The sequence below is a fragment of the Acinetobacter sp. 1207_04 genome (genome assembly GCF_052850415.1).
The window spans coordinates 346,029-393,993 of sequence record NZ_VXCQ01000001.1 but is presented as its reverse complement, the minus strand read 5'-3'; the positions used below and the strand labels follow the sequence as shown (position 1 = coordinate 393,993).

At 37.6% G+C, this 47,965-nt stretch carries 57 protein-coding genes and 1 tRNA gene (1 of these 58 running past the window's edge); 45 read left to right on the top strand and 13 right to left on the bottom strand.

The window, feature by feature from the left end; translation table 11 throughout:
- The first annotated feature begins 28 nt into the window (after window positions 1–28).
- From FW754_RS01890 to FW754_RS01880, 3 genes are all read left to right on the top strand, one after another.
- The gene (locus FW754_RS01890) at window positions 29–535 is read left to right on the top strand and encodes a hypothetical protein (RefSeq protein ID WP_446323688.1); all 507 of its coding nucleotides are present in this window, start codon (window positions 29–31) and stop codon (window positions 533–535) included.
- Between the two features lie 820 nt (window positions 536–1,355).
- Window positions 1,356–1,895 carry a cysteine hydrolase family protein gene (locus FW754_RS01885; RefSeq protein ID WP_446323687.1) on the top strand — a complete coding sequence of 180 codons (540 nt, stop codon included), beginning with the start codon at window positions 1,356–1,358 and terminating at the stop codon, window positions 1,893–1,895.
- 131 nt (window positions 1,896–2,026) lie between these two features.
- Window positions 2,027–3,259, top strand: coding sequence for a hypothetical protein (locus FW754_RS01880; protein WP_446323686.1), 1,233 nt, complete (start codon window positions 2,027–2,029; stop codon window positions 3,257–3,259).
- 133 nt (window positions 3,260–3,392) lie between these two features.
- Here the strand turns inward: FW754_RS01880 and FW754_RS01875 are convergent, their stop codons facing one another.
- Both FW754_RS01875 and FW754_RS01870 read right to left on the bottom strand, forming a co-directional pair.
- Entirely contained in the window at window positions 3,393–4,451 is a 1,059-nt protein-coding gene (locus FW754_RS01875; RefSeq protein ID WP_446323685.1) for a phage portal protein, read from the bottom strand.
- Window positions 4,448–6,229 carry a terminase large subunit domain-containing protein gene (locus tag FW754_RS01870; RefSeq protein WP_446323684.1) on the bottom strand — a complete coding sequence of 594 codons (1,782 nt, stop codon included), beginning with the start codon at window positions 6,227–6,229 and terminating at the stop codon, window positions 4,448–4,450. Before FW754_RS01870 ends, FW754_RS01875 begins: the two co-directional genes overlap by 4 nt.
- A 141-nt stretch (window positions 6,230–6,370) precedes the next feature.
- Here FW754_RS01870 and FW754_RS01865 point away from each other — a divergent pair, with 141 nt between their 5' ends.
- From FW754_RS01865 to FW754_RS01750, 24 genes are all read left to right on the top strand, one after another.
- Window positions 6,371–7,252, top strand: coding sequence for a GPO family capsid scaffolding protein (locus tag FW754_RS01865; RefSeq protein ID WP_446323683.1), 882 nt, complete (start codon window positions 6,371–6,373; stop codon window positions 7,250–7,252).
- Between the two features lie 17 nt (window positions 7,253–7,269).
- The gene (locus FW754_RS01860) at window positions 7,270–8,298 is read left to right on the top strand and encodes a phage major capsid protein, P2 family (RefSeq protein ID WP_446323682.1); all 1,029 of its coding nucleotides are present in this window, start codon (window positions 7,270–7,272) and stop codon (window positions 8,296–8,298) included.
- Window positions 8,298–9,137: a phage terminase small subunit gene (gene gpM, locus FW754_RS01855; protein WP_446323681.1), complete on the top strand. Its 840-nt coding sequence runs from the start codon at window positions 8,298–8,300 to the stop codon at window positions 9,135–9,137. The genes FW754_RS01860 and gpM overlap by 1 nt, the downstream gene beginning before the upstream one ends.
- A 5-nt stretch (window positions 9,138–9,142) precedes the next feature.
- Window positions 9,143–9,550: a head completion/stabilization protein gene (locus tag FW754_RS01850; RefSeq protein ID WP_446323680.1), complete on the top strand. Its 408-nt coding sequence runs from the start codon at window positions 9,143–9,145 to the stop codon at window positions 9,548–9,550.
- Window positions 9,547–9,750, top strand: coding sequence for a tail protein X (locus tag FW754_RS01845; RefSeq protein WP_446323679.1), 204 nt, complete (start codon window positions 9,547–9,549; stop codon window positions 9,748–9,750). The genes FW754_RS01850 and FW754_RS01845 overlap by 4 nt, the downstream gene beginning before the upstream one ends.
- A 38-nt stretch (window positions 9,751–9,788) precedes the next feature.
- A complete protein-coding gene (locus FW754_RS01840; protein ID WP_446323701.1) occupies window positions 9,789–10,163 on the top strand; it encodes a hypothetical protein in 375 nt (124 codons plus the stop codon).
- Between the two features lie 7 nt (window positions 10,164–10,170).
- Window positions 10,171–10,695 (top strand): glycoside hydrolase family 108 protein, encoded by a 525-nt coding sequence (locus FW754_RS01835; protein ID WP_446323678.1) that lies wholly within the window; start codon window positions 10,171–10,173, stop codon window positions 10,693–10,695.
- A 3-nt stretch (window positions 10,696–10,698) separates the two neighbouring features.
- A complete protein-coding gene (locus tag FW754_RS01830) occupies window positions 10,699–11,097 on the top strand; it encodes a phage tail protein (protein ID WP_446323677.1) in 399 nt (132 codons plus the stop codon).
- Entirely contained in the window at window positions 11,094–11,531 is a 438-nt protein-coding gene (locus FW754_RS01825; RefSeq protein WP_446323676.1) for a phage virion morphogenesis protein, read from the top strand. Before FW754_RS01830 ends, FW754_RS01825 begins: the two co-directional genes overlap by 4 nt.
- On the top strand, window positions 11,528–11,641 hold the full coding sequence (locus FW754_RS01820; protein ID WP_446323675.1) for a hypothetical protein: 114 nt from the start codon (window positions 11,528–11,530) through the stop codon (window positions 11,639–11,641). The genes FW754_RS01825 and FW754_RS01820 overlap by 4 nt, the downstream gene beginning before the upstream one ends.
- Window positions 11,642–11,685: 44 nt before the next feature.
- Window positions 11,686–12,525 (top strand): DNA adenine methylase, encoded by an 840-nt coding sequence (locus tag FW754_RS01815; RefSeq protein WP_446323674.1) that lies wholly within the window; start codon window positions 11,686–11,688, stop codon window positions 12,523–12,525.
- Window positions 12,526–12,609: 84 nt separating this feature from the next.
- The gene (locus FW754_RS01810) at window positions 12,610–13,164 is read left to right on the top strand and encodes a phage baseplate assembly protein V (RefSeq protein WP_446323673.1); all 555 of its coding nucleotides are present in this window, start codon (window positions 12,610–12,612) and stop codon (window positions 13,162–13,164) included.
- The gene (locus FW754_RS01805) at window positions 13,161–13,529 is read left to right on the top strand and encodes a GPW/gp25 family protein (protein ID WP_446323672.1); all 369 of its coding nucleotides are present in this window, start codon (window positions 13,161–13,163) and stop codon (window positions 13,527–13,529) included. Before FW754_RS01810 ends, FW754_RS01805 begins: the two co-directional genes overlap by 4 nt.
- The gene (locus tag FW754_RS01800; RefSeq protein WP_446323671.1) at window positions 13,526–14,422 is read left to right on the top strand and encodes a baseplate assembly protein; all 897 of its coding nucleotides are present in this window, start codon (window positions 13,526–13,528) and stop codon (window positions 14,420–14,422) included. Before FW754_RS01805 ends, FW754_RS01800 begins: the two co-directional genes overlap by 4 nt.
- Window positions 14,415–14,939 (top strand): phage tail protein I, encoded by a 525-nt coding sequence (locus FW754_RS01795; RefSeq protein WP_446323670.1) that lies wholly within the window; start codon window positions 14,415–14,417, stop codon window positions 14,937–14,939. Before FW754_RS01800 ends, FW754_RS01795 begins: the two co-directional genes overlap by 8 nt.
- Before the next feature lie 13 nt (window positions 14,940–14,952).
- On the top strand, window positions 14,953–15,864 hold the full coding sequence (locus FW754_RS01790; RefSeq protein WP_446323669.1) for a phage tail-collar fiber domain-containing protein: 912 nt from the start codon (window positions 14,953–14,955) through the stop codon (window positions 15,862–15,864).
- 108 nt (window positions 15,865–15,972) lie between these two features.
- Entirely contained in the window at window positions 15,973–17,070 is a 1,098-nt protein-coding gene (locus FW754_RS01785) for a leucine-rich repeat protein (protein WP_446323668.1), read from the top strand.
- A gap of 14 nt (window positions 17,071–17,084) precedes the next feature.
- On the top strand, window positions 17,085–17,708 hold the full coding sequence (locus tag FW754_RS01780) for a phage tail sheath subtilisin-like domain-containing protein (RefSeq protein ID WP_446323667.1): 624 nt from the start codon (window positions 17,085–17,087) through the stop codon (window positions 17,706–17,708).
- Window positions 17,709–17,710: 2 nt separating this feature from the next.
- A complete protein-coding gene (locus FW754_RS01775) occupies window positions 17,711–18,217 on the top strand; it encodes a phage major tail tube protein (protein WP_446323666.1) in 507 nt (168 codons plus the stop codon).
- A 47-nt stretch (window positions 18,218–18,264) separates the two neighbouring features.
- Entirely contained in the window at window positions 18,265–18,639 is a 375-nt protein-coding gene (locus FW754_RS01770; RefSeq protein WP_446323665.1) for a phage tail assembly protein, read from the top strand.
- A gap of 11 nt (window positions 18,640–18,650) precedes the next feature.
- Window positions 18,651–18,752, top strand: coding sequence for a GpE family phage tail protein (locus tag FW754_RS01765; RefSeq protein ID WP_227548118.1), 102 nt, complete (start codon window positions 18,651–18,653; stop codon window positions 18,750–18,752).
- A gap of 12 nt (window positions 18,753–18,764) precedes the next feature.
- Window positions 18,765–21,272: a phage tail tape measure protein gene (locus FW754_RS01760; protein ID WP_446323664.1), complete on the top strand. Its 2,508-nt coding sequence runs from the start codon at window positions 18,765–18,767 to the stop codon at window positions 21,270–21,272.
- A gap of 9 nt (window positions 21,273–21,281) precedes the next feature.
- Window positions 21,282–21,713 carry a phage tail protein gene (locus tag FW754_RS01755; protein WP_446323663.1) on the top strand — a complete coding sequence of 144 codons (432 nt, stop codon included), beginning with the start codon at window positions 21,282–21,284 and terminating at the stop codon, window positions 21,711–21,713.
- Window positions 21,710–22,726: a contractile injection system protein, VgrG/Pvc8 family gene (locus FW754_RS01750; RefSeq protein ID WP_446323662.1), complete on the top strand. Its 1,017-nt coding sequence runs from the start codon at window positions 21,710–21,712 to the stop codon at window positions 22,724–22,726. The genes FW754_RS01755 and FW754_RS01750 overlap by 4 nt, the downstream gene beginning before the upstream one ends.
- Here the strand turns inward: FW754_RS01750 and FW754_RS01745 are convergent.
- From FW754_RS01745 to FW754_RS01730, 4 genes are all read right to left on the bottom strand, one after another.
- Window positions 22,723–23,124, bottom strand: coding sequence for a hypothetical protein (locus tag FW754_RS01745; RefSeq protein WP_446323661.1), 402 nt, complete (start codon window positions 23,122–23,124; stop codon window positions 22,723–22,725). The genes FW754_RS01750 and FW754_RS01745 overlap by 4 nt on opposite strands.
- 258 nt (window positions 23,125–23,382) lie before the next feature.
- Window positions 23,383–24,411, bottom strand: coding sequence for a DUF4435 domain-containing protein (locus tag FW754_RS01740; protein WP_446323660.1), 1,029 nt, complete (start codon window positions 24,409–24,411; stop codon window positions 23,383–23,385).
- Window positions 24,411–25,919, bottom strand: coding sequence for an AAA family ATPase (locus FW754_RS01735; RefSeq protein ID WP_446323659.1), 1,509 nt, complete (start codon window positions 25,917–25,919; stop codon window positions 24,411–24,413). Before FW754_RS01735 ends, FW754_RS01740 begins: the two co-directional genes overlap by 1 nt.
- A gap of 37 nt (window positions 25,920–25,956) precedes the next feature.
- A complete protein-coding gene (locus tag FW754_RS01730; RefSeq protein WP_446323658.1) occupies window positions 25,957–26,574 on the bottom strand; it encodes a hypothetical protein in 618 nt (205 codons plus the stop codon).
- Window positions 26,575–27,186: 612 nt separating this feature from the next.
- Here FW754_RS01730 and FW754_RS01725 point away from each other — a divergent pair.
- From FW754_RS01725 to FW754_RS01715, 3 genes are all read left to right on the top strand, one after another.
- On the top strand, window positions 27,187–27,339 hold the full coding sequence (locus FW754_RS01725; RefSeq protein ID WP_446323657.1) for a hypothetical protein: 153 nt from the start codon (window positions 27,187–27,189) through the stop codon (window positions 27,337–27,339).
- A gap of 185 nt (window positions 27,340–27,524) precedes the next feature.
- A complete protein-coding gene (locus tag FW754_RS01720) occupies window positions 27,525–27,842 on the top strand; it encodes a hypothetical protein (RefSeq protein WP_446323656.1) in 318 nt (105 codons plus the stop codon).
- Window positions 27,843–27,848: 6 nt separating this feature from the next.
- Entirely contained in the window at window positions 27,849–28,079 is a 231-nt protein-coding gene (locus tag FW754_RS01715) for a hypothetical protein (protein ID WP_446323655.1), read from the top strand.
- 25 nt (window positions 28,080–28,104) lie between these two features.
- Here FW754_RS01715 and FW754_RS01710 read toward each other — a convergent pair whose 3' ends face one another.
- Together FW754_RS01710 and FW754_RS01705 are read right to left on the bottom strand one after the other, a co-directional pair.
- Window positions 28,105–28,329: a hypothetical protein gene (locus FW754_RS01710; protein WP_446323654.1), complete on the bottom strand. Its 225-nt coding sequence runs from the start codon at window positions 28,327–28,329 to the stop codon at window positions 28,105–28,107.
- An 11-nt stretch (window positions 28,330–28,340) separates the two neighbouring features.
- The gene (locus FW754_RS01705; RefSeq protein WP_446323653.1) at window positions 28,341–28,685 is read right to left on the bottom strand and encodes a helix-turn-helix domain-containing protein; all 345 of its coding nucleotides are present in this window, start codon (window positions 28,683–28,685) and stop codon (window positions 28,341–28,343) included.
- A 121-nt stretch (window positions 28,686–28,806) separates the two neighbouring features.
- On the opposite strand from FW754_RS01705, the gene FW754_RS01700 reads away from it, so the two are divergent.
- The 5 genes from FW754_RS01700 (at window position 28,807) to FW754_RS01680 (ending at window position 33,123) form a co-directional block, all read left to right on the top strand.
- Window positions 28,807–28,977 carry a toxin-antitoxin system HicB family antitoxin gene (locus FW754_RS01700; RefSeq protein ID WP_139842011.1) on the top strand — a complete coding sequence of 57 codons (171 nt, stop codon included), beginning with the start codon at window positions 28,807–28,809 and terminating at the stop codon, window positions 28,975–28,977.
- Window positions 28,978–29,062: 85 nt separating this feature from the next.
- Window positions 29,063–29,641 (top strand): hypothetical protein, encoded by a 579-nt coding sequence (locus tag FW754_RS01695; protein WP_446323652.1) that lies wholly within the window; start codon window positions 29,063–29,065, stop codon window positions 29,639–29,641.
- A gap of 67 nt (window positions 29,642–29,708) precedes the next feature.
- Window positions 29,709–30,104: an ogr/Delta-like zinc finger family protein gene (locus tag FW754_RS01690; protein ID WP_446323651.1), complete on the top strand. Its 396-nt coding sequence runs from the start codon at window positions 29,709–29,711 to the stop codon at window positions 30,102–30,104.
- 6 nt (window positions 30,105–30,110) lie between these two features.
- Complete coding sequence (locus FW754_RS01685) at window positions 30,111–32,846, top strand: toprim domain-containing protein (protein WP_446323700.1); 2,736 nt, start codon at window positions 30,111–30,113, stop codon at window positions 32,844–32,846.
- Window positions 32,833–33,123, top strand: a complete 291-nt coding sequence (locus tag FW754_RS01680; protein ID WP_446323650.1) for a hypothetical protein — start codon at window positions 32,833–32,835, stop codon at window positions 33,121–33,123. Before FW754_RS01685 ends, FW754_RS01680 begins: the two co-directional genes overlap by 14 nt.
- Here the strand turns inward: FW754_RS01680 and FW754_RS01675 are convergent.
- From FW754_RS01675 to FW754_RS01665, 3 genes are all read right to left on the bottom strand, one after another.
- Complete coding sequence (locus tag FW754_RS01675; protein WP_446323649.1) at window positions 33,120–33,722, bottom strand: hypothetical protein; 603 nt, start codon at window positions 33,720–33,722, stop codon at window positions 33,120–33,122. The two genes, FW754_RS01680 and FW754_RS01675, sit on opposite strands and share 4 nt — an antisense overlap.
- Window positions 33,723–33,741: 19 nt before the next feature.
- Entirely contained in the window at window positions 33,742–34,806 is a 1,065-nt protein-coding gene (locus tag FW754_RS01670; protein ID WP_446323648.1) for a tyrosine-type recombinase/integrase, read from the bottom strand.
- 185 nt (window positions 34,807–34,991) lie between these two features.
- Window positions 34,992–35,078, bottom strand: a tRNA-Leu gene (locus tag FW754_RS01665).
- A gap of 171 nt (window positions 35,079–35,249) precedes the next feature.
- On the opposite strand from FW754_RS01665, the gene queA reads away from it, so the two are divergent.
- From queA to secF, 9 genes are all read left to right on the top strand, one after another.
- Entirely contained in the window at window positions 35,250–36,284 is a 1,035-nt protein-coding gene (gene queA, locus FW754_RS01660) for a tRNA preQ1(34) S-adenosylmethionine ribosyltransferase-isomerase QueA (protein ID WP_446323647.1), read from the top strand.
- A gap of 215 nt (window positions 36,285–36,499) precedes the next feature.
- Complete coding sequence (locus FW754_RS01655; RefSeq protein WP_446323646.1) at window positions 36,500–37,558, top strand: hypothetical protein; 1,059 nt, start codon at window positions 36,500–36,502, stop codon at window positions 37,556–37,558.
- Between the two features lie 190 nt (window positions 37,559–37,748).
- Window positions 37,749–38,774 carry a hypothetical protein gene (locus FW754_RS01650; protein ID WP_446323645.1) on the top strand — a complete coding sequence of 342 codons (1,026 nt, stop codon included), beginning with the start codon at window positions 37,749–37,751 and terminating at the stop codon, window positions 38,772–38,774.
- A 56-nt stretch (window positions 38,775–38,830) separates the two neighbouring features.
- Window positions 38,831–39,397: a LemA family protein gene (locus FW754_RS01645; protein WP_419346349.1), complete on the top strand. Its 567-nt coding sequence runs from the start codon at window positions 38,831–38,833 to the stop codon at window positions 39,395–39,397.
- A 95-nt stretch (window positions 39,398–39,492) separates the two neighbouring features.
- Entirely contained in the window at window positions 39,493–40,314 is an 822-nt protein-coding gene (locus FW754_RS01640) for a DUF4303 domain-containing protein (RefSeq protein ID WP_446323644.1), read from the top strand.
- Between the two features lie 323 nt (window positions 40,315–40,637).
- Window positions 40,638–41,768, top strand: coding sequence for a tRNA guanosine(34) transglycosylase Tgt (tgt, locus tag FW754_RS01635; protein WP_446323643.1), 1,131 nt, complete (start codon window positions 40,638–40,640; stop codon window positions 41,766–41,768).
- Between the two features lie 178 nt (window positions 41,769–41,946).
- A complete protein-coding gene (yajC, locus tag FW754_RS01630; protein WP_409510814.1) occupies window positions 41,947–42,273 on the top strand; it encodes a preprotein translocase subunit YajC in 327 nt (108 codons plus the stop codon).
- Between the two features lie 52 nt (window positions 42,274–42,325).
- The gene (gene secD, locus FW754_RS01625; protein WP_446323642.1) at window positions 42,326–44,227 is read left to right on the top strand and encodes a protein translocase subunit SecD; all 1,902 of its coding nucleotides are present in this window, start codon (window positions 42,326–42,328) and stop codon (window positions 44,225–44,227) included.
- Window positions 44,228–44,235: 8 nt separating this feature from the next.
- Window positions 44,236–45,213, top strand: coding sequence for a protein translocase subunit SecF (gene secF, locus FW754_RS01620; protein WP_409510928.1), 978 nt, complete (start codon window positions 44,236–44,238; stop codon window positions 45,211–45,213).
- Window positions 45,214–45,281: 68 nt separating this feature from the next.
- Here the strand turns inward: secF and FW754_RS01615 are convergent, their stop codons facing one another.
- Window positions 45,282–45,938, bottom strand: a complete 657-nt coding sequence (locus FW754_RS01615; protein WP_409510812.1) for a 4'-phosphopantetheinyl transferase family protein — start codon at window positions 45,936–45,938, stop codon at window positions 45,282–45,284.
- Between the two features lie 300 nt (window positions 45,939–46,238).
- Between FW754_RS01615 and FW754_RS01610 the strand changes: the two genes are divergently transcribed.
- A complete protein-coding gene (locus FW754_RS01610) occupies window positions 46,239–46,811 on the top strand; it encodes a hypothetical protein (protein WP_446323641.1) in 573 nt (190 codons plus the stop codon).
- 66 nt (window positions 46,812–46,877) lie between these two features.
- Here FW754_RS01610 and der read toward each other — a convergent pair whose 3' ends face one another.
- Window positions 46,878–47,965 carry the 3' portion of a ribosome biogenesis GTPase Der gene (der, locus tag FW754_RS01605; RefSeq protein ID WP_409510810.1) on the bottom strand. Its footprint extends 322 nt past the window's final position, so 1,088 of the gene's 1,410 nt are visible here — the last part of the coding sequence; its start codon lies beyond the right edge, outside the window — the gene reads right to left on this strand; its stop codon occupies window positions 46,878–46,880.

Below are 47,965 nucleotides of genomic sequence, written 5' to 3'. Positions count from 1 at the left end.
ATTTTCTAATGTGTAAGAGAATAATGATATGCAAACAATAAAGATCTATGGATTAACATATCATTGGACTACTTATAAAACTTTAAACTTCAACGAAATACATGGATTAAATTTTGATAATGATGAGATTGAAGTTTTAGAAATTGAAAGTCCAGATTGTGATTTTCATATTATTATTCGTATAGATACACATGAATATCTAAGATTATCAGAAAACTATAATTGGTTTAGAAAAATCCTAAAACGTCCAAAATATCATTCTATTTATATTCATTATTTAATGAGTATGCTCATTCTCGGAACATATTTTTCTAAAAAATATCATATCAATCAAACAGGAATACGACTGTATCTTGCTCGACATAGGATTCGTCGTATTGGTGAGGGAGAAATCGAAAATAAACATATTGAAAAGCTTATACAATTTATCAATAGTGACCGCTTTAAGCCATACATAACAAATTCTAGTGGAACAGCTATTTTAAGAGAAGCATCTGAAAATGAAGTAATTCAAAATACTCCCCATTTAACATAATGGAGGTTATGCGAAGTCTCTTTGTAATAATCCTGTAATATCAATCAATTAGCCTCAATCAAAAAATCAAAAAACCATAAAAAAGCCGATATAGAAACATATCGGCTCTTTTTTACTCAAATCTGATATCTTTTGCCAATTAATTTGATCGTTTTTTAATCAAATTTGGCTTTTCACCTGTGTTATCAATTCATCCAGTGTTTAAATTATCCCCAATTTCTGCGGACAAATATCGGGATAATTTAAGTATGTTGTACGCCTGGGCGCACAAGCATTGAAGGATTTAGCCAATATACCGATGGAACATAATTTCTTATCATGAATACATAGAGAGCAGGATGCTCCATAAAATAAACGAAAGAACAAGGAAATGTTAAAGGTACGACAGGAGTTATACCTCAAGCATCAAATATGTAAAAAAGCCCAACAGGATGTTGGGCTTTTTTATGCCAAAAATTAATACATTAAAATAATTTAACTACTCACCTAGAGATAAAAGCTCATAATCTTTGAATTTTATGACCTCAATCCCTAACCTTTCATTGATCTGTTTTAGTAGGTTTTGGTAAAACATTCTCAATTAAGGGACATAATTATTTACAATATTTATGTCACTTAATTTCAAAATTCATGCGAAATTATGAAATCTATATTTCTTTTTTAGATTTAAAAATGTTTTCAAAAATTTTATTTATTGAAACTACAACCACATCGCTAAGGCGGTGAGGATTTTTGCATCTAAAAAGCATCAGTCACCCCGCCAGATTAAGCGGGGTTTTTTATTACTCCGATAATCTGTAATTCAATATCGGAACTAAAAATGGAAATGTCTCTAAAAAATTCAGTACTTATAATAATTGATATGCAAAATGGTTTGTTTCATGGCGATCATCCTCCATATCAGGCCAACCAATTATTAAAAAATATTTTACAGTTAATTGATTTTTTTAAAAAAGAAAACTTACCAATTGTCTTAGTTAGGCATATTGGGAAAGCTAACACGCCTTTAGCTGCAGATCACCACTTTACCCAAGTAATTCCAGAAATAATGAATCATCAACATTTTGATATAATTTTGGAAAAAACTAAGCCTAGTTGCTTTTACAAAACAAACCTAGATGATTTTTTAAAAAAATTATCGATAAATAAATTGGTTATTGCTGGATTAAAATCTGATTATTGTATAGATACAACTTGTCGTATAGCTTTCGAAAAAGACTATCAAATTACTTTAATAAAAGATGCTCACAGTACGGTAAATACTTCTCTTTTATCTGCTGAACAAATTATTGAGCATCATAATATGATTTTAGGAAATGCTTTTGTTAGTTTAAAAACAACAAATGAATTTGTTCGATGAATATCTAATACAGAGCTAAAAAACTTAGTCATGACTAAGTTTTTTAGCTCTGCATAAAATGTATAATGCTAACTTAAGAAATTATTAACTTTACTTTAAAATTGAAAAAAATCTTATCTGGAAATATTTTCATGGTACTAAATTTAAAATTAACTACCCTTTGTATATTATCTTCTATGCTCGTTGGTTGTGGTGGTGGCGGTGGATCATCAGATCAATTTTCAAATACAACGCCTCCAAAGACGGATTCCTCAACTACAACGCCTCCAAAGACGGATCCCTCAACGACTCCCCCTACTTCGAATACCGATGTAATTCGATACGCATATAGTTATTTCACCAATACAATTTATAAAGCAAATGAAGTACCACAACCAACTCTATTACAAAGAACACCATTGAATTCAGATGGTAGTTTGAATCTTGCAAACACGCAAATTATTGATAGATTACCTAATGCAAAAGTAAATGCGTTAAGTCTATTTGATGCTAAAAACGGTATAGTTTATGCTTATGTTAACCATGGTGATGGTTATCTTTATGGCTATAAAATCGATAAAAATAGCGTTATGAGTAAATTACCATCTATACCTGTAAGCCTCAACAGTTCTACTTCAACATTGAGTATCGATCAATCTAGTCAAACACTCATAACATTCGCAAATAAAGAATTTACCATATATAAAATTCTAGCAGATGGTCAGCTCAAATGGCAGTCTACTTATAAAACTTCAGATTTCCCTGAACTTAATAAAAATATTATTGAAATTAAAAATGATACTGTAAATAACTATTTATATGCGATTGATGATACAGGCTACTTGTATCAATACGATTCTCGAAATTTGAATGTGGGTATTATTCAAAAGATAAATTCATACACTTACCCAATTCAAGAATATCTAAAGCCGAATAGCTATAATTTACAAGTCAGTAAGCAAGGTCGCGTTTATTATGCAATGAATGATCGGTTATTACTTTTACAGCAAGATTCAATAGGTAAATTTGAATTAGTAACAGCTAGTAAGAACTTTGGTCTCAATCTAAATGCTTTTGCGATAGACGAAACTCGTAATAAAATTTATATCGCTAATGTAGGCCAAATTATGGAATTCTATTTAAAAGATGATGGAACTTTACGATCTTATTCAGTAGCTACATCTTGGGACAGTACTAAAGATCCTAGCTCATCAAGCACTCAAAATCGGCCAACTCTTTCCATTAATCCTAATGGGAAATCAGCATTTATTACATCTTTAGATAAAATCCAAGAATTCACAATGAATGCAGAGGGTAAAATGATGTCTGTACCTCATAAGGATCAAACACATGGATTACCAATGCACTTATTAACAGTACACTAATTCATCAAACTTTTGATTATTGATACTAAGTTTGTTAGAGAAAACCTAGCTTAATCGAAAATTGAGACAATAAAAAGCCCAACAGAATGTTGGGCTTTTTTATGCCAAAAATTAATACATTAAAATAATTTAACTACTGACCTAGAGATAAAAGCTCATAATTTTTGAATTTTATGACCTCAATCCCTAACCTTTCATTAATCTGTTTCAGTAGGTTTTGGTAATACACAATTTCATTGTAATAAAAAACTTTAGCTGCCTTTTCGACATCACCAAAACCACCCGCATTTTGTGGTACCACACCAATCAATTGCGGTGGTATGCGATGCCCTGCAAGTTGATCATCACGACTGGCAATTTTAATATTGTAAAATTCATCTTTAGCAGCCACTTCAGCAAGTGGAATAACTTTCACCCCATCCTTCGTTCCACCAGGTGTGTAAATCAATAGATTCTTAAAGTTCCCTGCCCCTTTTGAGTTCTCAAGAGAATCCTCTAAATCCTGAACATCTTCCTGAGTTTGTAGTGCATCAGTCATATGTAAAATAAAACCTGCATGTGCCCCATTTTTATAATAACGACGGCGGAATAGCGTTGCTGCTTCGTTCAGTAAAATTGCATTAATACTACTTAAATAATTAGGCACACCATAAACTTCTTGTCCAATATCAGATTCATACACATGAATCATATCTTGTGGTGCAAATTGATGATTATGGGTTTGATCCCAATCAAGTTGATAATAACGAGATAAATCCAAACCTCGACGCATATTCAGTGCAGGTCTAGATCCAAGCCCAACAATGCCGCCAAAACGGTTACGTTTGACATGCACATAACAATTGGCAAAGGTTAAAAGATTCAAAGCCAAAGCATTAAATTCATGCCGACTTAATAATGGATGAGGGATGTAATCACTGGTCAAAATATTACGTTTTACAATTAATGCACTGGTGTGGTGGCTCGTTGCACGAAATAATTTAGCGGTGGCCAACATATCGTATGGAAGCTCATACCAATCTTGCCATTTTGGACAATACCCATATTCAAATAAAGCATGCCCATCCAAAACAGGTTCAGCCTCACCAAAATTCCTACAGATAATTTTACTTGTTGGAGCCGCTGCTGTTTGTTGTGTTGGCAACACACGAAAGCGATCAAACTGCTGAGATAGCATAGATTTTATATTCATGATTTAAATACTCTGATTCGGCTACGTGTTGCGCCTTGTTGAGATGGATCGGTAATATCGACAATCGGTGCTTTCTCTAAACCATTCATAATTGCCCAAGCCAAATCACCATGCCCATTTTCAGCAGAGCGACTTGTGACCAACGTTTTATTACCGCCACCACTGGTCATGGCTTTTTTAATTGAAAGGAAGGCTTTTGCGACCGTTGTTAGACCGGCATCGAAATTAAGTCGTCTTTTTTGAAATAACTCTTTGGCTCTCAGCCCCATTCGAATTTTCAGTTCAGGGTTATAGTTCAGTCGGGTCAGTGCAGGGAAAAACTTAGATACATATTCAGAAACAGCAAGGCCATTGCCAGTGTTATCAATTCCAATAAACGTGACCTTGTAACGTGCACAAACTTTTTTGATATACAGTGCTTGTTCTTGAGCCGTCTGCCCTTTGAATTGTTTTACTTCTAATATTCGATACGGGGACAAGGACGTTTGCGGTGGAGCAATGACTGCAAGTGCAGCATTATCCCCTGTAAATGACGGATCATAACCAATCCATACTTCCCCTTCATAATGTGGAGTTTGAGTCGGATTAAAATCGTTCCAAATCTCCCAAGAATCGACCATGTTTGGAATAATATCTTTGAGGGGAAAATAAGAACCTGAATCATCAATAAAATCACAATCAAATAAATTGGCGAACTCTTCATCACCATACTCGGCAAGTAAGTCATCCCGATCAAATAAATCACAACCCTTCTCTTCGGCTGCATCTAAAGTCACAATTTGACGTGTCTTTCTATCCGCACATTTGACAGGCATTTTTAATGCGACTTTACTAACATCAATCTCAATTGGAAGTTTGCGCTTACTGTCAGTCCCCGTCCAAAAAGCATAAGCCTCATGCAAAATGCTCGATGGCGTGGACATATAAATTTGCTTATACATCTTCTGTGAAGCCATCGCTGAAGCGACTTTTTTAAACTTTAAAAAATTACGAATCCAAAAGAACTCATCCATGATGACATCACCATGACGACCTTGAGCAGTCAGTGCATTTGTCCCTAAATAATATAGCGTTGCTTGTCCATTCGGCCCATTGACAACAATCGGATCTCCTGTCAATTCAACGCCAATCACTTCCAAACAAAATGCTTTGATGTACTCAATAAATTGATAAGCCTGTGCTCTCGACGCAGACATAAAAATTTTATTCTTTCCTGTTTTAAGTAAATCAATGAACGCCCATAACGCAATGATATACGTCGCCCCAATCTGACGAGACTTCAATAAAATAAAGATTCGAGACCAAGAAATTGCATCCATCCATTCTTGTTGATAAATGAATAAAACATCTTGAAACGCTTGTTCAAGTAAAGCCAAATCATCTTCAGTAATCTGATTTTTAAGTTTTCGTTTTTTCGGATTGTTATTACGATTTTCTAATTTTGGATTCAGATCCGTTTGCGTACCACCTGCACGATATCTTTCTATTCTTGCCCAACGTTCAAATTGGCTACCAATAAAATCCATTTCTTTATAATTGGCATTGCTCTTATTTCCCATAAAAGTCAGGGTCATATAACGGACTTTTAGACCAAGCATTACATCATCAAATAAATCCGCTTTTTCCCAAACATCACGCTGTTTCCAACTTTCTACCGTTGCCCGATTTTCTTCCAATTGCTTTGCAATTTCAGACACAGTCATGCCCATCGCAAACAGGATTCGTCCATGTTGCCGTGGGTTGAGATTCTCGAAAGTCAAAGGATGTGCTGTATTCATGCGCTTAATGTAGCGCTATGTGTTCATTTTCAACGAATAACAAAATCCTGATTAAGCGTTAAACAGGATTCAGGTCGTTGCGACCCTCCTGTCATCACAAGCAGACTGCATACATCAGAAACATAGATGGAAATTTAAAGAATGGGACTACCAGGAGAAGGACGTGTAGAAAAACGCTTTCGAGTTGCCCGTGAAGGTCAAACGGTCGATGGTCGTGAATTGAACCGCCAAGAAATTCAAGACATGGCTGAGACATACAATCCTCAACATTATGCAGGGCGCATCAACATTGAGCATTTTGCAGGTTGGTCACCTGAACCACCATTCAATGCCTATGGAGACATCATCAAAGTTGAAGCGGTTGAAGAAGATGGAAAGCTTTGTCTATACAACACGATTTCTGCCTTACCCAATTTTGTGGCCATGAATAAAAATGGACAAAAAATATATCCCTCCATTGAGTTTTACCGAAATTTTGCAGGGACAAATAAAGCCTATCAAGTCGGTCTTGGCATGACTGATCAACCTGCCTCTTTGGGAACTCAAGCCGTTAAGTTTTCATCCAATCAATTTTCATTACGTACTCAACCCGATTCGGAGATTTATATGTCACTGACAGCTCCAACTGAACAAAACAATTCAGTTCCAACAGATCAAAAAGGCTTTTTTGAGCAGTTAAAAACCATGCTATCACCGAGCCAACCGAAACCTGCAGCACAGCCCGATGATTTTCAGGCCGTAGTGACGCAAGGCTTAGTTACCGCATTGAATGGTATTACTGAATTAAATGAAAAATTTAAAACATTAAATTCAGCCCCTGCGGAAGTAACTCCACCTGTCACCGCACCTGTGACTCAAAACACTGAACAACCCACCACACCGCATGATGCTTTAAGCCAAGCACTCGCACCGATTTTACAATCGATTCAGGGTTTACAAACTCAAATTACTCAACTTTCAACGACTCCTGTCAATAACGCACCTGCAGCCGCAGGCGGTGATGCTGACCGTGTTGATTATTAATAAGGAATTTTTCAATTATGTCAGTCGTTCTTAGTCCCATCGCACGTACAAAATTATCCGCTTACATGGCAGATATTGCCCGTGCCAATCAGGTAGAAGATGTTAAAAATAGTTTTGCCGTACAGCCTGTACCTGAACAAAAAATCATTGCTGCCTATCAAGAGTCTGCCGACTTTTTAAAGCAGATTAATGTTTATCCCGTCGATAATGCCAAAGGTCAAAAAATTGGTCTGCTCATCGGTACCACCATTGCAGGTACCACAGATACCCGTGTCAAAGCACGTACACCTACAGCAGTCGGTACGCTCGATTTATTGGACGAATATGACTGTACTCAAACCAATTATGACGTTGCTTATTATTGGTCACTACTCAATGCATGGAAACATCACCCAGAATTTAAATCCAAGCTTCAAGCCATGGTCATCAATGCCATTGCATTAGATAAGCTGTGTATTGGTTGGAATGGTGTATATCGAGCACCCACGTCTGACCGTGTAGCCAATCCCCTCTTACAAGATGTTAAAAAAGGATGGTTGCAAAAAATTCGTGATATTGCACCTGAGCAACATTACGAAGGGATTGATGACGGTACAGGTAAATTGGTCACCAAAATTGGTGCAGCTCAAGAATTCAAAACACTTGATGGCTTGGTTGAATATGCGGTTGAAGAATACATTGCCGTACAACACCGTGAAAGTGGCTTAGTGGCAATTTGTGGTCGTGGCGTACTCAGCGATAAATACTTACCACTGCTCAATACTATTCAAGATCCAACAGAACAATTGGCTGCACGGACCATTTATGCAAATAAGCAATTGGGTACTTTGCCAGCCATGCATGTTCCAAACTTCCCTGCCAAAACCATTCTAATTACACATCCTAAAAACCTGTCTATTTATCTTCAGTCAGGCACATTGGTGCGTTCTATTGCAGAACAACCTGAGTGGGATCGTGCAGTCGACTTCCAATCTGTCAATGAAGACTTTGTGGTCGAAGACTATACCAAGTGTGTGCTGATCGAAAATATTGAGGTACAACCATAATGTCAAATTCAATGCGTGAACATCGTGAAAAAATGCTTGCAATCAAAGCACAAAAACAAGCGCAAAGCCCTGATCCACGCCTACGAAAAAAAACAGTGATTATGGGTATTGAGCCTGAAAGTGCTGTTTTAAAAGCCAACACTGATTCGGCTACACCTACGGCAAACATTGAATTGCGCTTGTTCAATCACCTGAACCAATTGAAAGACACCAAATCCACTCAGGAAAAAATTGCCAAGAAGAAAGAATGGCTTCCTGAATATTTAGGTTATATCGACGGCTGTTTAGCGGTTTCCCCTTCAGCGCAAAATACAACATTAGTGACTTTAATGATTTGGGCTGTCGATGCAGGTGAATATGAACTTGCGGTGCGTATTGCTGAATATGCCATCTTAAATGAAATGGTCATGCCTGAAGGACATGCCCGTGGTATTGCTGAATTTGTCACAGAACAATCTGCTATCGATTTTTGTGATGATACCGACCTTGCCATTGCTCATGCTGAATTGATTAAAAAAATCATTGAACTGGGTGTCGGTGAGCAAATGGTCGACCAAGCCCGTGCCAAAATCTTCCGTGCATTGGGCGATGCATTGAAAGATGCTCAACCGATTGAAGCACAAAATGCGTATAAAAATGCCTTGCGACTTGATAGTAAAGTCGGCTGTAAAAAAGACCTCACAGCCCTTGAAAAACTATTAACGAAGCAAACAACCGAGTCGTCTCCCGACGCCACTGTCGGCTCGCAGGCTGATACATCTGCAGATCAAACTGCCGATGCCTCAGTACCTGCGTCCACCGACTCCAATGCGACTGATACAGCAACGGCAACGGAGTAAGTCAAATGTTACTAAATGCACCTGTACCTGATAATGAAGTCGAAAATCCTGATGCAATGCGTCCCAATATCAGCATTTCAGATTTGTTGGCACAGGTGCGTTTAGACCAATCCAAGGGTGAAGTACTGCTGACTGAAAAAATCATGCTTGCGATGGACAACATCAATGATCAAACCCTACTCATCCATATCGAAACTGAAACTGAGATTCGATATTACAAACGTGCAGTGTGCTATGAAGCTGCTGCACTGATTTGTGAAGATAATTTAGATTTTGATACCACAACAACAGGTCAAAGCCGTGGCGAAAATCAACAAGTCAAAACGCAAGCTTTACGTCGAACAGTCAACTACAGCATCGGTAAATTAATCAGTAAAGGCAGACCCAAGCGCAATCGGGTGACTTTAATATGAATCAAATCAAAGCCATGCAAAACGATACCTTGGACTCCATTGCTTATCGCTATTACGGCAATCAGTCGGTGGTGATGTTACCTGCCCTACTTGAAGCAAATTCAACTTTGCAACAAGTCGTTTTAGCAGAACATCAAGTGATTCATTTACCTGAACTCGTACAAGCTCAACGACCACAGACCATCAAATTATGGGATTAGTTATGTTTGAACGCTTAACTTTCCTCAAGGGGAAACCGATGAATGATCCGCTGTCAATAAAGGGATTACCTTGGCTTTTAAAAATTATTGCAGCGATCATGGGTGCAATTCTCGCTCTCATTTTAAGTGGTGATATCGATACCCAAGGTCGTATAAAAATCACTATCGGTGTAATTTTAAAGTTTTCGATCAGTGTCACTATCAGCTTATATGGTGGAGCTGCATGTATTGAATATTACCAATTACAGCAATATTCACACATGACCCAAGGTTTTGTAATGTTGCTTTTTGCCGTATTTGGCATGTTGCTGATAGGGATTTGGTATCAGTCCATGCAGTTACTCAAAGGCAAAACTTTCAGTGAAATTATTATTGAAGTCAAAGCTGCATTTTCAGCCATGTTTAACAAATAAGGAAATCATGATGTCACTTACATTTGATCAAGCCTTTGAACGTCTCATTGGTCACGAAGGTAAATTTACCAATGATCGACAAGACCGTGGCAACTGGACAACAGGTGTTATTGGTAAAGGGGAACTCAAAGGCACAAAGTATGGTATTTCTGCCATGACTTATCCCGATCTCGATATTAAAAATTTAACTCTGGTTCAAGCCAAACAAATCTATAAACGTGATTGGTGGGACAAGATCAATGCTGATCAAATCAATCCTGCAATTGTTTTTCAGGTCTGGGATTTTGCCATTAATGCAGGCATGGGAACGGCTAAACGAAAACTACAACTGGCAGTCGGTGTATTGGATGATGGCATCATCGGTAATCTCACCATCCAAGCCATCAACAAAGCTGAATTAAATGATATTTTATTGAAATTTAATGCAGAACGGTTGAAGTACTACACCAGTTTAAGCACTTGGCCACGTTACGGCAAAGGCTGGACTTTACGTGTTGCAGGTCAACTCAATTATGCTGCAGTGGATAATTAAATCATGATCGCCCTGATCGGTTTAAAAACATTTTTACAAGATAAACTGCCGAATATGACTGCTGATAAATGCCATTTATTTATTGTAAATGGCACTCAAGCAAAAGGTTATATGGATTACACCGTTCGGCTTTTATTTCTAGATTATCGCTCTGATCCGATTGAAGTGATTATGCAGATCCGTCGGTGGCTTAAATCTCAACATTTGCATTTAGATCCGACGGGCAATGACCTTCAAATTTCATTTAGTTCTGAAATTATTGATACTGATACTTTTGATCTTGAAGTTGATTTTCCACAAAGAGATAAAATCGTTATGGATGAGGACAGTTATCATATTTGCCCTGAACTAGTATGGAGCGATTCAAAAGGTGGCTTCTTTCCTAAAGGATCCGAATCATGAATTCTTTTGCTGCTTTAGATCGTTGGTTTGATCAATTCCTTCAACATCTTGAACCCTCTCAACGTCGGGAACTCATGCGTCGTTTGGCTCAAGGGTTAAGAGTTCGCTTCAAAGATCGAATTAAGCAGCAAAAAGAACCGAACGGTAATCGTTTCACCCCTAGAAAAAGAGATCAAATAGGAAATATTAAACGTAAAGGCACAATGTTTAATAAGATTGGCCAACGATTAAAAACCGAATATTCAGCAGAAAAAGCCTCTATCGGTTTTGGTGGACGTTCAGCATACATTGCCAAAGTACATCAAGAAGGTAGAACGATCCGCCCGACTGATCGTGCAAAACCGACTAAATATCCTATTCGTGAATTGGTCGGTTTTAGTCAAGCAGATCAAAAATGGGTTGAAACAGAGTTAGAGAGATTCTTTAGAATATGATTGAACTCAGATGTAAATGTGGAAAATTACTCGGTCGTATTGAAAAAATAACAGTACACCTAGAAATCAAATGCACTCGATGCCGAGTGCTTAATCATTGGAACGCCTAGAGCGTCAGGTTAGATAGCCTTGAGCTACCAACGGAGTCGACATTATGTCCCCGAAAACTAACCCCAACATTGAAGTATCGCAACCAACCTATAATGCCTCAGGTCATTCTTTTTCAGGATGGCTCGGTGGTAAATCTCAGTTGGCTAGAACCATTATTGACATGATGCCTGAGCATCATCATTACTGCGAAGTATTTGGCGGTGCAGGTTGGGTGCTCTTCAAGAAAACTGCCTCAAAGCTTGAAACCATCAACGATATTAATGGCGACTTGGTCAATTTATACCGTGTTTTTAAATATCATCCTGACGCCCTGGTACAAGAGTTTGAAACTCAATTGATCAGTCGTGATGAGTTTGAACGACTCAAAGCCTCTAACTCAAAATCATTAACCGATATTCAACGAGCAGCTCGTTTTTATTATTTATTACGAACGTGCTTTGGTGCAAAAATTGCTGAACCTAACTTTTTCTCTCATGTTGAGCGGAAACCACATTTAAAGCTGGGCGATGAATTAAAATCAGCTTTATCGAAAATCCATCATCGATTGCAAAAAGTAAATATCGAAAATCGTAACTTTGATACCTTAATTCAAAAAATGGATCGACCGACCACCCTGTTTTATTTAGATCCACCCTATTACAACTGCGAAAATTATTATGGTAAAGATATTTTTAGCCGTGAAGACTTTGCAAAACTGAATGAAATTTTACGAAATATTCAAGGTAAGTTTATTCTGAGCCTAAATGATGTCCCTGAGGTGCGTGAGTTATTTAAAGGTTTTTACTTTCAAACTAAAAAAATTCGTTGGTCTTTAAATTGCCAATCTCAAGATGAAAATAATGGTAAAGAAATCATTATCACCAATTTTAAAATTCCTGATTAAGCCCTAAACAGGATTCAACTTCTCGCACTTTAAAAACAAAATGCCCATGCTTTCAAGCATGGGCATTTTTACGTTTAAATCATTATGAGCAATCAACTTTTACGCCAATTTCAAAACCTATCCAGTATTGGGACTGTCATTGCAGTCGATGCTTCAGCGTGGAAAATTCGCTTAAAGATTGATGAAAATGAAACGGATTGGTTACCCATTCCAACGATGGCTGCAGGTGTCGTCAAAATTTGGCGATGCCCATCGTTAGGAGAACAATTTTCTGTGACAGCACAAGGTGGTGAGCTGACCAGTGCAGTACCGCAAATCAGTTTATTTTCAGACAAATTCCCTCCCCCAAGCACCCATCCTGACGAAGTTTACATCCAATTAGGTGACCATTTTTTTATGGTCAATGTCGCTTCAGGTGAGGCTGTTTTTAAACTGAATAAATGCACCTTTGATGTTGCTGAAACTGAATTTACAGGACAGGTCAATATTCTCCAAGACTTGGCTGTAACCCAAGGCATTCATGCCCAACAAGAGATCACCTCGGACATCGATGTCATCGCTCAAAGTATTAGTCTGACCAAGCACAAAACATTAGGTGTCAAAGGTGGCTCAGATATTTCAGGAGACCCAACACCATGAAAGGCATGCATCGCAGTACAGGTAAAGCGATTACAGATCATGATTCATTTCCCGAACATTTATACCAATCTATCCATGACATTCTCAGTACCCTAATCGGCACTCGCTTATGTCGAAGAAATTACGGCTCACTTGTTCCGCACCTAGTGGATCAACCGTGCAATGACTTTACCCGACTTCAAATTATGAATGCCTCAGCAACTGCCCTCATTCGCTTTGAGCCTCGTATCAAAATCAGTCAAGTCCAAGTCAGCCAATCGGCTCATGCTGTGGGGTATTGGCTCATTACTATTTTAGGCAATATCAAAACGATGGTCGGGACTCAGACGGTCAAACAAGAATTTATTATTGGAGCAGCTGCATGAGTGCAAACCGTATCGACCTTTCTGCTTTACCCTTTCCAAATGTGATTGAGCAACTCGACTTTGAAGCGGAGCTATTGGCATGTAAACAGGACGTTATTGCACGAGATCCTGAACTTGAAGCCGTTTTAGACTTTGAAAGTGAACCCATTGTGAAAGTACTCGAAACCTTCGCATATCGTTTATTACTTAAAACATCTCAAATTAACGCCAAAGCCAAAGCACTCATGTTGGCATACGCACAAGGTGCAGATTTAGACCATTTAGCAGCAAACCGAAATGTTTACCGTAAAACCATTATTGAAGCCAATCCTACGGCCAATCCCCCAATCGAAGCCGTTATGGAGGCAGATGAAGATTTACGTCGTAGAGTGCAATTAGAGCCTGAAAGTAAGTCAGCAGGTTCAGTCGGTGCATATCAGTTTTGGGGTTTAGGCGCACACGGTCATGTCAAAGATATTGCAGTCGAAACGCCATCAGCAGGCTATGTCAACGTCTTTGTGCAAAGCCATCTGCATGATATTGCCCCACACACTTTACTCCAAACAGTCGACAAAGAACTCGACCCTGCGACAAGACGTCCTTTTACAGACTATGTCAGCGTAAAGGCAGCCACTCCCTTTGAATGGTCAGTCAACGCCACTTTGGTTTTATTCCCTGGTCCCGATTCTGCTGTGGTTCAAACGACTGCTGAAGAGGCACTCAACACCTACATTAAAATGGTCAATGCTTTGGGTTATGACGTGACTCGTAGCGGAATTTTTCATGCACTTCATGTCGCAGGTGTTCAAAATGTCATTCTCACATCCCCTGCAAATGACATCATTTTAGCCAAAAGTCGTTATGCCAAGTGTGTGGATGTTTCACTCACCATCACGGAGTTCAGAGATGTCTAAACTCCTCCCTCCCAACGCCACAAAACTTGAAAAAAACATAGAGCAGCTTGGTGAAAAAATTACTGCACTTCCCGTCCCTTTTATTAATTTACATCGCATTCATCTTTGCCCTGTTGCTCACTTACCATGGCTTGCATGGGAGCACCGTGTCGAATATTGGCAACCCAATTGGGACGAGTCACAAAAGCGCAATGCCATCACAGAGAGTAAGGCTTTCAACGCTCAACGTGGAACCCAATCGTCCATTAAAAGTTTACTGTCGACCGTGGTACCGCATTTTCAATTAACCGCATGGCATGAGTTCAGCCCCAAACAATTGCCCTTCACCTTTATCGTCAATATTCCGACCACGTACTTACTCAGTATCGATCAACTACTGCAAATATTAACGGCTATTGAAGCCACAAAATCTGCTCGAGATGCCTATTCAATAACGGCAAAAGTGAAAACAGAAAGTCATTTCAATGTGGTGGGTGCATCACATACGGGCGCAAAAGTTTATTTATCTACCCTTTAAAAAGGTCTGAATTATGGCTGCAAAATACTATGTCACGCTGACCGACTATGGTTCATCACTCATTGCACAGGCGCATAATGTGGTCAGTATTGAACTGACTTCAATGGTGATTGGTGACGCCAACAATCAACCGTATGAGCCTATCACGCAAAAAAGCCGAACCACACTAGTCAATGAACGTGCCCGAGTTCCCATTCAATCTGTGAAGGTCATCGGACAAATTGCCCGAGTTTCTGCCACTATTGAAGCCAATATCGGTGGTTTCAATATGCATGAATATGGCTTTATCGATACGACAGGACAACTGGTTTATATTGCCAATTTTCATGGTGCTTATAAGCCTGCCATTGCTGAAGGTGCAGGCGGTGAACTTGAAATTGTCACCGATATCAAAGCCGATTCAGGCGCACAAGTCTTAGTTCAAATTGATCCGAATATCGTCACGGCCAACAAACAATGGGTATTAGATCAACTCAATATTTTCAAAGAAATGATATTGAAACGGCATGACATCGCCATCGGTGATCCTTTTATCACCACATTATTATTCAATAACTCAAATGAAGTCGCTCAGCACAAAGGCTATGGCACATGGAAAAAGTTTGGTGATGGGCATGCTTTAATCAGCCGAGCGACAGATGAAGATGCACCGTCATGGATGAAAAACATCGGTAGCACTGGAGGCTCAAATACACATACATTAACAACAGATGAACTTCCGAAGTTCAAATTGAATTTTGTCACAGGTTGGCCGGGTGGCTCATCCCCTCCTGATTCAACCCGTATCGGTGATAGCCATGGCTTTGCAAATGATGAAACCACAGATGGATTATTTAGACAAAATACCTCAGAAATAGGCGCGAACCAACCGCTTTACATCATTCAAAGCTCGATTGTGATCGATGTTTGGATTCGTTTGACCTAAATTCTAAAATCCTGTTTAAGTCTTAAACAGGATTCAGCTTATAGAATAATAAAAGCTGACACAGCATGATGATTTCAAATCTGTCAAAACAACATATTTGGAGTAATCATGGCTGAGTTCCATCACGGGATTTCCAAGAAAGAACCCACGTCAGGCATCATCCCAATGCGAGATGCGGACACCAATGTCATCGGACTCATCGCCTTTTCAGATGATGCAGATGACAATATTTTTCCACTCGACACACCGACTTTAGTGACATCCATCAATCGAGCACTTACCGCTTCAGGTACTGAGGGAAATTTAAGAGCTGCTTTAGAAACCATGTCTGCCATTACCTCACCGACTTTAGTGGTTGTACGTATCGCAGATCCGTTTAAAGATGAAGATTTAAATCAAAGTTTAGTGATTGGTACTACGCTCGATAACGGTCAACGAACAGGTATTCAAGCCCTACTTACCGCAAAATCTATCTTAGGCATTACACCTAAAATCACCATTGCGCCTGACGTTGAAACGCCCGATGTCGTTCAAGCCCTTGCAGCAGTAAATAAGAAATTACGTGCATTTTCTTATGTCACCCCTCGTGATGAATTTGGTGTCATGCTTGAAACCATGCAAGAAGTGACAGCCTATCGAGACACCCTTTCTCATCGTGAAATCATGCTCATTTGGCCTGAGTTTACTAGTGGTAATGTTTTCTTGGGAAAGTCCCAGCCTGACGATGGTTCAGGCTCCCTCCCCGATCCCGATGGCGGACGCATCGATTACACCATTGGGGGTGTTGTTCATACCAAATATGGTCAAATCGCTGAATACCAAGAATTTAGTCATCAAAATATTACCCATATTCAAGTCTATGAAGGGGTTGAGACTTTAGGCGATGAATCATTTTTCGATAATCAGATCGAAGGTCATCTTGTATTCCCTGATTCGTTAAAAAGAATCAAACAAAATGCACTCGCTCAAAACGCTATTACCAGTGTGGTTTTACCGAAAAACTTAATAACACTTGATAACTATGCCTTTGCATCGAATCAAATTACCACCGTCACTAGCTTAAATCCTATACCGCCTCAGATCAGTACAACCTTTGCATCATTCAATGGCAATCCATTAGCGCAAATCTATGTCCCTGCAGCTTCTGTTGCAGCCTATAAAGCGCAATGGAGTATTTACGCTAGTCTCATTCAACCCATTGCATAGAATCAGGAAAAATTATGACTCTAGAATACGGACCAGGCATTCTCTCTGCCGTTGTAGCAGCAGCTGCTCTTCGTGCTGAAACTGATAAAAAAGTCGGTTGGCACAAATCACTTTCAAATATTCCTGTGACGGGTCCAACAGGGATCAGTCGCCCGATCACATGGGATTTAGAAGATCCCGATACCGATGCAGGGTATTTAAATAGCCAAGAAATCACCACCCTCATTCAGCATCAAGGTTTCCGCTTTTGGGGCAATCGTACTTGTTCTTCAGATCCTAATTTTGCCTTTGAGGTGTCTACACGAACGGCTCAATTTCTACTCGACACCATCATTAATGGCTGTTTTCCCTTTGTCGATGAACCGTTAACGCCTTTTTTAGCCAAAGACATTATCGACTCAATTCATGCAGAGCTTCAAGAACATGTCGGTGCTAAACGCTTACTAGGTGCTTCGGTTTGGTATGACGCCAATGAAAACTCAACCACCCAATTACAGCAAGGGCAAATGTGGGTCGACTATGACTACACCCCTGTTCCACCGCTTGAAAATCTAGGCTTAAACCAACGCATCACAGGACGCTACTTGGTCGATTTTGCACAGATGATCAATGGCGCAAATACAGCAGAAGGAGTTTAAGCATGTTACCAAGAACGCTTAAAAATTTTAATGTCTTCGTCAATATGCATTCATGGGCAACGGTAGCCGAAAGCTTCAACATCCCAAAAATCACCAAAAAGACCGAAGACTTCCGTGGTGCAGGCATGATCGGTGATATCGCTTTAGCCATGGGCTATGAAAAGATGGAAGGTGAAGTCACTTATGCAGGTTTTGATGTCAAACAATACCGCCAATTGGGGGTCTGTGGAACCAATGATTTACCTGTGCGCTATGTTGGTATCTATGAAAACCAAGACACATGCACCATTCAAAATGTCGAAATTTATATGCGTGGCCAAGCATTAGAACTTGATCCTGGTACATCAAAAAATGGCGATAAAACTGAAATTAAAATGACTTACAACTACACCTACTTCCGTATGGAAGTCGATGGCGTGGTTGAAGTTGAACTCGATTTCATTCGAGGTGTTGAACGCTTTGGTGACAGTGATCTTGTTGCCGATATCAAAAAACTCCTTGGTCTTTAACAGACCAAGTTACACCCCTTAATTTTATATTTAAATCCGAGAAAATCATGACTAAAGCAACTGGAAGTACTTCTCAAGAAACTGAACAATCGTCTCAAGAACTGAATACTGAAACCATTACAGATCCGAATGTCAAAACAGCCATTCTCGAAAATCCCATCAAGCGTGGTGATATTCAGATTACAGAAATTCAAATCCGTAAACCCAACGTCGGTACCTTACGCAATTTAAGTTTACAAGACGTACTCAAGTGGGAAATCAATGCAGTCAATACGGTACTGACTCGAGTTACACAACCTGCTCTCAATGTCGCTGAATTAAATGCCATGGATGTATCCGACTACACCACTTTAACCGTGGAACTTACGAGTTTTTTAGTCAGTGCGAAAGCCAAATCCCAAGCAACGTTGATGACGTCATAGCAAACATTGCTGTGGTTTTCCATTGGACACCAAAAGACTGTGAACATTGGGAAATAGAAGAATTAATGCAATGGAATGAACGAGCACGTGCTCGTTCTGAAGTCAATCATTGAACAGGTATATACATGAGTAGTCTCAGTCTAAGTGCAATTTTAACCATCGTGGATGAAGCTACTCGCCCTCTTAAAATGATTCGGCAGTATTCAGACAGTACCGAAAATTCAATTGATGATCTCAAACACAGCCTAGACCGCTTAAATCAAACTTTAGGCGGTTCAAATACGCAGCGCTATAGCCAAAGCTTAAAGCAAACCGAAAAAAATTCTCATGCTATGCGTTCAGCAACCAAAATGTTAGTAACAGAGTACGGTCATGTCGATCATGCACTCACGGCAGTACTGAATAAAACCAAACAATGGGATGCCCAATTAAAACAAAGTCGTCAAAACATGCGAGCCGAATTTAAAACGACCGCCATGGGTTTAGTCGGCATCGGCTATACAGCTTCTATCCCCATCAAAGCCTTTGCAGAAGCTGAAGAAGCCAGTACAAAACTAAAAGTATCCATGATGGACAGTACAGGCAAAGTCGCACCTGAGTTTGAAAAAATCAATCAGTTAGCAACACAGTTAGGTGCACGTCTTCCTGGTTCAAATGCAGACTTCCAATTGATGATGGCGAACCTAGTGCAACAAGGCATTAGTTTCAAATCTATTTTAGGCGGAACTGGTGAAGCTGCAGGGAATCTTGCCGTACTGCTCAAAATGCCCTTTGATGAAGCTGCAACCTTTGCCGCCAAAATGCAAGATGCCACGCAAACGTCTGAAAAAGATATGTTGAGCTTAATGGATACCATTCAACGTACTGCCTATTTAGGCGTAGATCCAACCAATATGCTCGGTGGATTTGCCAAACTAGGTGCAGGCATGAAAATGATCAAGCAAGCAGGTCTTGAGGGTTCTAAAGCAATGGCCCCCCTTTTGGTTATGGCAGATCAAAGTGGCATGACCGATTTAAGTAGTGCAGGTAATGCCTTGACGAAAACCTTTAAGGCAATGTTAGATCAATCTAAAATTGATAAGGCATTAAAAGGTACAAAATTAAAACTCAATTTTAGTGATGGCAAAGGTGAGTTTGGTGGTTTAGACAATATGTTTAAACAACTCGATCAACTCAAATCACTCACCACGCAACAACGGAATGGCATCATCTCAGACATTTTCGGTAATGATGCTGAAAATATGCAAATCTTGAATTTGTTGATCGAAAAAAATAAAAAAGGTTATGACGAAACAATCGACAAAATGAATCGTCAGGCAGATTTACAAACCCGAATTAATGAGCAACTCGGTACATTAAAAAACCTATGGGAACAAGCTGAAGGTGCAATGACCAATGTCATGGTCGACTTGGTGACAGCGATTGCACCTGATTTAAAAGTATTTGTAAATCGAATCAGTGAGATTGCAGAAAAAATCAGTGCATGGGCAAAAGCCAATCCCGAACTTGTGCGTACCATCGCCAAAATTGCGATGCAATTGATCATATTTAAAGTGGCAATGCTTGGACTGAAATACACCACCAATCTATTTTTTGGCGCAATTGTAGGTGTCATTGCAGGCATAACCAAACTTGCCATCTTAATGTTTGTCATTCGTACTGTCGCAGGCAAATTAGGTATTGGTTTACCGTCCCGATTCAACTTAATCGCAAAAAGTATTCAATTGGTCAGTCGAGCCATTACATTCTTAGCGAGTCGAGCTATTCCATTATTGCTTGTCGGCTTACGTGCTATGGCAGTTGCCCTGCTCACAAATCCTTTGACTTGGATTATTGCATCAATCGCCCTAGTCGCATTTGTCATCTATAAATATTGGGGTCCAATCAAAGCCTTTTTTAAAGGCTTTTGGGATGGTATAAAAATGGGGCTTGCTCCACTCATAGACACCTTCCGTACAGCCTTTAATAACCTAAAAAGCACCCTAGCACCCTTACAACCTGTATGGGATGCCTTGGTTGGGGCATGGACTGTTTTTAAAGGCGTACTAGGTGAAATCCTATCACCTATGCAAGCCTCCAATCAGGAACTTCAAAATGCCACCAATTACGGTCAAGCATTAGGGCTATTTATTGGTGCTTTAATCGGAATTTTTACTGAAGCCTTTATGACCATTGGTAGATGGTTGGGCGAAACTGCTGCTCAAATTGTCATCTTTGTTGGCTTGGCAATGAGCGCATGGGAAAGCTTTAAAAGTGGTGTCATGTCCATTGGTGCAAGTATTGTCGATTTTTTACTGTCACCCATTCGTTTAGTGATTGATGCGGTCAATACGCTGACGACGGGGCTCAATAAAATCCCCTTTGTGAATATTCCCAAGATTCCACAAATTCCTCAATTGAGTACCTCGGCTGCTGCAAACATTGTCCCAACCAAAACCATTCAAACTCAGCCGATTGTGCCCTTACGTTTGCCACAAGCAAAAACCTCGGTAAATCATTTTGCCCCTGCACAGATTCATATTTCAGGCGTATCAGATACTCAAGCGGTCGGTGCATTGATGGATCAAAAATTAAAGAATTGGCAACAATCTGTCGTTTCATCTCAAAACCGCAGTTATAGCGACCAGGACTAGGATCAGACCATGTTAATGAGCCTCGGACAGTTTTTATTTAAAATCGATACCTTGATTTTTACTGAAATTCAGCGACAACGTGCGTGGAAATATGCAGAAAATGAAGTGGCTTCAGGTAGAGCCAAAAAACAATATACAGGTGTAGGTTCGGATACCATTACTTTACCTGGTCTCATTTATGAAGAGTATGGTTTCGGTTATCGCTATGCGGTTGATGAACTCGCAACCATGGCAAGTACAGGTCAAGGCTTTGTCTTGATGGATGGTAGCGGTTATTTATACGGTGTCTATGTCATCGACAATATTGACGAAACCAAGACTTACCTTTTAGACAATGGCGTCCCTCGAAAAGTCGATTTCACCATAAAACTTTCCCGTACCGATGACGAACGCATCGAGGAGCAAACAGCACCTGAAACCATCGATGAGGTGGTGACATGATCAAGACACCAATCTGCCTCATTACTGCAGACAACAAGCCTTTAAATGACCTAATTCTCAGCCGAATTATCAGTGTAACGGTAACCGATAATCGTGCAAATGAGGCAGATGAACTCAGCATCGTGCTCGATGACAGTGATGGCACTTTAGAGTTACCCAAACGAGGCGTAAGACTGAATTGTAAAATGGGTTTTATCGGTGAAGAACTGCATGATAAAGGCGACTTTATTGTCGATGAAACTGAATGGTCAGGTACGCCTGATCAAATCACAGTCAAAGCCTCTAGTGCCAATTTTAAAAGCAATCTAAAAGTGGCGCAATCTAAGTCATATCATCGTAAAACCTTTGGCGAAGTTGCCACAGAAATTGCAAGAAAGCATGCGTTAGAACTCGTCATGACAGCAACATTAAAATCCATCAATTTAAATCATATCGATCAAACGAATGAGTCGGATCTCAACCTTTTGGCACGGTTAGCCAAACAAAATGGTGCAGAAATGGCGGTAAAGAAAGATCGCATACTCATCTTCCAAGCAGGTACAGCCAAATCTGCTTCAGGTCAAAATTTATCTTCAATCACATTGACCAGGAACGATGGTGATCAGTTCCGTTATAACGAGCAAGATCGGGAATCAGATTACACTGGTGTTTCTGCAAGTTATCAAGATCTAGGCAAAGCAACACGTAAACGAGTCACTTCAGGCAATCCCGAAAAACGTGGTGGTGGCAACGATCCAACAACCAAAACCAAAGTCATCAAAGGCACATTTGCCAGTAAAGAAGAAGCGCAACGTGCGACAGATGCAAAAATGGCAGAGATCAAACGGCAAATGGCAAAGTTCAGTATCAACCTTGCATTGGGTATGCCTGAAATCAGCACCGAGTCCCCTGTCAAACTAGATGGTTTTAAAAAGGAAATTGATCAATTGAAATGGATTGTAGAAAAAGCCACACATAACTATGCTAAAAGTGGTGGATTGACAACACAATTAGAACTTGAAACTGGTCTTTAGTTATCTGAATTCCTAGGAACATATATTACTTTTAAATCATCATAAATTTCTATTGCAGCATCAATCCCAACAAATAGAAGCCCTGAAATAATAGCAATACCAGTACCGAAAATAAGGGTACTAGCAACTCCAACAACTAATAACCAATCTTCAACAACAAAAGGAGTAAACCAACTATACTTATTAATAATGAAAACTAAAATTTCATTTAATGGAATTATAATGATAGAAGAAAAATAACTGCATGCTAAGAGAAACCTTTTTTTCTTATAACTTTTCTTTAATGATTTAGCTGTAAGCATAATTTTATCATCAACAAACACTGTATCTATAAAATGACGAGCTGTAATTAACTTTTTAATCATTAGGAAAAAACGTTGAGGGAATTCTTTTATCACATAATCCACTTCTAAGTGACTTATTTTTTCAGAACATACTAATGCTTGTGCGGCACTGTCCTTTTCAATTTTTTCTTTATCAGAATTATACTAATTATCTAAATACTCCTTTACGGCTTCTAATCTATTTAAATAAAACTTTCTTCTGTGAGTGAACCGCTTAGATTTGTCTAACCATACTAAAAAGGGGACTAATGCTAGAAAAATAGGTAAAATTTTTATCAATAAATCTAACATTAGATCTCCTTAGTTTAATTTTTACACAGACTCAAGGGTGTTATTTGCAGCATTCTCCAAAAAATCTACTAAGCACTTTGGGCTATCAGCATAATCAGAAAGTGCTGAAAACAAATCTGGATTCTCAATATTGAAAGATAACTTTGTTTTTTGCATCTTTACTTTATCATCTCCCTTCTTTTTATCATTCTCACTTGAATCAACAAAAATTTGAGGATTTTTATTTAAATTATCATTTCTCAACTTATATAAATATTGAGTAATAAAGTAAAACATAAATTTCCCACGAATTAACATAGCTAAATCATCATGAGGTTTCTCTAGATAAAAATCATTAGATTCCTTTAATGCTTCTAAATTAAAATCCTCAATTTTCTTTTTCATAAAACCTAGAACATCAGATTTTAATTCCACACCAGTAAGTGTAATATCAAGCAACTGTCCTAATTTCAATTGACGAGCATTTATTTTAGAATCAATTGCTTTAAGATCAAACATAATTCTATTACATCTCAAATACTTATCCAACTCCAAAATTTTATCAATAAAATCATTTCTAACATACTCAAAGTTTTCTAAGCACCTTTGAAAATCATTATTTCTTTCTTCTTTTCCGTTTAAATGAAATTTAAAATTGACTACTTTTTTAAAAAAATCTTTTGAAACATAGAAATTTTCAATTGAGTAACATGGTGTAATATAGATTTTTTCAGGAAATTCATTATCAGACACTTCATTATAATCTTTATCAATTATACCAAAATGTTTACAATTTCTATATTCCTGCTTAGTATGTTCATGTAAATCCTTGATTATCTGAACTACATTAGATCGTCCAGCACAAGACATCTCAACCCATTTATTATCATATTCGCCAAATTTATTTTGAATTTTATTTAGATAATAATCAATATCATCATCACCCTCTAAGAAAAAAATTACTTTATTTTCATGATCCCGATAAAAATTCATAAAGTCCTGAAAAATTACAGATTCATCATTCAACATATTATCCATAAAATCTAGACGACTAATCTCCATTGAACCCATTAGTCAATCTCCTCAATTTCTAAAGATAAATCACTGGCATATTTTCTCAGATCATTTTTAAAGATAAATGGTGAATGTGTAGCACTTATCAAAAACTGGCATCTATTAGAATTCAAAATTTCAGGAAGAAGTAATATCTGCCACTCTATGGATAATGAAATCTCTGGTTCATCATAAATAATCCAATATTTCTCATCATCTTTTTCATCACCATTAATATTAGTCAAATATAATTTAGTAAATATTAACAGCAACTGTTTTTCACCTGATGAAAGTTTTTCAACACTAATTCTCTTATTATTATCTTTTAGTACATAAATTTCGGAATTTTGATCATTAAATACAACTTTCTTTTTTATCAAAAACTTATTTACAACCTTACAATAATTATCAATAGCCTCATCTATATTTTTTTGCCCATCATAAATCGTTACCATATTATCTAAAACATAAAATAGGGACGAATCATTAATACACTCTTTAAAATCATTATTAATTAAATCTTTAATTTTCTTCCTATCCTTATCATTAAAAACATCTTTATCTAATCTAGATATGACCTTATCAATAGATTTCTTATTTTTAATTAAATTAACAACCTCTACCTTTCTTATCTTTCTATCATTGATAATATTTTTTATCAAAGAGGCAGAAGTTTTAAAAAATCCTTCAGATGTTGAAGCCTTAATTTTATTAGATAAACTTAACCAAACTTTTTCAATGTCCTTTGCTCCAAATTTCATTTCTTTTTTTTCTAGATATTTCTCAACATCATCATCATCATAATAATTATATTCAAAATCCTCTTCATTATCATTATTAAATGAAGAAATACTATGCTCCACCATACGATAGGTTGGTAAATAAATTATTTTTAAATCTTTAAACCTATCAAATAATGCTCTCTCATTTTTTATTTCATCTATCAACCATATTAAATTAAAATCCTCCATTTTTACATAAAATAAATCATCAATATTCTTCTGTAGATCCTTATAGTTAAAATCAACAGACTCTAACCTATAAACACTAAAAATATCATCTATTAGTTTTTTTGCTGTTATTGCTGATTTATAGTAGTCTCTTTTAAATCCCATCCTTCCAATATTATCATCCTGATGCTCTTTACAGAAAAAAATTAAAAATAATACTGCAGCAACCCTATTATCTACACCTTCAATCTTCAAAATATTATTAGAAAATTTCTTAATGTTAGAAAAATCTATATTTTCAAAATCTATTATAATATCATGATTTAAGACAATTTTAAGCAGTTCTTTATAATACTTAAAACTCTCACCATTGACAACAATCTCAATATAATAAAAATCATAATTAAATATTTTTTCATTTCCTGTTAAGAACAAATACAAAATATTTAATATTGTAGTTTTCCCACTTCCATTCTCAGCCACAATGATTTTTTTATTATCAACAACTTTTAAGTCAACATTATACTCCCCATTCAAACCATGAATAGAAAATCTCTCTAAAATAATTTCACTCATTTAAATAATTCCAGTTTTATAAATATATGATAATAAATTACAACATCCACAATCGCACCAACTCACCCTTAACCCTACAGTTGCTATACCAACTCTCATTGAATTTAATTAGCCACCCACGCCCAGCCATACCTTCCAAGCTCATAGCTTCAACTTCTGGGAATTTTCTAAAAACAGAACTGGCAAAGATTTTCTTCTTTCGTATTTCTGGCGTACTTAACCAAACTTTCGCAGTTTCTTTTGGTGGATGAGTTTCAACGGTTTCACATTCATAACAAGACCACGTAAAATTTCCAAGCCATGCATATGCATTACAACGAGTATGGTAAACACCCTTAGATTCAGAAAGCCAAAAGCTTTCCATATATGGTTTTAAAATTATGGCATCACTGTTATTGACCATTTTTCCCTGACAGAAAGGGCATTTTTTTGTAGGTAATTTTGAAAGCTCGCTTACAATCCCATCAAAGATTTGCTTTGCTAGTTCATAATCATTACAGGCAAAATCTTTTTGTAGATGGATATAACTTAAAGCATCAGAAAATGCGTCTGAACCTTTTATTTTTCGTTTTTCTAATGCTTTCATTTCTTTGAGTCGGTCTTGCCCTAACTCATTTACCCATTCCACTAAACGTGAATTAAATTTCTTTGTCATAAGTTTCTAAGCTATTACTGCTTTTATATTAAATTTCCTGCATTCTCTCACAAATTCACAATGTTAAGTATACCATTCAACTAAAATCCAATATTATAGATATTTTAAAAACTCTATTAATTTATATTGAAAATAAAATACAATTTATTATAAAAAATGACACGATGAATCAGCTCATATTGACACAATGATATGGTTCATTATGACCCAATGGGAAGTGTCAAAATGAACTTTTCTTCTATATTAAATAGAATAATTAAATAGAATAATAAAAGAATGCAAATAACCGAAATTAAAAATTCAAACCAACTCAAGACAAACAGATTTAATAAAAACACTTGCAATAAATAAAAATTAAATTATATTGTCCATATCACAGCGAAACTGTGAACGGGCGTGAGAACCTGTTTTATTATCACTGAGCGCAAAACAAAGTCGCTTATGCGGCATTTTTTTTGCCTACTGTTTAGTCAGTCGTTATGGCAGGCTATACAGGGCAGCCTTGTGCTGGCCGTACTCAGTGAACGGTATTCTCACCCCTGTGTAGTCTGTCACCATTACCGTGAGAAGTAATGATGATGGGTTTTATAACTTGTCACTGAGAAAACGACCATGAACACTCAAAACAAAAGTGTGCATTCAGCACCTGCATGTCAAAACCTAGACACACTCTGCATTCAACGCTTACATGCGTCTGACTTTGCACAACCTCAAAAGCTCAGTACTCAAATTTTGAATTTTCTTCGTTCACACAAACGAGGCTAAGTCATGCCTAGAAAAATCTATATTCAGACCGAATTAGGCACTGAAAAATGTTGCCCCATGTGTAACGACTACTTCCCTTTTGACGAAGAATTTTATTTTAAAAACGGCATGAAAAACGGTGTTCAAAAGTGGGCTGCTCGTTGTAAAGATTGTTATATGCAGTCCTATCGTACGGGGTATGACATATGATCAAAAAAATTATATTCAGGGTCAAAAATCCACAGAGCAATAAACGTCATTTTTTTGTTTCTTCAAAAAAACTTTATAATCTCATCAATCCAGATGTGTCTTATAAAACCTTTATTGAAACCAATATTATTTGGTCAAAATTAAGAGCAGATATTGATTATCATTATAATCAATCATTTGACTGCTTCAATTTAAGTATAAGCGCAGTTCAAGCGATTCTAATACTTGAAAACACGGAAAAAAGTTGGTCTCTTTTCAACGAATTATCCGATCTCATAAACAGTGGTTTTTCAACCATTAATGAGAAGGGGTAAAAAATCATGGATATTCAAACTAGATTGTCATTATTAGATCAACATTTAGCATTATTAATCGAATCGACTGAAAGTTGTAGCTCACTCACGGGTGAATCAGTAGCTGCGACATTATTTATTATTCAAGAACAGGTTCGACAAATCATACACCAAGATCAACTATCAACAAACCACCCTAAAATGACTATGGCTGCACAAAAGCGATTACAGCCACAGCAAGAAGTAGTTGTAAAATAATTTTATTTATAAAAACGAGTAGGTACTATCCTGCTCGTTTTGGATACAGCAAGTTTAAAGACTCGTCACTTTTCATTTTGTCCAATGCAAATGGCTGTGCCAATTTAATTAAATCAAGATATGTATAATCTTTATTGGGAATAGCTCCAGCAGTCATCAAGCTATCTTCAATATTCATTGCTACGATTAGCAAATAATCAGATAAATCTTCTGTACTGCCATATTCAAAATCAATCAAACGCTTAATCATCATTTATCCTTTCATTTTATATTTGGAAAACTTTCAGCAAAATTTCGCACCAAAGTTAGTAATGTATTTCTCTGACTAGGCTCTACCGTATCCCAAAGTTTAAGTAGTTCCTTTGCCTCATCCGAAAGTAAATCTGGCTGAGTCCGCTCACCAGTAATCAGGTAATAAACATCTATACCTGCTTTATTTAAAGCCTCCAGATCATCTTGCCCCATGACACGCTCGCCTTTTTCATAGCGGAATACTGCCATTTTTTGTTTGTTTATCAAGGATGCAAATTCACTTTGCGACAATCCTAGTCTTGATCGCTCAATACGAATGCGATCCCCTCTTTGATCGGTATTCTCATATACCATTTGATATACACCTATTTAGAAAGTATACCAATTGATATACAATCTTGTTGAACACACACCATTTTAACAAAATTCTTCAACCACCACAGTTGAAAACTGTGGCTTACAAAGGAACCGCATAATGGCTACTCAAGAATCTCAAAAAGAAATCCAAGTTAGCTTTCGCACCACTCCAGATATCAAACGACTTGCACGTATAGAGGCTGCGAAAGAAGACAAAACTTTAAACGAATGGATTAAGCACCTTGTTGAAAAAAATCTTTCCAAGGCTTCTTCTCAAAATTCCGAATAATCATAAGGCCCCGTATTTTAGCCATTCACAGTAATGCAGAGTTTAGAAACAAAAGTACACAAAACAAAATTAAGAGGAGAATGACATGCAGACTTCAATCCAAAACACCGCACGTATTACAGACATTATTTATTTTCATGGTGTGACGTTACAAGTTATTACGTACAAGGGCATTCGATATGTACCTGCTAGACCATTAATTGAGCTCGCAGGAAATGTCTGGAGACGTGCTAAAGAAACGATTATTTCAGGTGATAACGCCATCTTATATGGCACAACAACTATTCAAATACAGAATTTAGACATCCAAAGTCACACTAGTGTGAAGCCAATAGATCTACTTTGCCTTCAATTAGATCGGATCTATATATATTTAGCACGAATCAATACCAATATGATGAAAGCAAAAGGGAATATAGATGCCGCAAATTCACTATTGCGACTTCAAGTCGAATGGGCACAAGTACTACATGACTACGAAACTAAAGGCATCGCTACCAAAGATAAAAATAAAAATGATACCTCTGAACTCATGAACCTCATGAAACTTCGTCAAATGGCAAATCCAACTGAAAAAATTGCGTTTACTCACCTGCTTCATCAAAAAATGACAGAACTCGGTTTACCCATTTCACATCAACAGCAAGATTTATTAAATCAATAAAACAGCTTCAAAAAGATGATTGTCGTCGGGAGCAACAATTACTTAATTGCATAGCTAGAAGGTCTCCATGAGTAAATCAATTGGTTTTTATTGCCCTCACTGTGGCATCCGTATGCACGTATCAAGCCGTAAAAGACCATCACCACTATTACATGAGCTGATTGTTTCTTGTCGAAATGACCAATGCCTTGCCAGTTTTGCAGCAAGCCTAGAAATGACTCGACCAATACAAAACAGCATCAACCCAAATCCTGACATTCAAACAGGACTACCACAGCATAAACGCCAGTGGGAAACAGAACTCGAACATCACATCGAAAGTTTAGAACTCCAAATTTCAATTGATGAACACCAAAAAAATTATGTTGAAGGCTTTATCTCTGCGCTCTTCCATTCGTCAACCATCGACTTGACTAGAGCAACGACATATCGCAACCGACTTCTACAAATGAAACTTTTATAGGCATTAATAATGGATCTTCAGCGTCGTATTGATGACAGACTCAATCAACTTTTCAACTTTAAAAGAGTCGGTGAATGGTATCGCCAAGGTCGATGCCCAAACTGTAATGAAAAGGAACTCTATACCCATGCAGAAACACCTCGCATGGTGAAATGTGGACGCATCAATAAATGTGGCTATGAAGAATATGTCAAAGATATCTGTGAAGAGTTTTTTAAAGATTGGTCTGAGTACCATCCTAAAACACCTGAAAATCCAAACGCTGCAGCAGATGCCTATTTAAAAGAAGGACGTGGCTTCGACCTTAAAAATTTAAAAGGCAGATATACACAGGAACTATATCAAGCGCCTAAAAATAAAAGTTTAGTCAGTGCCACAGTTCGCTTCAAATTGGCAGAAGGTATTTATTGGGAACGTATCATCGACCGTCCTGACCGCTTTGGTCGGCAGAAAGCCAATTTCATTGGTAAATGGACAGGCTTGGCATGGTCAATACATGCCTTAGATGAACTCTGCCATGCAAGCAGTATTTGGATCACAGAAGGCATCTTCAACAGCATTGCCCTCTCACAGTCTGAAATCATCAGCATCAGCAATATGAACAGTGGCAATTATCCATCGCAAATATTAGATGCCATTCATAAACGCTGTCATGAACTCAACAAAGATAAGCCTCGTTTAGTGTGGGCATTAGACAACGATCAAGCAGGTAAAAAGTTTTTATCCAAACATCATAAACAAGCAACGGATCAAGGTTGGATCTCCACTGCTGCCCTGCCACCTGTGCCTATCAATGGAAAATCACTCGATTGGAATGACCTATTTCAACGTGAGCAATTGACTGAAAAAGACCAGGAGAAATATCTCCATTTTGGCAAGCTTCAAATTGTCGAAACACCTGAAGAAGCAGGACTACTTATCTACAATTTTTATGGTAGCAACCTCAGTAAATTCTTTTTCAATCATAAATTCCGTACCTATTGGTGGGAGCTAGATTATGAAAAATATAACAAGGCAGTCCAATACGTTGAGGAAAGCCAACAAGAACAAATGCTCTCAGAAGAAGAAGTCCGCATTCAGGCATTAAAAACCTGTTCTTCAGCAAAAGAAATCTGTAATGCACAGCTTGAACCCCTGTATTTCCAACGCAACGAAATCACAGATGAATCTTGGTACTACTTCCATCTACAAAGCCCATGGGGTGAAACCAAAACTACGTTTACTGCGGAACACATGGCTTCACGCAGTAAATTTAAACCCCGTGTTATGTCTGTCCTTTCAGGCGCCATGTGGACAGGTAGTGACCAACAACTCGAAACTTTTATTAAACGTAAAACTGAAAAATTACGTGAAGTTAAAACGATTGATTTCATCGGCTACAGTAAAGATTATCAAGCTTATATATTCGACCAATACGCTGTGCATAACGGTCAAGTTATCCACAAAAATGAACATGACTTCTATAAAACAGGAAAAAAAGAACTCAAATCTTTAGCCAACTCCCCTGTTATTCACCTCAATCCTAAAAAGGAATTTACGCCCAATTGGTGGAAAGACTTTTATACCTTAAATGGTGCACATGGTTTAATCATTCTTGCGTGGTGGACAGGTACATATTTTGCCGAGCAGATCCGTGCACTCAATTCTTCATACCCATTCTTTGAATTTGTCGGTCAAGCAGGTGCAGGTAAATCGACTTTACTTGAGTTGCTGTGGAAGTTCACTGGACGAGAAGCCTACGAAGGCTTTGATCCAAACAAATCAACCAGTGTCGCAATTTATCGTAACTTTGCTCAAGCCTCAAATATGCCGATCGTTCTGATTGAAGGTGACCGTAACGATCAAAATGGTGGTGCACAAAAAGCTAAATTTAGTTGGGATGAATTAAAAGATGCTTTCAACGGTCGAGCAATTCGCTCGAAAGGCTTAAAAACTGCTGGTAATGAAACCTATGAGCCACCTTTTCGTGGTGCAATCATGATCAGCCAAAACACGCCTATTCAAGCCTCAGAAGCGATTTTGTCTCGTACATTGCATATTACGGTAACCACCAAAGGTCATAACCTAGATAAGAAAAGAATTGCAGATCGTCTATCTCGTATTTCATTAGAAGATGCATGTACTTACATGACGCATTGCTTAAAAAATGAAGCCAAAATTCTGCAAACCTATACAGACAATATTCAAGCACTTGAAGAAGAATTTCATCAAAAAGGCATCACCCATACACGTATAGCCCTGTGCCATGCACAAGTATCCGCAATGATCGATGCACTTGAACAACACGTTTTAAAAGATGTTATCGACTTAGAAGAAATTTGTGATGCCAAACGTATTTTAGAAGATATGGCACGGGAACGAGTAGATCAACTGAGTAGCGACCATCCAATGGTTCAACAATTTTGGGATGCTTACGAATATATGAATGTGAGCCGAAGTGCAGCATTCAGTTTAAATCATCATGATCATGATGCCCAAAGCATCGCAATCAATCTAAATGAAGTCTACAAAGTTGCAGCACGTAACTATCAGTCTTTACCTGATATCAATGAAATGCGGACGCTTCTTCGCTCAAGCCGGCGCTATAAATTTATAGAAATGAACAAACCAGTGAAGTCTAAAAACTTCCCTGCAGATGAAGTTAAAAATGTCACTTCAGACGTTCGTGAACGAGTCGTTAAATGTTGGTTGTTTGCCAATCCAAACTTTCAAAAACAGGGATTAAAAAATGTCTCAAAATAATAATATTGAACTCATTTTAGAAAAAATATTGAAAAAAATTGATCTAATACCGATCGTATCAATTGAACACCAACTATGGAATGAAAAAGATATCGCCCAGTACTTCAAATACTCATTGGACTACACTAGACGCCACATTATTAGTCATTATAATTTCCCACCAAGCAGACAATTACCTACATCTGCCGATGGCGATCGTACCGTTCCTCGTTGGAAAGCAACCGATATTATTAAATTTGCGATGGCATTTGATAAAGCAACTTTGAAATACCCTTAATTCTTATTTTTACGAATATAATTGTTTGGAAATTTTTCTTTTCCTAGTAGCCATAAATAAATATCTATCTGCCGAATAGAGTAATTTTCTAATTGATAAAACTCTCTAAATTTATAAATAATTTCGACAAATCTTTCATAATTTCTTAGATCATCTTTTGAGAATTTATCAAACTTATCTGTTTTACTAAAATGAAGAAGAATTTTAGAAACATAATTATCAAAAATAGGATATGTATCGGAATAGTGATGACTACAATACTTCGTCGCAAAAGAATAGTTTCTAATTACTCTATTATTTGTAGAAACTGTTGCAATTTCATCTACCAAAGATAAATCACGAAGCTTTAAACGATCATCTATTTTTAAAGCTTGGATGTGCTTAGCTACACTCAGAGTATCAAAAATATTTGTACTATAAAGATCATTTAAAACACTTACTTTTAAATGGATATCTTCCAAATCAACATTTTTAAGACAATATTGGTGAAAAAGTCGGTGCAGAGACTTTTCATGATCTTGATATTTTTCTAAACTTTCCCACTGTTCTAAATAAAAAGTAATTTGCTCAATAGATGGTTTACTTATAATTAAGTTCATATTTTTCAGTTAAATAATTTTAAACAATACTACTCAATCCTTTTGACATATTCAATTCTTCCAAAATCTCATCCGTGGTCGGATTGTAATAAACCAATGCTTGTTTTGGATCTTTCCATCCAAAAATCTTACATAAAGTTAAAGCATTTTTAATACGTCTAGCCATTAGACTTGCTGCCTCATGTCGTGAATCATGGAAAGTGAGATCTGCATTTTCCAAACCTGCAGACTTCCTAGCTTTACGAAATAGTGAATCTCTAGAGCTGCTACTAATAGTAAAAACTTTTGGACATGCTTTACGATCAATCTTTAAAGCTAAACTCCACAAGTGCAAAGCAAAATCATCAAGGGGAACATTACGACTAGATCCATTCTTAGTATCAGGCAAACGAATGAATCGCTTCGCTATAAATACATCTGACAATGGTCGATTAACAATTTCACCTGATCTCATACCTGTGGCCATTGCAATCAACCAAATTAAACCAACCTCTTGCATCTTAGTATTTGGAACTGTACCAGGTGTATATTTCAAGGCAGAAAGTATACTTTGTAGTTCATCTATTTCTATTCGACGTTCTCTATGCTCAGGTTTTTTGGGCTTCCGTAAGTTTTCAACTGGGTTAAAGTCGATCCAACCTTTATCACGCCTACACCAGTTAAAAAATGCAGATAAAGTCGAATAATCACGCAGAACACTTGCAGCACTCAAAGGGCGAATTGTTCGGTTCATTACCGTGCTTTCCCATTGCTTTAGATATTCAGGGCGATAATTTACCAATGGCCAATCCACAAAAGGCAGATGATTTTGATAATATTTTAACCGTTGGATCTCTTTTTTCGCTGTTTTCTTATACCTAGATACTTCATTCATATACCTGGTCAATGCGTCTTCAACTGTAAGTACTACCTTATTATTTAATGCCTGTTTAGTTGAAAAATTTAAGAAAAATTCACGTTCTTGAATCTCAGACCATCGCTTTGCATCATTCTTATTTTTAAAAGTTTTACTTTTTCTTTGATTGAAAGCAATAAGATCTGCTCTCCACTTACCACTTTCAAGTTGATAAATTGACAGACTCATAAAGCTCACAACCTCAAAGACTTATACAAAGAAGTACAAGTTAAAAAATGTGTAATAAACGTGTAAATGTATACCTAAGAATACCTCAAAATACCTTAAAAAAACCCAACACTCAGAAACGACGAAGCCCCAAAGCCTTGTATATAAGGGCTTTGGGGCTTCGGAGAATATTACTATTCTGAATTTGGTCCCGAGGGTCGGACTCGAACCGACACATCATCTCTGATAGTGGATTTTGAATCCACCGCGTCTACCAATTTCACCACCTCGGGATGAGAGGTATAATAGCGGTTTTCTCAAGCATGTCAACGTATTAAAATTACGTTTGTTTATTTTTAAAGCAAAATACTTTAGATTGAATTATAAACCACCAAATTCAGCGTTTTATTTCAAAAAGCGCTATACTAAAAGCAGTATTTCTTATTGTTTTTGCTGCCACTCCTATGCAACTGTCCGATTTTAATTTTGACCTTCCCGATGAATTGATTGCCCGTTACCCACTTGAAACACGTAGTGCTTCTCGACTTCTGCACTTAAGTGCAGATGGTCGTTATCAAGATCACCACTTCACCGATATTTTAGACTTATTTGAAGAAGGTGATTTATTGGTACTCAATGACACCAAAGTCATGAAAGCTCGCTTAAAAGGTAAACGTGCTTCTGGCGGTGCTGTTGAAGTTTTGGTTGAACGTATTTTTGATCAGACCACTGCACATTGCCACATTAAAGCAAGTAATGCACCTAAAGCAGGTGCGGAGCTATTTATTGGTCCTGATTCGGTTAAAGCCACGGTGACAGGTCGTCATGAAAATTTATTTATTGTTGAATTTTCACAGCCTATTTTAAAAGTTTTAGATCTATACGGTGCTTTACCCATTCCACCCTATTTCAACCGTGATGCGGAAGCAATTGATACTGAACGCTATCAAACCGTTTTCAATGATCCGACCAAACTAGCAAGTGTCGCAGCACCTACAGCAAGCCTACATTTTGATGATAAGCTACTGCAAAAACTTGCTGATAAGGGCATACAAAAAACATTTGTCACTTTACATGTTGGTGCAGGTACATTCTTACCTGTACGTACGCTCGATATTGAAAATCACATCATGCACAGTGAATGGTGTGAAGTTTCAGAAGATGCTGCAAAAATGATTCAAGAAACTAAAGCACGTGGCAATAAAGTCATTGCTGTAGGAACAACTGCGACTCGTGCAACAGAAAGTGCCGCACAGGCATGCGGCGGTCAAATTGGCGCATGGACAGGTGATACACAAATCTTTATCTATCCAGGTTATAAGTTCTGTGTGGTAGATCGTTTAATTACCAATTTCCATTTGCCTGAATCAACTTTACTCATGCTCGTTTCTGCACTATCTAACCGTGACAATATTTTAAATGCCTACAAACATGCTGTAGACAGTCAATATCGTTTCTTTAGTTATGGCGATGCAATGCTGATTGATCAGGCAAATTAAGCGTAATATTTGTATTTAAAAAAGGCCACGCATTAAAAATACAATGCTTGGTCTTTTCAGAATTCACTCTATATTCTTAAATATCTCCACACGATCCGCTTATTAACTTACATCTAAAAAAATATATAAAAGCCAACAAATATTTGCCTGTAAAATTTATTCTGTCATGATAATTTAATCTCAAATTTTCCGTATAAATACACAGTAAAAAAATAATGACATCATTTTTCACACAATTTAAAAATGCCTTTTCAGGACAAAATCAGAATAACCAAATTGCCTTGCATAATATTCAACGCTTGCAAGATATTATGCGTAATCCCCCTCCATCTGAGCATTTATATACCCTACTTAATGAATGGGAAGGTGATAATAATCTTGAAATCCATAATTACAGTTTTATGTTATGGATCACTTTGGCTGTGGTTTGTCTGATTCTCACTTTTATTTTGCATTATGGATTTCTCCTACTCTCCATAGGATTGGTCATTTATGCTTTTGTTAAACGAACCTCAACTTCTGCGCGCGATGATTTAATTAAGCATATGCAAAATTATTGGCTTGAGCGAAAGTATCAGATCTATTTTGGGCAAAGTAGATATAGTGAAATAGATGATTTTAGTGATAATCACACAAATAATGCTCATGAAAATAGACAGCAAAAATGGGCTCAATTTGACCATCCATTTAGTTTCCCCTATTTCCAATTAGGTAATCATGCCAACGACATTCAACACTGTATGTACGGAGAGTGGCACATTCAAGGAAAAGATTATCCATTCATGTTATTCAACTACCATTATGTCGATAAAAATGTTAACAAAGACGAGGACGGTAAAGAAACCATTTCATATGATCATCATGACTTATACTGTGTAATGGTTGAGGGATTCCCAGGGCGTGGTACGAGTATTTCGAGTCAGCAAAAACGTCAATCTCGTTTAGGTGTCAAATGGACTTCGGGGGATATCAAGTTTGACCAAGCCTATCAACTCAGTGGTATTGATGAGATGCATTTAGCGAAATTCTTTTCACCACAAAATATTTTATCGCTTGAAACTGCAATGCAATCCTTTCATGGCGATTTTTATGTTCATCCTCAAACAAGCATGCTGTGTTGGCTATTTAAAAAAAATATTATACAAAGTTCATCCGAAGATCTAAGAATTCGTACCGTACATGAACTCGCTGAAAGTCTCTTACAGTTAAAGATGCCTGAATATGAAAAAATGACACAGATTATGCAGACGTTGATTCCTGAGCTGAGCTCGTAGTTAAAATATAGTACTCCTTATCATTGAAACTAACCAATCGAACAATTAAGTAAGAGGCATAAAAATTTATATTTTCAACTCTACCTTTAAAATGATCCTATATTCTCACCCTATCAAAATCGCTTTTTTATTCTTCGGCTTTATCGCATAATCAATTTTACTTCAAATCTTTTCTAGCCGATTTCAATTTATGCCCATTGATACTGTTCAACATTTTATGCATGTCACCACCCATAAAAACAAACAGGTCATGCACAATGTCGCTCGACTTTGGACAATTGGGCAACAAGCAAAATCAGATCAAGATATTTTAGATGCCTTACATCCTTGGAATGATAATAAAGAACTGTATTTTTATAATAACCTACCTCGCTTACTGTTTATCTCAGGTGTTTTGACCTGTTTATTCGGGTGGGTTATTCATCACTATATTCCATTTATTTTAAGTTTTATTACAGGCGCACTGTGTTGTTTTTTGGCTTATCTTATTTATGAAAGTGATGAACCGATTAATGAAGTGATTGCTTTTCTTGAAGAGCGCATCATGTTGTTACGCTATGATCTACATTTTAACAAAATGCCAGGACATATTACGACAACATCCAATTCTATTTTGGTGATGAGTAAATTACGTCAAGCATTCCCACTATTTTCGCAAGGCAATGCGAGTAATGAAATAGTACAATTTGCAGCAACGACTTGGCATGATGATGGTACTGAACATCAGGTTTTAATCTTTCACTATCACTATGTCGATGAACTTTCCATTCACGGTGTCGATTTAAAAAAACAAAAAATCAAAGATATTCATACGGATCAATGGGGCGTGTTTATTTTTCAAATGCCACCACTTGGTTTTGCCGCAAGTAATAAACACGATCAATTTGTCTATCCATACCATCAAAAATGGCAAAGTAGCGATATTTTGGTCAATCAAAAAATCAATATTTTCGGTTATGAACAGCATCAACTCGCTCGAACTATTAGCCCGAGTCAGACCTTAAAACTGAGTGATTTTTTTGAAGATTATAACGGTGATCTGATTTATCATTTTCAAGAAAATATTTTCTGTTATTGTGGTGATCAAAATCTGCTTCGAGTTTCACACCGAAAACGTGAAATTCGTGATATTTCGACTTTACGTGGGCATCTACGCACCTTAACCATGCCTGAATATGAAAAATTTAAACAGAGCATGCTAAAATTTATCTCATAAATGCTTTATTCCACTAAAGCTAACAACATTTACCACAACATTATAGGAATAACAAAATGGGATTATTGGTTTTTATTGGTATTTTTGTCCTTCTCGCGATTTGGGGCATTTCCATTCGCAATAATATTGTACGTTATTTCAATGCAACCAAACGTGCTTGGGCAGAGGTTGCCAATTTTGAACGCCAAAAAATAAAAACGCTTGAAACACTCGAACAAACCTTATCGCAATATACCCAATTTGAAAAATCGACTTTAGAAAAAGTAACTGAATTACGTCGACAGATCATGAATTTAAATATCAACAACACTGATGTTTCTCAATTGCAACATATTGAAAAACTTAGCCAAGAAATGATGAAAGGCTTAAATGTTGTCGTTGAAAACTATCCAGAACTCAAAGCCGACACACTGTATGCAAAAATGATGGATGACATTCAAGAACAAAATGAAAATGTTGGTGCTGCAATTACCATTTTTAACCGCAATGTAGAAGAATTTAACAACACCATTGAAATTTTCCCAAATAATATGGTGAATACATTGACGCTGTCGAAAAAACCAATCCGTCCATTTTCAGATGCTGTCGCTATGCAAAACTTTGATTATCGCCCAAACTTTTAAGCTATTTTTTGTATATCAATTTACATTCTCAGCCAAATAACACAAAATACATAACGAAAATTAAATATTACAAAAATAAGGCTGAGAAATTTGAAATGTTCGATTTACAAAGTAACAAAACTGAATATATATCCGAATTAAAAACCGCACTCATTGCTGAATATGATGCTTTTTACAAAAAATATCGGGAACATCATATCTACGCTTTCAGCCTCGTATTAGATGAGTTTTTAAGCCCCCAATATACAACTGTATCGACTGAAAAAAGTTTACTAACTGAACAGGAAAATAAATTTCAATATTTACCTGAGCGGGATAAATGGTTAGTAGAAAAATGGCAATATCGTCATCAAATTGATGGTGGAATCAATTATCTAAGCCATAAAATGGCGACTTTTTTCCAACAATCACGTTTAAGTCTAACCCAAACAACATCTGTTGAGCGTGATCAGGAAAATATGTTGATTTTTTATTTGGAAGCGATGCGTGCTGCACGATCTGAAATATTTCAACTCACGCCAAAACAATCTGCTCAAGTACTGTTTTTTATTTGGAAACCTACGAGCCCAGAATTTTCAGTTAAATCACTTGAGGCATTAAATACATCGTCATCGCTATTATACGAAGCCATTGCAAGTCTCAAATCTCAGCAAATTGTCAAACCAAAAACCAAACTTAAGCTAACAACCATTGAAAAAGACTTACTCATTGATCTTGCACAAGCCCTTGAAATTGAACCTTATGATGATATGGAAATTGCGCAACATGCCTATATGCTGTCTCTTGAACCTTATTTCCTTGAAATTAGTCCCTATATTCAACATTTAATCAATGATATTGCTGCTATGGATAACGGAGATTTGGTTCTACAAAAATGGGATATTCAAGCGCGCATCCAACAGTTCTATAATATTTAAAAAGCACACCAACTAAAAGCATTCCCAAGTTGAGTTTTTCACCCCACTGAAAAACTCAACTTGCAACAAAATATGCTTTATAGATGACCTACTTTGTCAACTAAACAATCTATTGTGTTTTTACAAAATGAATTCAAACATATAGATCATCATTTAAGCATATTTTACAGCGTTTATACGCAACCTTCATGTCAGATTCATATAATTCATTTATGATGAAAATACATGCAATAGTGGCTTTTCACGCTAGAATCAGAGAAAATAGCCCCCTTTTTTGCAATGCTTAATCAGCGAACTGTTTTTTCGCTAGATCCGGATTATTTATGAAGTTTGAAAAATTAGGTCAGTCGGGGCGCGCCCGTCGTGGTCGCCTCACGCTTGAACATGGTGTGATTGAAACCCCTGTATTTATGCCTGTGGGTACATATGGCACGGTTAAAGGCATGCTACCTCGTGATCTTGAAGAGATCAAAGCACAAATTATTTTGGGCAATACATTTCACCTTTACCTACGTCCCGGTTTAGATGTGATCCGTGAACACGGCGGTTTACATGGTTTCATGAAATGGAATAAACCAATTTTGACCGATTCAGGCGGCTTCCAAGTCTTTAGTCTTGGTGCAATGCGTAAAATCAAAGAAGAAGGTGTCACATTCCGCTCGCCTATTGATGGTTCTAAAGTTTTCTTATCACCTGAAATTTCAATGGATATTCAACATACATTGAATTCTGACATCGTCATGATTTTTGATGAATGTACACCCTATCCTGCGACACATGAAGAAGCTCAAAAATCTTTACAACTGTCACTGCGTTGGGCAAAGCGCTGTAAAACACAGCACCATGATGTCTTAAAAAATAGAAATGCCCTATTTGGTATTATTCAAGGCGGTATGTATGAAGACCTCCGTGAAGAATCACTTGCAGGCTTAAAAGAAATTGATTTTGATGGTTTTGCGATTGGTGGTCTTTCTGTCGGTGAGCCGAAAGAAGAAATGATCAAGGTTTTAGATTATCTACCGGTTAAAATGCCTGCTGATAAGCCACGTTACTTAATGGGCGTGGGTAAACCTGAAGACATCGTTGAAGCGATTCGTCGTGGCGTTGATATGTTTGACTGCGTCATGCCAACACGTAATGCACGTAATGGTCACTATTTTGTCACCGATGGTTTGGTACGTATTCGTAACAGTCAATATCGTCATGATCAACGTCCGCTTGATCCACACTGTGATTGTTATACCTGTACGAACTTTACGCGCGCATATTTATTCCATCTTGAAAAATGTGGCGAAATGCTTGCTTCAATGCTCGGTACGATTCACAACTTACGTTATTACCAACGTTTTACCCAAGACATTCGCGATGCACTCGATAATGGAACTTTTGATGAGTACGTCAAAGATTTCTATCAACGTCGTGGACTCGATGTTCCCCCTTGTCCTGAAGATTAATACCCCAATATAAATTCAACGTAAATATTCGTTTATCAATATTTGCGCTGAATCCAAAGACAAGGTAAATTGCAGAACAAGTCAATTTATATCATTAAGGGGAAAATGCATATTTTTAAATCAAATATGAAAAAATCCCCTTGTATGACACAGATTTTTTTACTTTTAGGAAACTGAAATGAGTTTATTTATTTCCACTGCTCACGCTGCTGAAGCGGCTCAAGGCCCTGGCTTAACAGCTAACTTATTGATGATTGCTGTTTTCGTTGCAATCTTCTATTTCCTTATTTGGCGTCCACAAGCTAAACGTGCGAAAGAACACCGCACCCTAATTGAAAGTTTAGGTGTAGGTAGTGAAGTTGTTTTCGCTGGTGGTTTAATGGGTAAAGTCCTTAAAATCGAAGGTGATTTTGCAGTGGTTGAACTAAACCGTGGCAACGAAGTAAAAATTCAACGTGCAAGTGTTATTTCAGTTTTACCTGAAGGCACCTTAAATAACCTTTAATCATAAAACAGTCGTGCCCTAGCACGACTTTTTCATTTTAAGAAGAAAGCAAATGCGTTACCCTGCATGGAAATATATACTGATCCTGATTGTTTTAGTGGTCAGTACATTATACGCACTGCCAAGTTTGTATCCTGATGAACCTGCTGTTCAAATTTCTGGTGCCAAGGCAGGTACCGTCATTGATCAGTCCATTATACAAAAAGCAGAGCAAATACTAAAAAGCGAAAGCATCAATAGTCATGACAATACCTTTTCCAATAATGCTGCCCTATTGCGTCTAGATTCATCTGAAGCTCAGTTGAAAGCGAAGTCTGTATTGGCAACAGGTTTAGGCGATGAATATACTGTTGCATTAAACCTTGCGCCAACCACTCCAGAATGGCTACAAAAAATTGGTGCTAAGCCAATGAAGCTCGGTTTGGACTTACGTGGTGGTGTTCACTTCCTACTTGAAGTAGATATGGACAAAGCTATTTCACAGCGCATGGAAACTTCTGCAACCGATTTACGTCGTGACTTCCGTGACAATAAAATTAAATTTAATAGTCTGTCACTGAACAATAATGTTATTACCCTCCAGTTTGCAAACAACGATGATCGTTCTGCTGCAATGGATTTCTTACGTCGTAATGGAAATAAATACGATCAGCAAGCACTTGCAACTGAATCAGGTGCAACACTTAAACTGACGTATAATGCTGCTGCAAAACAAGAAATTCAAACCTATGCGCTCGATCAAAACTTAACTACTTTACGTAACCGTATTAATGAGTTAGGTGTAGCTGAAGCATTGGTTCAAAGCCAAGGTAGCAACCGTATTGTAGTTGAATTACCAGGTGTACAAGATACTGCGGAAGCAAAACGTGTCTTGGGTCGTACAGCGAATCTAGAGTTCCGTCTTGTTTCTGATCTTAATGATCAATATATCGACCGATCTACAGGTAAATCTAATGGTCAGCCTTTGCCTCCTGGGACTGAGCTTTTTGCTTATGAGTCTTTGGATAGTGGTCGTGAGTTGCTCTTGAACCGTAACCGTATTTTGACGGGTGAACGCGTTCAAAATGCATCAAGTGGTTTTAGCCAAGATTCTGGCGGCGCAGAAGTTAACATTACGCTAGACAATGCTGGCGGTAAACTCATGGCAGATGCGACACGCAATGCTGTGGGCAAACGTATGGCGGTACTGTTTATTGAAAATAAACAGAAAATTACTACCGTAACCGACCCTGTGACTGGCGTACAAACCCAAGTGCGTACACCCTACTCAGAGTCTGTTGTCATCAATGCCGCAACGATTCAAGCCGTTCTCGGTGCCCAATTCCGTATCACAGGTCTAGATTCTCCACAAGAAGCAGCTGAACTTGCACTTATGCTTCGTGCTGGTGCTCTCGCTGCACCAATGTACTTCGTTGAAGAACGTGTGGTTGGTCCTAGTCTTGGTCAAGAAAACATCGACAAAGGTGTACTTTCAACTCAAGTTGGTTTCATCCTTGTTGCTATTTGGATGATTGTTTTCTTCCGTTTATTTGGTCTTATTGCCGATATTGCATTGGTCATTAACCTTGCGATGCTGCTTACTGTTATGTCTTGGCTTGGTGCATCACTCACCCTACCAGGGATTGCAGGGATCGTCATTACAATTGGTATGGCAGTCGATGCCAACGTACTAATCTGTGAGCGAATACGAGAAGAAATGCGTTGGGGTGCATCGCCCAAACAAGCCATTATTGCGGGTTATGATCGTGCATATAACACCATTTTCGACTCAAACTTAACCACATTCTTGGTTGCGTTTATTCTGTTTGCAATTGGTACAGGCCCGATCAAAGGCTTTGCTGTAACACTCATGATTGGTATCGTTTGCTCAATGTTTACAGCTATTACTGTAACTCGTGCAATCGTCCAATTGATCTACGGCAAAAAACGTGACTTGAAAAAGTTGAGCATTTAAGGAGATCGATCATGACTGAAGTGACTCAACAAAATCAGAAACAATACAGCCGTCCAGATGATGAACATGTAATTAATTTCATGAAAATTGCAAAGCCTGCTGCAATTTTCTCGATCATCCTCACCATCGCGAGTATTTTCTTTATTGTAACTAAAGGTCTAAATTTAGGTTTAGACTTTACTGGTGGTGTATCTGCCGAATTGAATTATAGTGAGCCTGTAAAACCTGAAAGCGTCAGTAAAGCACTTTCTAGCGCAGGTTTTAAAGATCCTGTGGTTCAAACTTTGGGTACAAACCGTGATCTCATTGTGCGTATGCCAGCACAAGATGATGTCAAAGTAGATGACTTAAGTAACACCATTGCTAAAGCTGTACAGTTACCTGGAAATACGGTTGAAGTAAATAAAGTCGATGTTGTCGGTGGTCAGGTCGGTAACGAGCTGTATTTGCGCTCAGCAGGTGCTGTTGCCCTTGCAATGTTACTTATGCTTGTTTATGTGACTATCCGCTTCGAGTTTAAGCTCGCTGTTGGTGCAGTTTTGTCATTACTCCATGATGTTATCGTAACATTGGGTATTTTCGCTTTAATGCAATGGCCATTTGACTTAACGGTACTTGCGGCAGTACTTGCACTGATCGGTTTCTCACTCAACGATAACATTGTTGTATCAGATCGTATCCGTGAAAACTTCCGTAAAATTCGTGGGGCAGAACCACTTGAGATCGTCAATATTGCTTTAACCGAAACATTAAAACGTACTATTCACACCTCTATGACCCTATTACTCGTAGTTCTTTCTATGATGATTTTGGGTGGTGATGGCCTAAAATGGTTCTCTGTTGCGATGTTTGTCGGTGTATTTGTCGGTACATATTCTTCAATCTATATTGGTACAGCCTTCTCTTTATGGCGTGGTCTAAATCGCAATGATTTCATTGTTCAGGTTAAACCTGAATTTGAAGAAGAAGAGCATATTCCACACTAAAACATTCAAATAGAATTTAAATAAAAAACCATCTTCGGATGGTTTTTTATTACGTTCAATAATTCTGACTAGTCCAACCGATTGATCTGAATAATCGGGAATGCAAACCCCTTACAAGAATCTTCCGAGCGCCAAGCAACAGTGAGTATTGCCTGTCCAAGATTAAAATTTTGATAAGCAAAGACACCAATTAAAGGATGTTCACAACGCCCACCATCATTCACGGGATGAGCATGCGTATTCAACTCATTCAAACTTAGGCGAATCCCCAGCCCTGATGCCTTCAAGACCGCCTCTTTGCTTGTCCAAACTTTAAACCAATACAATGGATCAAAACCGGTCATTTCCCATGTTCGATATTCTTCAAGATGAAAAGCATGTTTAGCCAAAGCCTCAAAGCGGACTTTACGGTCTAGGTCTTCAATATCCACACCAATATCACGGGCGCTGCAAGTTGTCGCTAAGACATAATGTTTTTGGCTATGCGAGTGATTAAAAAATAAATGAGATTGTTTACTCAGAAACGGTTTACCATATTCTGTTCGCTCAATATCACTCTCCGAAATATTTTGATTGAGCTGGACCGATAAAAGCCGATTACGTATTTGTGCAATATGTGCATTTTTATATTGTATAAACTTCTTTAAATCTAAAAAATCTTCTTTTTTTAAAGGATACAGTTGAGCCAATGTTTGAAAATAAATATGTATCATTCGCTTTGTCATACATTCGACTACCCTTCTATATTGGGTTAAATTCTACCTGAGAATTTACAAAGATCTTCTTTTCAATATCACTATCGCTGTACTTTAATCTCCAATATATTTAGCTCAATCGAGCTTGACTAAAAATCACAAATTATTCCTATACAGTATTTTTATTAAAAATTAATAACCAATACACACCTTAGCTTTAAGAAAATTAACCAACCTACTGATAATAATAAATATTTATTTCAAATTATTCTGCTTTATATTATATTTCATTAGCGTACAAAAAAACATCAACAACATGGGGAGTTTATTATGTTGATAAAAACAATTTTAATTATTGGAATGAGCTTAGTATCTATTGGTATATATGCTAAGGGGTGGCTTGATGTTGCAACTTCAGTCATGGGAGCACAAAATGCAGTCGTGATGGATCAAGCTGAAGCAAGAATGAATCAAAGCCAAGCGCAAGCAAATGCTGCTATAGCACGTGCGGATCAAGGCTATGCTTCTCATTATAATCAAACATCTAATCAGAATAATGGTGTTTTTTCGACAGGATACTTAAAGTCTCTAGACTGCACAGATTTAGCTGTGGAAAAAAGAACTTTCGAACGCACACTAGAAGCATCTGAAACATCAGTTAGTCAAAATAGTACGATTGGTTTATCTAAATGGGCAGGTGTTGCTGGAACAGCACTCAATGCATTTTCAGGTCAATCTGAAACCTTAGGTAAAATGGGACAAATAGCAAATTCATTCTCGGGTCAGAACAACAATGCTCAAGCGCAAGCTAACGTTGCATCTGGACAAGTATCTATAGAGACTGCACGTGCGAATATTGAAAATATTGCTATTTATCAAAATGCTAAAAAATGTAATCTTTAATACATGATAAATATAAAAAAGCCTGCATTTGCAGGCTTTTTTATATTTATCAACTATAAGATGAAATTAACGCTTAAATTTCTTTTCAGCTTTCTTAAATTTCTGAACATAACGACGCTTACGTGCTGCAACACGCTCATCAATCATTGATTTACGCCCTTCAAATGGATTTTCAGACGTTTTAAATTCGATACGTACTGGCGTACCTTCAAGCTTATATACTTTACGGAATACGTTTTCTAAATAACGACGATAATCTGCAGGGGTTTTATCAACCTTATTACCATGTACCACAATCGTTGGTGGATTTTGCCCGCCCATATGCGCATAACGCATTTTAATACGACGACCACCAACCATTGGTGGCTGGTGTGCTTCAGTTGCATCATTCAAAATTTGTGTAATTTTCGCAGGTGAAACTTTCAAATGCGATGAGTCATAGGCACGATGAATTGACGGATATAAATCCCCCACACCTGTACCGTGCAATGCAGAAATTAAGTGTACTTTCGCCCACGGAATAAAATCGAAACGACGATCTACATCCAATTTACATTGTTTGCGATCGTATTCAGTCATGTTATCCCATTTGTTGATGGCAACAACCATGGCACGACCGGCCTCAAGTGCATAACCAATCAAATGTAAATCTTGCTCAACCACACCTTCACGGGCATCTAAAACAACCACAATGACATGTGCATCTTTAATAGCTTGTAGCGTTTTCACAATTGAGAATTTCTCAATCATCTCATCTACTTTACCTTTACGGCGTACACCTGCAGTATCAATTAATGTGTATTGGCGACCATCACGCTCATAAGGAATGTAAATCGAGTCACGTGTTGTACCTGGCTCATCAAACGCAACAACACGCTCTTCACCCAACAAACGGTTTACAAGTGTAGATTTCCCTACGTTAGGGCGACCAATGATTGCCAAACGTAAACCTGTTGCCTTATCATGTTCCGCTTCATCTTCATCGTCTGGAACTTCAGAAAGTACTTCTTCAAGCATTTGCTGAACGCCACGACCATGACTAGCCGCCACTTGCATTGGCTCGCCCATACCGAGTTTGTAAAACTCAACAAGCGCCGCTTCTGCATGTACGCCGTCAACTTTGTTTGCAACTAAATAAACTTTTTTACCTAGCG

What these genes read in the sequence shown, in the direction of transcription:
- FW754_RS01795 (WP_446323670.1), top strand. Translation starts at nt 14,415, where the DNA reads ATGTCTAAACTCCTCCCTCCCAACGCCACAAAACTTGAAAAAAACATA.
- FW754_RS01840 (WP_446323701.1), top strand. Translation starts at nt 9,789, where the DNA reads ATGAATGATCCGCTGTCAATAAAGGGATTACCTTGGCTTTTAAAAATT.
- FW754_RS01735 (WP_446323659.1), bottom strand. Translation starts at nt 25,919, where the DNA reads ATGAGTGAAATTATTTTAGAGAGATTTTCTATTCATGGTTTGAATGGG.
- FW754_RS01825 (WP_446323676.1), top strand. Translation starts at nt 11,094, where the DNA reads ATGAATTCTTTTGCTGCTTTAGATCGTTGGTTTGATCAATTCCTTCAA.
- FW754_RS01835 (WP_446323678.1), top strand. Translation starts at nt 10,171, where the DNA reads ATGATGTCACTTACATTTGATCAAGCCTTTGAACGTCTCATTGGTCAC.
- FW754_RS01670 (WP_446323648.1), bottom strand. Translation starts at nt 34,806, where the DNA reads ATGAGTCTGTCAATTTATCAACTTGAAAGTGGTAAGTGGAGAGCAGAT.
- FW754_RS01850 (WP_446323680.1), top strand. Translation starts at nt 9,143, where the DNA reads ATGTTACTAAATGCACCTGTACCTGATAATGAAGTCGAAAATCCTGAT.
- FW754_RS01770 (WP_446323665.1), top strand. Translation starts at nt 18,265, where the DNA reads ATGACTAAAGCAACTGGAAGTACTTCTCAAGAAACTGAACAATCGTCT.
- FW754_RS01780 (WP_446323667.1), top strand. Translation starts at nt 17,085, where the DNA reads ATGACTCTAGAATACGGACCAGGCATTCTCTCTGCCGTTGTAGCAGCA.
- secD (WP_446323642.1), top strand. Translation starts at nt 42,326, where the DNA reads ATGCGTTACCCTGCATGGAAATATATACTGATCCTGATTGTTTTAGTG.
- FW754_RS01815 (WP_446323674.1), top strand. Translation starts at nt 11,686, where the DNA reads ATGTCCCCGAAAACTAACCCCAACATTGAAGTATCGCAACCAACCTAT.
- FW754_RS01705 (WP_446323653.1), bottom strand. Translation starts at nt 28,685, where the DNA reads ATGGTATATGAGAATACCGATCAAAGAGGGGATCGCATTCGTATTGAG.
- FW754_RS01695 (WP_446323652.1), top strand. Translation starts at nt 29,063, where the DNA reads ATGCAGACTTCAATCCAAAACACCGCACGTATTACAGACATTATTTAT.
- FW754_RS01885 (WP_446323687.1), top strand. Translation starts at nt 1,356, where the DNA reads ATGGAAATGTCTCTAAAAAATTCAGTACTTATAATAATTGATATGCAA.
- FW754_RS01655 (WP_446323646.1), top strand. Translation starts at nt 36,500, where the DNA reads ATGACATCATTTTTCACACAATTTAAAAATGCCTTTTCAGGACAAAAT.
- FW754_RS01610 (WP_446323641.1), top strand. Translation starts at nt 46,239, where the DNA reads ATGTTGATAAAAACAATTTTAATTATTGGAATGAGCTTAGTATCTATT.
- FW754_RS01730 (WP_446323658.1), bottom strand. Translation starts at nt 26,574, where the DNA reads ATGACAAAGAAATTTAATTCACGTTTAGTGGAATGGGTAAATGAGTTA.
- queA (WP_446323647.1), top strand. Translation starts at nt 35,250, where the DNA reads ATGCAACTGTCCGATTTTAATTTTGACCTTCCCGATGAATTGATTGCC.
- FW754_RS01830 (WP_446323677.1), top strand. Translation starts at nt 10,699, where the DNA reads ATGATCGCCCTGATCGGTTTAAAAACATTTTTACAAGATAAACTGCCG.
- FW754_RS01875 (WP_446323685.1), bottom strand. Translation starts at nt 4,451, where the DNA reads ATGAATATAAAATCTATGCTATCTCAGCAGTTTGATCGCTTTCGTGTG.
- gpM (WP_446323681.1), top strand. Translation starts at nt 8,298, where the DNA reads ATGTCAAATTCAATGCGTGAACATCGTGAAAAAATGCTTGCAATCAAA.
- FW754_RS01675 (WP_446323649.1), bottom strand. Translation starts at nt 33,722, where the DNA reads ATGAACTTAATTATAAGTAAACCATCTATTGAGCAAATTACTTTTTAT.
- FW754_RS01715 (WP_446323655.1), top strand. Translation starts at nt 27,849, where the DNA reads ATGGATATTCAAACTAGATTGTCATTATTAGATCAACATTTAGCATTA.
- FW754_RS01725 (WP_446323657.1), top strand. Translation starts at nt 27,187, where the DNA reads ATGAACACTCAAAACAAAAGTGTGCATTCAGCACCTGCATGTCAAAAC.
- FW754_RS01750 (WP_446323662.1), top strand. Translation starts at nt 21,710, where the DNA reads ATGATCAAGACACCAATCTGCCTCATTACTGCAGACAACAAGCCTTTA.
- FW754_RS01645 (WP_419346349.1), top strand. Translation starts at nt 38,831, where the DNA reads ATGGGATTATTGGTTTTTATTGGTATTTTTGTCCTTCTCGCGATTTGG.
- FW754_RS01800 (WP_446323671.1), top strand. Translation starts at nt 13,526, where the DNA reads ATGAGTGCAAACCGTATCGACCTTTCTGCTTTACCCTTTCCAAATGTG.
- FW754_RS01680 (WP_446323650.1), top strand. Translation starts at nt 32,833, where the DNA reads ATGTCTCAAAATAATAATATTGAACTCATTTTAGAAAAAATATTGAAA.
- FW754_RS01785 (WP_446323668.1), top strand. Translation starts at nt 15,973, where the DNA reads ATGGCTGAGTTCCATCACGGGATTTCCAAGAAAGAACCCACGTCAGGC.
- FW754_RS01615 (WP_409510812.1), bottom strand. Translation starts at nt 45,938, where the DNA reads ATGACAAAGCGAATGATACATATTTATTTTCAAACATTGGCTCAACTG.
- FW754_RS01790 (WP_446323669.1), top strand. Translation starts at nt 14,953, where the DNA reads ATGGCTGCAAAATACTATGTCACGCTGACCGACTATGGTTCATCACTC.
- FW754_RS01700 (WP_139842011.1), top strand. Translation starts at nt 28,807, where the DNA reads ATGGCTACTCAAGAATCTCAAAAAGAAATCCAAGTTAGCTTTCGCACC.
- FW754_RS01720 (WP_446323656.1), top strand. Translation starts at nt 27,525, where the DNA reads ATGATCAAAAAAATTATATTCAGGGTCAAAAATCCACAGAGCAATAAA.
- FW754_RS01755 (WP_446323663.1), top strand. Translation starts at nt 21,282, where the DNA reads ATGTTAATGAGCCTCGGACAGTTTTTATTTAAAATCGATACCTTGATT.
- FW754_RS01690 (WP_446323651.1), top strand. Translation starts at nt 29,709, where the DNA reads ATGAGTAAATCAATTGGTTTTTATTGCCCTCACTGTGGCATCCGTATG.
- FW754_RS01640 (WP_446323644.1), top strand. Translation starts at nt 39,493, where the DNA reads ATGTTCGATTTACAAAGTAACAAAACTGAATATATATCCGAATTAAAA.
- FW754_RS01845 (WP_446323679.1), top strand. Translation starts at nt 9,547, where the DNA reads ATGAATCAAATCAAAGCCATGCAAAACGATACCTTGGACTCCATTGCT.
- FW754_RS01860 (WP_446323682.1), top strand. Translation starts at nt 7,270, where the DNA reads ATGTCAGTCGTTCTTAGTCCCATCGCACGTACAAAATTATCCGCTTAC.
- FW754_RS01880 (WP_446323686.1), top strand. Translation starts at nt 2,027, where the DNA reads ATGGTACTAAATTTAAAATTAACTACCCTTTGTATATTATCTTCTATG.
- FW754_RS01805 (WP_446323672.1), top strand. Translation starts at nt 13,161, where the DNA reads ATGAAAGGCATGCATCGCAGTACAGGTAAAGCGATTACAGATCATGAT.
- FW754_RS01870 (WP_446323684.1), bottom strand. Translation starts at nt 6,229, where the DNA reads ATGAATACAGCACATCCTTTGACTTTCGAGAATCTCAACCCACGGCAA.
- FW754_RS01890 (WP_446323688.1), top strand. Translation starts at nt 29, where the DNA reads ATGCAAACAATAAAGATCTATGGATTAACATATCATTGGACTACTTAT.
- FW754_RS01865 (WP_446323683.1), top strand. Translation starts at nt 6,371, where the DNA reads ATGGGACTACCAGGAGAAGGACGTGTAGAAAAACGCTTTCGAGTTGCC.
- FW754_RS01650 (WP_446323645.1), top strand. Translation starts at nt 37,749, where the DNA reads ATGCCCATTGATACTGTTCAACATTTTATGCATGTCACCACCCATAAA.
- FW754_RS01810 (WP_446323673.1), top strand. Translation starts at nt 12,610, where the DNA reads ATGAGCAATCAACTTTTACGCCAATTTCAAAACCTATCCAGTATTGGG.
- FW754_RS01775 (WP_446323666.1), top strand. Translation starts at nt 17,711, where the DNA reads ATGTTACCAAGAACGCTTAAAAATTTTAATGTCTTCGTCAATATGCAT.
- FW754_RS01710 (WP_446323654.1), bottom strand. Translation starts at nt 28,329, where the DNA reads ATGATTAAGCGTTTGATTGATTTTGAATATGGCAGTACAGAAGATTTA.
- FW754_RS01740 (WP_446323660.1), bottom strand. Translation starts at nt 24,411, where the DNA reads ATGGGTTCAATGGAGATTAGTCGTCTAGATTTTATGGATAATATGTTG.
- FW754_RS01820 (WP_446323675.1), top strand. Translation starts at nt 11,528, where the DNA reads ATGATTGAACTCAGATGTAAATGTGGAAAATTACTCGGTCGTATTGAA.
- tgt (WP_446323643.1), top strand. Translation starts at nt 40,638, where the DNA reads ATGAAGTTTGAAAAATTAGGTCAGTCGGGGCGCGCCCGTCGTGGTCGC.
- yajC (WP_409510814.1), top strand. Translation starts at nt 41,947, where the DNA reads ATGAGTTTATTTATTTCCACTGCTCACGCTGCTGAAGCGGCTCAAGGC.
- FW754_RS01760 (WP_446323664.1), top strand. Translation starts at nt 18,765, where the DNA reads ATGAGTAGTCTCAGTCTAAGTGCAATTTTAACCATCGTGGATGAAGCT.